Source organism: Pseudomonas sp. WAC2, assembly GCF_030403525.1.
Lineage (GTDB): Bacteria > Pseudomonadota > Gammaproteobacteria > Pseudomonadales > Pseudomonadaceae > Chryseomonas > Chryseomonas luteola.
Genome location: NZ_JAUEPD010000004.1, coordinates 115,049 through 171,645 on the forward strand (window position 1 = coordinate 115,049; position 56,597 = coordinate 171,645).

57 protein-coding genes and 1 pseudogene (1 of these 58 cut by a window edge) are annotated in these 56,597 nt (G+C 55.8%); 37 read left to right on the plus strand and 21 right to left on the minus strand.

What is annotated here, in order from left to right; genetic code table 11:
- The 8 genes from argE to QWJ10_RS10130 form a co-directional block, all read right to left on the minus strand.
- Positions 1–268, minus strand: partial view of an acetylornithine deacetylase gene (gene argE / locus QWJ10_RS10095; RefSeq protein WP_289926027.1) — the 5' portion only. Its footprint begins 887 nt before the window's first position; the window shows 268 of its 1,155 coding nt (coding positions 1–268); its start codon is at positions 266–268; its stop codon lies beyond the left edge, outside the window.
- Complete coding sequence (locus QWJ10_RS10100; protein WP_289926029.1) at positions 265–942, minus strand: DUF1028 domain-containing protein; 678 nt, start codon at positions 940–942, stop codon at positions 265–267. The genes argE and QWJ10_RS10100 overlap by 4 nt, the downstream gene beginning before the upstream one ends.
- 16 nt (positions 943–958) lie before the next feature.
- Entirely contained in the window at positions 959–1,375 is a 417-nt protein-coding gene (locus QWJ10_RS10105) for a RidA family protein (protein WP_289926031.1), read from the minus strand.
- 45 nt (positions 1,376–1,420) lie between these two features.
- Positions 1,421–2,713, minus strand: coding sequence for an NAD(P)/FAD-dependent oxidoreductase (locus QWJ10_RS10110; RefSeq protein WP_289926032.1), 1,293 nt, complete (start codon positions 2,711–2,713; stop codon positions 1,421–1,423).
- A 115-nt stretch (positions 2,714–2,828) separates the two neighbouring features.
- Entirely contained in the window at positions 2,829–3,560 is a 732-nt protein-coding gene (locus QWJ10_RS10115) for a class II aldolase and adducin N-terminal domain-containing protein (protein ID WP_289926034.1), read from the minus strand.
- A 56-nt stretch (positions 3,561–3,616) separates the two neighbouring features.
- The gene (locus tag QWJ10_RS10120; protein WP_289926036.1) at positions 3,617–4,450 is read right to left on the minus strand and encodes an ABC transporter substrate-binding protein; all 834 of its coding nucleotides are present in this window, start codon (positions 4,448–4,450) and stop codon (positions 3,617–3,619) included.
- Positions 4,451–4,476: 26 nt separating this feature from the next.
- Positions 4,477–5,349, minus strand: coding sequence for a phytanoyl-CoA dioxygenase family protein (locus QWJ10_RS10125; RefSeq protein ID WP_289926038.1), 873 nt, complete (start codon positions 5,347–5,349; stop codon positions 4,477–4,479).
- A 27-nt stretch (positions 5,350–5,376) separates the two neighbouring features.
- Positions 5,377–6,897: an amino acid ABC transporter permease/ATP-binding protein gene (locus QWJ10_RS10130; RefSeq protein WP_289926041.1), complete on the minus strand. Its 1,521-nt coding sequence runs from the start codon at positions 6,895–6,897 to the stop codon at positions 5,377–5,379.
- 412 nt (positions 6,898–7,309) lie between these two features.
- On the opposite strand from QWJ10_RS10130, the gene QWJ10_RS10135 reads away from it, so the two are divergent.
- The 5 genes from QWJ10_RS10135 to QWJ10_RS10155 all read left to right on the plus strand — a co-directional run bounded on the left by QWJ10_RS10135 (position 7,310) and on the right by QWJ10_RS10155 (position 11,229).
- A complete protein-coding gene (locus tag QWJ10_RS10135) occupies positions 7,310–8,242 on the plus strand; it encodes a LysR family transcriptional regulator (RefSeq protein ID WP_289926042.1) in 933 nt (310 codons plus the stop codon).
- A gap of 163 nt (positions 8,243–8,405) precedes the next feature.
- Positions 8,406–8,663 (plus strand): hypothetical protein, encoded by a 258-nt coding sequence (locus tag QWJ10_RS10140; protein ID WP_289926044.1) that lies wholly within the window; start codon positions 8,406–8,408, stop codon positions 8,661–8,663.
- Positions 8,664–8,676: 13 nt separating this feature from the next.
- On the plus strand, positions 8,677–8,964 hold the full coding sequence (locus tag QWJ10_RS10145) for an HAD family acid phosphatase (protein ID WP_289926045.1): 288 nt from the start codon (positions 8,677–8,679) through the stop codon (positions 8,962–8,964).
- Positions 8,948–9,088: a hypothetical protein gene (locus QWJ10_RS10150; RefSeq protein WP_289926052.1), complete on the plus strand. Its 141-nt coding sequence runs from the start codon at positions 8,948–8,950 to the stop codon at positions 9,086–9,088. Before QWJ10_RS10145 ends, QWJ10_RS10150 begins: the two co-directional genes overlap by 17 nt.
- A gap of 1,976 nt (positions 9,089–11,064) precedes the next feature.
- A complete protein-coding gene (locus tag QWJ10_RS10155) occupies positions 11,065–11,229 on the plus strand; it encodes a hypothetical protein (protein WP_289926054.1) in 165 nt (54 codons plus the stop codon).
- A gap of 347 nt (positions 11,230–11,576) precedes the next feature.
- Here the strand turns inward: QWJ10_RS10155 and QWJ10_RS10160 are convergent, their stop codons facing one another.
- Positions 11,577–12,353: an SDR family oxidoreductase gene (locus QWJ10_RS10160; RefSeq protein ID WP_150345985.1), complete on the minus strand. Its 777-nt coding sequence runs from the start codon at positions 12,351–12,353 to the stop codon at positions 11,577–11,579.
- Complete coding sequence (locus QWJ10_RS10165; RefSeq protein WP_289926057.1) at positions 12,347–12,679, minus strand: nuclear transport factor 2 family protein; 333 nt, start codon at positions 12,677–12,679, stop codon at positions 12,347–12,349. Before QWJ10_RS10165 ends, QWJ10_RS10160 begins: the two co-directional genes overlap by 7 nt.
- A gap of 104 nt (positions 12,680–12,783) precedes the next feature.
- Here QWJ10_RS10165 and QWJ10_RS10170 point away from each other — a divergent pair, with 104 nt between their 5' ends.
- Positions 12,784–13,701 (plus strand): LysR substrate-binding domain-containing protein, encoded by a 918-nt coding sequence (locus QWJ10_RS10170; protein WP_289926058.1) that lies wholly within the window; start codon positions 12,784–12,786, stop codon positions 13,699–13,701.
- Between the two features lie 60 nt (positions 13,702–13,761).
- Here QWJ10_RS10170 and QWJ10_RS10175 read toward each other — a convergent pair whose 3' ends face one another.
- Positions 13,762–15,201: an HD domain-containing phosphohydrolase gene (locus QWJ10_RS10175; RefSeq protein ID WP_289926060.1), complete on the minus strand. Its 1,440-nt coding sequence runs from the start codon at positions 15,199–15,201 to the stop codon at positions 13,762–13,764.
- Positions 15,202–15,288: 87 nt separating this feature from the next.
- Between QWJ10_RS10175 and QWJ10_RS10180 the strand changes: the two genes are divergently transcribed.
- Genes QWJ10_RS10180 through QWJ10_RS10190 form a run of 3 tightly spaced genes read left to right on the plus strand, consistent with a single transcriptional unit; the run spans position 15,289 to position 17,693 of the window.
- Positions 15,289–16,062: an alpha/beta hydrolase gene (locus tag QWJ10_RS10180; RefSeq protein ID WP_289926061.1), complete on the plus strand. Its 774-nt coding sequence runs from the start codon at positions 15,289–15,291 to the stop codon at positions 16,060–16,062.
- Positions 16,063–16,121: 59 nt separating this feature from the next.
- The gene (locus QWJ10_RS10185; RefSeq protein WP_289926063.1) at positions 16,122–17,144 is read left to right on the plus strand and encodes a GMC family oxidoreductase N-terminal domain-containing protein; all 1,023 of its coding nucleotides are present in this window, start codon (positions 16,122–16,124) and stop codon (positions 17,142–17,144) included.
- An 18-nt stretch (positions 17,145–17,162) separates the two neighbouring features.
- Entirely contained in the window at positions 17,163–17,693 is a 531-nt protein-coding gene (locus QWJ10_RS10190; RefSeq protein ID WP_289926065.1) for a GMC oxidoreductase, read from the plus strand.
- A gap of 532 nt (positions 17,694–18,225) precedes the next feature.
- Here QWJ10_RS10190 and QWJ10_RS10195 read toward each other — a convergent pair.
- On the minus strand, positions 18,226–19,317 hold the full coding sequence (locus QWJ10_RS10195) for a hypothetical protein (protein ID WP_289926066.1): 1,092 nt from the start codon (positions 19,315–19,317) through the stop codon (positions 18,226–18,228).
- 735 nt (positions 19,318–20,052) lie between these two features.
- Here QWJ10_RS10195 and QWJ10_RS10200 point away from each other — a divergent pair.
- Positions 20,053–20,190, plus strand: coding sequence for a hypothetical protein (locus QWJ10_RS10200; protein ID WP_289926068.1), 138 nt, complete (start codon positions 20,053–20,055; stop codon positions 20,188–20,190).
- 124 nt (positions 20,191–20,314) lie between these two features.
- Here the strand turns inward: QWJ10_RS10200 and QWJ10_RS10205 are convergent, their stop codons facing one another.
- Positions 20,315–20,461 (minus strand): hypothetical protein, encoded by a 147-nt coding sequence (locus tag QWJ10_RS10205; protein ID WP_289926070.1) that lies wholly within the window; start codon positions 20,459–20,461, stop codon positions 20,315–20,317.
- 8 nt (positions 20,462–20,469) lie between these two features.
- Positions 20,470–20,640: pseudogene (locus tag QWJ10_RS10210) on the minus strand (UvrD-helicase domain-containing protein); the annotation flags it as partial.
- A 93-nt stretch (positions 20,641–20,733) separates the two neighbouring features.
- On the opposite strand from QWJ10_RS10210, the gene QWJ10_RS10215 reads away from it, so the two are divergent.
- The 12 genes from QWJ10_RS10215 to xdhC all read left to right on the plus strand — a co-directional run bounded on the left by QWJ10_RS10215 (position 20,734) and on the right by xdhC (position 34,928).
- The gene (locus tag QWJ10_RS10215; RefSeq protein WP_289926072.1) at positions 20,734–20,958 is read left to right on the plus strand and encodes an FKBP-type peptidyl-prolyl cis-trans isomerase; all 225 of its coding nucleotides are present in this window, start codon (positions 20,734–20,736) and stop codon (positions 20,956–20,958) included.
- 234 nt (positions 20,959–21,192) lie between these two features.
- On the plus strand, positions 21,193–21,873 hold the full coding sequence (locus tag QWJ10_RS10220) for a TetR/AcrR family transcriptional regulator (RefSeq protein WP_289926074.1): 681 nt from the start codon (positions 21,193–21,195) through the stop codon (positions 21,871–21,873).
- A 420-nt stretch (positions 21,874–22,293) separates the two neighbouring features.
- Positions 22,294–23,841 carry an ABC transporter ATP-binding protein gene (locus QWJ10_RS10225; protein ID WP_289926076.1) on the plus strand — a complete coding sequence of 516 codons (1,548 nt, stop codon included), beginning with the start codon at positions 22,294–22,296 and terminating at the stop codon, positions 23,839–23,841.
- 13 nt (positions 23,842–23,854) lie between these two features.
- Positions 23,855–24,955, plus strand: a complete 1,101-nt coding sequence (locus QWJ10_RS10230; protein ID WP_289926078.1) for an ABC transporter permease — start codon at positions 23,855–23,857, stop codon at positions 24,953–24,955.
- Between the two features lie 14 nt (positions 24,956–24,969).
- A complete protein-coding gene (locus QWJ10_RS10235) occupies positions 24,970–25,896 on the plus strand; it encodes an ABC transporter permease (RefSeq protein ID WP_286788486.1) in 927 nt (308 codons plus the stop codon).
- A 258-nt stretch (positions 25,897–26,154) separates the two neighbouring features.
- Positions 26,155–27,507, plus strand: coding sequence for an 8-oxoguanine deaminase (locus tag QWJ10_RS10240; protein WP_286788485.1), 1,353 nt, complete (start codon positions 26,155–26,157; stop codon positions 27,505–27,507).
- A 214-nt stretch (positions 27,508–27,721) separates the two neighbouring features.
- Positions 27,722–28,804: a BMP family ABC transporter substrate-binding protein gene (locus QWJ10_RS10245; RefSeq protein ID WP_289926083.1), complete on the plus strand. Its 1,083-nt coding sequence runs from the start codon at positions 27,722–27,724 to the stop codon at positions 28,802–28,804.
- A gap of 132 nt (positions 28,805–28,936) precedes the next feature.
- Positions 28,937–29,911 carry a 2-oxoglutarate and iron-dependent oxygenase domain-containing protein gene (locus QWJ10_RS10250; protein WP_289926511.1) on the plus strand — a complete coding sequence of 325 codons (975 nt, stop codon included), beginning with the start codon at positions 28,937–28,939 and terminating at the stop codon, positions 29,909–29,911.
- Between the two features lie 164 nt (positions 29,912–30,075).
- Entirely contained in the window at positions 30,076–31,527 is a 1,452-nt protein-coding gene (gene xdhA / locus QWJ10_RS10255) for a xanthine dehydrogenase small subunit (RefSeq protein WP_289926086.1), read from the plus strand.
- Positions 31,520–33,916, plus strand: a complete 2,397-nt coding sequence (xdhB, locus tag QWJ10_RS10260) for a xanthine dehydrogenase molybdopterin binding subunit (RefSeq protein WP_289926088.1) — start codon at positions 31,520–31,522, stop codon at positions 33,914–33,916. Before xdhA ends, xdhB begins: the two co-directional genes overlap by 8 nt.
- A gap of 12 nt (positions 33,917–33,928) precedes the next feature.
- Entirely contained in the window at positions 33,929–34,105 is a 177-nt protein-coding gene (locus tag QWJ10_RS10265; protein ID WP_289926089.1) for a hypothetical protein, read from the plus strand.
- On the plus strand, positions 34,098–34,928 hold the full coding sequence (gene xdhC, locus QWJ10_RS10270; protein ID WP_289926092.1) for a xanthine dehydrogenase accessory protein XdhC: 831 nt from the start codon (positions 34,098–34,100) through the stop codon (positions 34,926–34,928). The genes QWJ10_RS10265 and xdhC overlap by 8 nt, the downstream gene beginning before the upstream one ends.
- A 457-nt stretch (positions 34,929–35,385) precedes the next feature.
- On the opposite strand, the gene hpxO is transcribed toward xdhC, so the two are convergent.
- A complete protein-coding gene (hpxO, locus tag QWJ10_RS10275) occupies positions 35,386–36,546 on the minus strand; it encodes an FAD-dependent urate hydroxylase HpxO (RefSeq protein WP_289926095.1) in 1,161 nt (386 codons plus the stop codon).
- Between the two features lie 225 nt (positions 36,547–36,771).
- A complete protein-coding gene (uraH, locus tag QWJ10_RS10280) occupies positions 36,772–37,125 on the minus strand; it encodes a hydroxyisourate hydrolase (protein ID WP_289926513.1) in 354 nt (117 codons plus the stop codon).
- A 292-nt stretch (positions 37,126–37,417) separates the two neighbouring features.
- Here uraH and puuE point away from each other — a divergent pair, with 292 nt between their 5' ends.
- From puuE to QWJ10_RS10300, 4 genes are read left to right on the plus strand one after another with little or no spacing between them, the layout of a single operon-like run.
- Positions 37,418–38,338 carry an allantoinase PuuE gene (gene puuE / locus QWJ10_RS10285; RefSeq protein ID WP_289926096.1) on the plus strand — a complete coding sequence of 307 codons (921 nt, stop codon included), beginning with the start codon at positions 37,418–37,420 and terminating at the stop codon, positions 38,336–38,338.
- Positions 38,335–38,850, plus strand: coding sequence for a 2-oxo-4-hydroxy-4-carboxy-5-ureidoimidazoline decarboxylase (gene uraD / locus QWJ10_RS10290; RefSeq protein ID WP_289926098.1), 516 nt, complete (start codon positions 38,335–38,337; stop codon positions 38,848–38,850). The genes puuE and uraD overlap by 4 nt, the downstream gene beginning before the upstream one ends.
- Before the next feature lie 7 nt (positions 38,851–38,857).
- Positions 38,858–39,859 (plus strand): allantoicase, encoded by a 1,002-nt coding sequence (alc, locus tag QWJ10_RS10295; RefSeq protein ID WP_289926100.1) that lies wholly within the window; start codon positions 38,858–38,860, stop codon positions 39,857–39,859.
- Positions 39,860–39,861: 2 nt separating this feature from the next.
- The gene (locus QWJ10_RS10300; protein WP_289926102.1) at positions 39,862–40,368 is read left to right on the plus strand and encodes an ureidoglycolate lyase; all 507 of its coding nucleotides are present in this window, start codon (positions 39,862–39,864) and stop codon (positions 40,366–40,368) included.
- Positions 40,369–40,500: 132 nt separating this feature from the next.
- Here the strand turns inward: QWJ10_RS10300 and QWJ10_RS10305 are convergent, their stop codons facing one another.
- The 3 genes from QWJ10_RS10305 to QWJ10_RS10315 form a co-directional block, all read right to left on the minus strand.
- Positions 40,501–40,704 carry a hypothetical protein gene (locus tag QWJ10_RS10305; protein ID WP_289926532.1) on the minus strand — a complete coding sequence of 68 codons (204 nt, stop codon included), beginning with the start codon at positions 40,702–40,704 and terminating at the stop codon, positions 40,501–40,503.
- Between the two features lie 154 nt (positions 40,705–40,858).
- Positions 40,859–41,116 carry a hypothetical protein gene (locus QWJ10_RS10310; protein WP_289926534.1) on the minus strand — a complete coding sequence of 86 codons (258 nt, stop codon included), beginning with the start codon at positions 41,114–41,116 and terminating at the stop codon, positions 40,859–40,861.
- A gap of 22 nt (positions 41,117–41,138) precedes the next feature.
- Positions 41,139–41,366 (minus strand): hypothetical protein, encoded by a 228-nt coding sequence (locus QWJ10_RS10315; protein WP_177411922.1) that lies wholly within the window; start codon positions 41,364–41,366, stop codon positions 41,139–41,141.
- Positions 41,367–41,740: 374 nt separating this feature from the next.
- Here QWJ10_RS10315 and QWJ10_RS10320 point away from each other — a divergent pair, with 374 nt between their 5' ends.
- Together QWJ10_RS10320 and QWJ10_RS10325 are read left to right on the plus strand one after the other, a co-directional pair.
- Positions 41,741–41,983 carry a type II toxin-antitoxin system prevent-host-death family antitoxin gene (locus QWJ10_RS10320; RefSeq protein WP_073450484.1) on the plus strand — a complete coding sequence of 81 codons (243 nt, stop codon included), beginning with the start codon at positions 41,741–41,743 and terminating at the stop codon, positions 41,981–41,983.
- The gene (locus tag QWJ10_RS10325) at positions 41,980–42,366 is read left to right on the plus strand and encodes a type II toxin-antitoxin system VapC family toxin (RefSeq protein ID WP_289926108.1); all 387 of its coding nucleotides are present in this window, start codon (positions 41,980–41,982) and stop codon (positions 42,364–42,366) included. Before QWJ10_RS10320 ends, QWJ10_RS10325 begins: the two co-directional genes overlap by 4 nt.
- A gap of 66 nt (positions 42,367–42,432) precedes the next feature.
- On the opposite strand, the gene QWJ10_RS10330 is transcribed toward QWJ10_RS10325, so the two are convergent.
- Positions 42,433–43,404, minus strand: a complete 972-nt coding sequence (locus tag QWJ10_RS10330) for an IS481 family transposase (RefSeq protein WP_289926110.1) — start codon at positions 43,402–43,404, stop codon at positions 42,433–42,435.
- Positions 43,405–43,747: 343 nt separating this feature from the next.
- Here QWJ10_RS10330 and QWJ10_RS10335 point away from each other — a divergent pair, with 343 nt between their 5' ends.
- The 8 genes from QWJ10_RS10335 to QWJ10_RS10370 all read left to right on the plus strand — a co-directional run bounded on the left by QWJ10_RS10335 (position 43,748) and on the right by QWJ10_RS10370 (position 52,793).
- Entirely contained in the window at positions 43,748–44,521 is a 774-nt protein-coding gene (locus tag QWJ10_RS10335; RefSeq protein WP_289926113.1) for an FCD domain-containing protein, read from the plus strand.
- Between the two features lie 76 nt (positions 44,522–44,597).
- Entirely contained in the window at positions 44,598–45,896 is a 1,299-nt protein-coding gene (locus tag QWJ10_RS10340; RefSeq protein ID WP_289926115.1) for a Zn-dependent hydrolase, read from the plus strand.
- A gap of 184 nt (positions 45,897–46,080) precedes the next feature.
- On the plus strand, positions 46,081–47,712 hold the full coding sequence (locus QWJ10_RS10345; protein ID WP_289926117.1) for an ABC transporter substrate-binding protein: 1,632 nt from the start codon (positions 46,081–46,083) through the stop codon (positions 47,710–47,712).
- Between the two features lie 6 nt (positions 47,713–47,718).
- Positions 47,719–48,672 carry an ABC transporter permease gene (locus QWJ10_RS10350; protein WP_073450435.1) on the plus strand — a complete coding sequence of 318 codons (954 nt, stop codon included), beginning with the start codon at positions 47,719–47,721 and terminating at the stop codon, positions 48,670–48,672.
- A 10-nt stretch (positions 48,673–48,682) separates the two neighbouring features.
- Entirely contained in the window at positions 48,683–49,573 is an 891-nt protein-coding gene (locus QWJ10_RS10355) for an ABC transporter permease (protein ID WP_208859649.1), read from the plus strand.
- A 2-nt stretch (positions 49,574–49,575) separates the two neighbouring features.
- Positions 49,576–50,625, plus strand: a complete 1,050-nt coding sequence (locus tag QWJ10_RS10360; protein ID WP_289926124.1) for an oligopeptide/dipeptide ABC transporter ATP-binding protein — start codon at positions 49,576–49,578, stop codon at positions 50,623–50,625.
- Complete coding sequence (locus QWJ10_RS10365) at positions 50,622–51,611, plus strand: ABC transporter ATP-binding protein (protein ID WP_289926127.1); 990 nt, start codon at positions 50,622–50,624, stop codon at positions 51,609–51,611. Before QWJ10_RS10360 ends, QWJ10_RS10365 begins: the two co-directional genes overlap by 4 nt.
- A gap of 12 nt (positions 51,612–51,623) precedes the next feature.
- On the plus strand, positions 51,624–52,793 hold the full coding sequence (locus tag QWJ10_RS10370) for an amidase (protein ID WP_289926129.1): 1,170 nt from the start codon (positions 51,624–51,626) through the stop codon (positions 52,791–52,793).
- Positions 52,794–53,044: 251 nt separating this feature from the next.
- Here QWJ10_RS10370 and QWJ10_RS10375 read toward each other — a convergent pair whose 3' ends face one another.
- Positions 53,045–54,358, minus strand: coding sequence for an MFS transporter (locus QWJ10_RS10375; protein WP_289926130.1), 1,314 nt, complete (start codon positions 54,356–54,358; stop codon positions 53,045–53,047).
- A gap of 810 nt (positions 54,359–55,168) precedes the next feature.
- Here QWJ10_RS10375 and QWJ10_RS10380 point away from each other — a divergent pair.
- Entirely contained in the window at positions 55,169–56,356 is a 1,188-nt protein-coding gene (locus QWJ10_RS10380) for an alpha/beta hydrolase (RefSeq protein ID WP_289926132.1), read from the plus strand.
- The last annotated feature ends 241 nt before the right edge of the window (positions 56,357–56,597 follow it).

Here is a 56,597-nt window from a genome sequence, read left to right on the forward strand (position 1 = left end):
CAGTAAGCGTAAACGGCGGGAATGTCCAGGCCTGGCCGTCTACGGGGACCACGTCGGTATGTCCAGACAGGACAATACCTGGCACCCCGCTCGGGCCGATAGTCGCGAACAGGTTAGCCTTTGTACGCTCTGCGTTATAAATGACGTTACACGTTACCCCTACTTCAGCAAGGTACGCTCTAACAAAGTCGATAAAGGCAAGGTTCGATTCGCGGCTAGTGGTGTCAAATGCAATCAAGTGACCCAGCAACTCACGGCTAGTACTCACCGATCATCTCCCGGCACCCCATAGCCTGGGGCTTTAGTAGGTTCTAGAGCACGATCGATATAGTCCTGAAGTTGTGGGTGATAAGCCTCCCACAATAGGCCCAGCGCTGTGATGGGGTCGGTATCAGCCCAATCCACACGCAGATCTACAATTGGCCATGCTACATCGCCTACTATTTTCAAGGCTGCTGAATGTACAGGACCAGCTTCGCCCCCCAGGCGCTGACCGGCCCGCATCGCTGCCAGCAAACGATCAGCCAAGTGCCCCTGTACCGTTTCAAACTCCTCTACCATAACCTTGATGACTCCAGGGTCGCTCAGCATGTTACCCGCCGCTACGCACTGCTCACCTTTTAAAGCATTGCTCACGCCTAGAGTGTGGCTCCCACTAAAATGCGCTGTACGACCAAGATGATCAATGCAGGTGACCTGTCGATAATCACTATACGCGTGTTGAACCATAGCGTTATCGAGTGCCTGCTGCGGCGAGTACCCTTGGGCTATCAGACCCAATATCTCCGGGCCCAGCGCCGGGAGGGTAATATTTTGCGAGGCGACCGCGCCTACGCCGGGGTGCAGCCAGGGGCAGCGCGCGCCTACAGCAATGCTCGAGGAGCTAATAGCGATACCCAATTGACCGGTTGTGGCGCAGCGGGCTGCGATAGAAAAGGTCATGCTGATACTCCTGTCGTTACTCTGGGATCACGGCGATGACGTCGATTTCCATCAACCATTGCGGTTGACCCAGGGCTGAAACCACTAGTCCTGTGGATATTGGAAATACGCCTTTGAGCCACTTGCCTACTTCTTGGTACACCGGCTCCCGATAGCGGGGATCGGTGATGTACGTCGTAGTTTTGACAATATGGCTCAATTCACTGCCTGCCTCCTCAAGCAGCAGCTTGACGTTTTTCATGGCTTGCTCGGCTTGCGCCTGGGGATCACCCAAGCCGACCAGATTGCCCTCGAAATCAGTGCCGACCTGCCCACGTACGTATATCGTGTTACCGGCACGTACCGCTTGGCACAGGTCGTTGTCTAGGCTCTGGTTGGGATAGGTCTGCTTGGTGTTGAACATGCGAATACGTGTATGAGTGGGGCTTGCCATATATGGCTCCTAACAAAAGGGTTTTGGCGTAATGTTGTGTCTTGATTAAGCCGTCCGAGGCTGTAAGGCAGGGTCGGCATGAGTTTGAGGTAGTGGGTAGCGCTGGTAATTGCGCTGAATGGCAATCTGGTCGGCGACGTGTCTGGCATCATGCCAGACGCCCCAAATGAAGGCGGATCCTCGACGACTGAGCCACGGTAACCCGACAAAGTAAATGCCCTGCTCGGCAGCTACACCACGCTGGTGGCGAGGCTTGCCATTGGCATCAAAGGTATCAACCTGCAACCAGCTGAAATCCGTCGCGTAACCGGTAGCCCAGATCACTGTGCTTACACTGTTTGCAACGAGGTCCAGCTCACGTAGCGGCTGGCGGATGCAGGGGGCATCGAGAACACGCTCTCGCGCAGAAGGTTCGATAGGCAGATCCAGTCCGTTGCGCTCAACATAGGCGTCAGCAGCGTCCAGCAGAGACAGATAGTTTTCATCTCCACGGTTCAGGTTTTCTACCAGATCGCACTTGAACGTGACCTTGCCGTCTTCGAAAGACTCGGTCAGCCCAACTAGAGTCATGCCAGCCTGAGCCAGACGGCGAAAGTCCACTGTGTGCCCTCCCCGCGCACCACTGACCGCAATCGTCACGTGCTCCCGGCCCGGTTGCATGGTTTCGGTATCCCATAGTCCAAGCACACCCAACCACCAGCAAAAGTCACGTCCGCGATAAGCCCGAGGTGGCCGGTCATGAGGACCGACTGAAAGGTATACGGTTCTACCTGCGCGCATCAGCTCGTCTGCAATCTGCACGCCGGAGGAGCCTGCGCCAACAACCAGGACGGCACCGGCCGGTAATTGCTGAGGGTTATGGTAATGAGCAGAGTGAATCTGGTACAGGCTGCCATCCTGAGGGGCAATGGATGGAATCACTGGCTTTTGAAACGGGCCTGTTGCCGCTACCACTCGCTGCGCCTGCAGTACACCCTTAGACGTTTCGACGGTAAAGCCGCTCTGGCCTCGATTTCGGGTAACACGCTTGACCTCGATGCCTGTATGGATTGGAGCACCAATGCGCTTTGCATAGCTCTCGAAGTAGCCTGCTATCTCATCCTTGCCTGGAAAGCCCTCAGCAGGGGTTTTGAATTCCAGTCCGGGAAATCGATCGTGCCAGGCAGGACCATTAGCCACCAACGAGTCCCATCGACCTGTCCGCCAGGCTTCAGCGATACGGCTTTTTTCTAATACTAGATGTTCGATACCTAGGCGGCTTAGGTGCTCACTCATCGCGATACCAGCCTGCCCTGCACCTACTATAAGCGTATCGATTTCTGTCGGTATTTCAGTCATGACAATATCCTTCGGCCCTAATATCTGCGTATTGGCCGTTTTCTAGGCATTAATAAATACATCAGAAGTCGCCCTGCCTTGCCGTACTATGGTGGGCAGGCCAAGCGTGCCAGGATCAATCCAGAATTGACGGATCTGCCTCTAGCATCAGCTGTTTCATTTCTTCGAAATGCTGCTCTGAGAAGTCAGTGATTTTCTCCCAGCTTCGAGCAGTCTTTTCGGCTACATCGTCAGTCAGTAGTCGCAGCGGTTGACCGGTGGACCAGGCAGTTACCAAAACCTGACAGGCGCGCTCCAGAGTCCAGATGTCGTCAAAAGCCTCACCGATAGTCGGCGCCGTCACTATCACTCCATGATTACCCATGAGCAGACGCTTCTTGTCCTTGAGCAATCCGGCCAGACGGGCGCCCTCGGCTTCAGTGTCGGCCATGCCTCCGTATAGATCATCAACTGCCAGTCGATTGAAATACCTCGCAGTGTTTTGATCAATCGGCGGCACATGTGGATTGGCCAGACATGCTACAGCTGTGGTGTAAACCGGATGCAGATGCAATACAACCCGCACCTCAGGCAGCAGCTTGTGAATCTGTCCGTGAATGGACCAGGCAGTGGCATCTACGTCAGGTCGATCCATACCTTGCGGATCATCTGCATCGAGTAATAGCAGGTCACTTGCACGAATACGCGAGAAATGCTTCCACTTGGGGTTCAGCAGAAACTGTTTACCGTCAGCCGAAACGGCCGCACTAAAATGATTGGCAACAGCTTCGTGCATGCCTAGATGGGCAATAATGCGAAATGTGGCCGCAAGGTCGACACGTAATTGCGCCTCAAGAGATAGTCCCATGGTATTTCACCTTACAAAGGCTCGCTGACAGGAACGTGAACGGGCCAGATGGATATTTAGTGGGATGGCATCATGGAGGCGATGTCAGCTTCGGTTGGAGCCTGGAAGTTATACTTCTTCATCAAGGCGGCGTATTCGGGTGTGGCGGTGTATTTTTTCAGTCCGTCAATCAGTGCCGCCTTGACCTCATCGTTGCCTTTCTTCACACCAAAGCCGTTCAGGACGGGATAGATAAGTGCGTCTGAAGAGATGACCACTCGATTACCCAATTTCTCGACTACACCGCGTGCCACGGCTGCGTCAGTGATTTGGGCCTCGACTGCATGTGCCAGCAAAGCCTGGGTAGTCTGAGGGTCTGTGCTGTACTCACTTAAGGCGATGGGTTGCAGACCATTTTTCACGCAGTACTCTTGGGAGAGCTTACTCAGTTGTTGCAACCAGGAGGTAGCGCCCATCGAGCCAATTTTATGACCACAAAACTCCTCAGGCCGTTTGGGTTGGTAGTCGCTGCCTTTTAACGACAGAATCGACTCCCCGCTCTTGAGGTAAGGAATCATATCTATGACCTTCAGACGGTCCTCGGTGATATACATAGACGAATTGATAATATCGAAGCGCCCGCCCTGCAGGCCGGTGATCAAGTTCGGAAACCGCGTATCTATATTCTCGGCGGTACGCCCCATAGCCTTTGCCAAACCATCAAGGAATTCGACGTCAAAACCGGCCGGCTGGTTGTTCTGCATGTACTCATAAGGAAAAAATGTCAGGTCTGAGCCTGCGATGATCTTCCCAGGCTGCTGAAAGGCCCAGGCCGTGCAGGACGCCATGACTGCAATCGTACCTAATACACCTGTCGCCACAGGTCGAGCCAGGAGACGTAGCACTTTCATAAGAATTTCCTCTAAGATTTGAGTGATCAGACTGTTGCTTCGTCGAGCCCGGCCTGTTGTACGAAAAAAGACGCGCCACGTGGTTTTTGGGGCAAACGCATCTGGTTGACTGTGCTGCGTACTAACCCGCTCTCCTGACCAGCTATTAGTTGGCCGCTGTGTACGCTGGGTAGTGGGTTTTCACCAAAAGGCAGAGCGTCCTCTGCGGCATAAACACTGATGAACAGCGTGCGTGGCAACTCGGTCTCATTAGGACTTGAGGCATGTAGTAATCGGGTATGCATAAAACATACTGAACCAGCCGGACCAAAGCACGCCACCGGCTCTTGGCAATGCTCCGTAACGACCGAATCGCTGACTGCACCGGTAAAGCGGTCATTATGCCAATGCGACCACAGTGGCCCTTTATGGCTACCCGGGATGACATTTAGCGGGCCATTTTCTGGCGTCACGTCACTCACCATCAGCAGCGCCGTAATGAGATCGTCGTTACTGTGCGGTGTAAAAAGAAAATCCTGGTGCCACTTCACCTGTGTAGCTGTATGGGGTAATTTTGAGTTGATCTTACTGTGATGAAAGCGCGTACCGCTGCCCCCAATCAGTTGTGCTGCGATTTGTGCCATACGTGATTGGAGAGCGGTTTGTTGGTAGTTCTTAGAGATCTCAGTGGGTGAGCTAACCCGGCGCAGTGAGGGGTGGTCAGGTCGATGGTCGCGTTCCAGGTCAAAGCGTGCACGGCCATCCTGGGTTTCACCCCACCCTTGCGTATAGGCGCGACTCTCTTCTACCCATAGGTTAAAGTCGCGTTGCAGTGCTGCAACTTCGCTAGCTGAGAATACACCTTCAACAACGAGATATCCGTGTTGATGAAACTGATCTACCTGCCATTGCTCAATCATGGGGTTGCCTCATGTATTCAAAAAGGGTTACGCCAACGAAACATCCTTGAGGAAAGCCTCTATCCGCGGGTACTGCCCGTTACGCAAGACTTGTGGTGCGTCATCGCAGACCACGCGACCTTTCTCCATAAAAACGATGCGGTCCGAAACCTTAAAAGCGAAGTTCATCTCATGAGTGACAATCACCATCGTAATGCCCTCTTTTGCCAATGCTTCAATGACCTGCAGGACCTCATTGACCTTTTCAGGGTCGAGCGCAGAGGTTGGCTCGTCGAACAGCATGATTTGAGGGCGCATCATCAGAGCACGGGCAATTGCTACACGTTGCTGCTGGCCACCTGACAACTGATGTGGGTACTTCCATGCATGATCGAGCATGCCTACTTTATGCAGCAGCGCATATGCTTGCTGCTTGAGTGCATCTAGCTCATCCAAACGGTGGTAACGAGGTGCCAATAGCAGGTTGCCAAGTACCGTTAAGTGAGGGAACAGGTTAAAGCTCTGAAACACCATCCCAATATTCAGGCGATGCTCCACATGCTCGACGAAGCGGGGTTTTTGCGCGCCCTGTTTGCTTAAGTAGATAAATGGCTGACCATTAATCTTGATCTCGCCGTTATCAAGTTGCTCAAGCCCATTTAGCAGTCGGATCAATGTCGTCTTACCAGAGCCAGAAGGACCAATCACCGACACTACTTCACCAGGGCGGATATTAAGGTTGACTGCTCCCAGCACTTCGACATTGTTATACGCCTTGTGTAGACGTACAGCCTGTAGGGCGGGCCGATTGTCTTCAGTAAGCGGTCGTGAAATCGGTGCCTGTTTCTGCGTGGCCAGGGCGAGAATCTGGTTATCCGGTACCCACGAAACCTTACGCTGGGTCACATCCAGGAGTCGCTCCAGGCGTTTAAGTAAGAAATCGAAGACGGTGACGATCAGTACATAGTAGAACGCGACCGCTGCCATGGTCTCCATGACCATGAAGTTCTGTGAGTAGAGCCGCTGGCCAACCATAAGTATTTCAGTTAACGAAATAACTGAAACTAATGAGCTGAGCTTCACAATAGAAATGTATTCGTTAGCTAGCGAGGGCAATGCCACTCGCAGCGCCTGAGGAATGACTACCCGCCACTGTGTCCCGAAAAACTTCAAACCCAGCGCACGCGCCGCCTCTCCCTGCCCTTTAGGGATTGAAAGCAGGCCGCCACGATGAATTTCTGCAACGTAGGCAGTCTCGCAGATCACCATGGCAATTAACCCGGCCCAGAAGGGGTCTGCCAGAACCATAGACGTAGCAGGTATCGCCTGAGGCAGGTTGTATATAAAAATCAACAAGACTAGAAGTGGCACACTGCGAAACAACCAGATATAGCCTCTAGCGGGTAGGTTCAGTGCATGACGGTCCGACTGTTTAGCCAGTGCCACGAAAAACCCAAGGGCAATGCTAATTATCCATGTCAAAGAGCTCAGTTTGATAACTGTCCAAGTGGCTAGCCAAAACTCTGAATCACCCAGCAGGCCAAACATGTAGTTCCAATTAAAAGTCATTGCTAGCACGCCTGCCATATCTGATTAGAAGTTGCGTGTTTCTCGCCTAAGACGCGATATTTGCCACGTCTTGGCAACTACAGAATTGGCGAGTGCCCTATGTACCGTCAATTAGCAAATTTTGGCCCATTGCATAGGTTTGCCCTATACAGCAAGCGGTACGGTGCACGCCCTAGGTCAAGGTGCAAGCGAAGCGCCCCAGGACAGAGCAAGATGGCTTTGACTAAAAGAGAGACGCCACGTCTTGGTGCGGATTGAGCACTAGCCGCTATGAGCCTAACGGAGCTTAATGTGTCAAAACTACTAGATCCGTTGACAGTTAGCCCGCTCTGAAACACTGGCATGGTTCTCGCTTAGTTGAAGGAGACTATCCAAGCGTTATTTCTGAAAAGGCTTTGCCTATAGGCATCCAGTGACTCATTTCACGCTCAGGCAACTCAGATATTTTGTGGCGGTAGTAGAAGAAGACAGTATCGTCGAGGCCGCCCGACAGCTACACATATCGCAGCCATCTATCTCCGTAGCGATAAAAAATCTTGAGGAAACGTTCAACCAGCGGCTGTTTATCCGTCACCATGCTCAGGGCGTGTCGCTCACAGCCAGTGGTCGCAGGCTTTATGAGAGAGCTAGAGAACTTCTACGCCTTTCGTATGAGCTTGAGCAGAACGCACGTGCTGAAAATGACCTGGTGTCAGGCACGGTTGCGATTGGTTGTTTCGAGTCTGCAGCGCCTTTGTACATGCCTAAATTGGTGGCCGGATTCAAGCAAAACTACCCTGAAATCACCATACAGCTGTATGACGGCGAGCAGCATGAACTCATGCATGGGTTACATCGTGGACGTTTCGATCTAGCCTTTCTCTATGATCTTGAGTTGGGTGATTCGATTAATAAGGAAAGGCTTAATGCTCCACACAAACCTTACGCATTACTCCCGGCTGCACATCCATTAGCGCGGAAAAAGGCAGTCACGCTAAAAGAACTGAGTCGAGAACCGATGATCTTGCTCGACGTAGTACCCAGCCGTAATTACTTCATCGACATTTTTAAGGAAAAGGGCTATTGCCCAACGGTGGCCTATAGTTCACCTTCAATTGAAATGGTTCGATGCATGGTGGGGCAAGGGCTAGGATTCTCGGTCTTGGTTACACGGCCAAGTACTGATATGACCTATGACGGCAAACGTCTGGCGCAGGTTAATATCCATGATGAAATGCCAGCCTCAATGTTAATCATGGCCTATTTGCGCAACAACGAGCCTACTAAGGCCACGCAGTTATTCATGGACTATTGTCGTACGGTTGATCTTTCACCAGGAATCCTTGCCCACGCCGAACCGGCGTAATAGCCAAGAGCCGCAAATTTGCGGAGCACAGATAAGGCCTGGTCACCCTCAAGCATGGGCGCGATCATTAGTCTTTGTACTATCGGTAACGCTAGCGTCCGGTTGCCCCACGATCACTTAGGGCATGTAGGTCCGTGAACCATTAAGGAAGAGTGAGTATTCAATGACCGAAAAGATTGAAAACGGCCGTCTCTGGCTGGGCCTTGCACTATCCCTACTGGCCGTCCCGGCGGCCTTTGCCGATGCACAGGACAAGCAGGACTGCACGGTTGCTGAGTTCACCATGGGGCTGCGCTTCCAACAGCAGTCGGCAGAAATCCAAGCGCTGCAACTGCAAGCCTACAATATAGCCACCGAAAAGCAGGACAAGGCCGTAGCAGCGGCCAAGGATCCATCGAAGCTCGCTCGCCGTGGTGACTGATCTGGATGAGACCGTGATCGACAACAGCACTCTGCTAGCACGCGATCTGGCCAACTGTCACACCTACGATTCCTGGGACACCTGGCTGGCCTGGAAGCGTGACGGCACTCCCGCGTTGATTCCCGGCGCCAAGCAGTTTCTACGGCACGCCGACAAGTTGGGTGCGACCATTCGCTATATCTCCGACCGGGCCGACAAGCAGAAGCCCTACACCCTGGCTACCCTCAGCAAACTTGGCCTGCCGCAGGTAGCCGAGGACAGCGTGCTGCTAGGGCCACCCAAGCTTGAGCGTCAGTGCTGATCATCAGATCGTGCTGCTTTGGGCGACAACCCTGCATGACTTCGACGTGCGTTTCCGTAAGACGCCGCTGGATCAGCAGCGCAGCACCGTGGCCAGCGAAAAGGGCAAGTGGGGCAGCGAATGAATAGTATTCCCCAATGCGGCCTACGGCACTTGGTCCAAGGCTTCCTGGAAGGCCAACCGGCCGTCGAACCCTGGTAATGGCATCTGCCACTCGTGTACTGGTTGCGCATCGCTATCAAGGCACTAGAAAACAAGCTTTGTGCTGGACTAATGCTGGCCCTTCTTGTCCAGCCATACAAACGCATTGACAGTGATCTTAACCCAGTTTTTTGAGTTCCCAAACACCAGTATGGATCCATTCGAATGGACAGGTCACAAGGGTCTTCGATATGTGTTCGTGTGAGGAAAGAGGTCGGCTACTGAACAGCGATGCCGATAGGACTGTGTTTTATATTTCTGGTCTGTATGGCAGGATTTCTAATTGCAGTAGGGCTATAGGCCAGAAAAGCCAAGAGAGCTGAAAATTAGTTATTTAACACAACAAAGGTTATGCGAATTCTGCGTGTAGCGGCTAAATAGTAGTGTCCCTATCTAGCCAAATAGAAAGGTTTTGATTAGAGCCGCGTCTAACTGACTGACAGTAAGCCTCTGTAGGTCAAGAGCAGCCCCATGACAGCGTGTGGGCAGATCCCGATGAGCATGCGAGAAGTTGACCGCCTCAGCTCAATGACGGGTTACCACTTTCCATTGCCGAGAAAAACTTAGTCTAGTGTCCGGGATCAGTTAACCATTATATGGGAAACTTGATCGGAGAATCCCTAGCAGAATTTCCCTTGCTATCGTCTACGACCTATCCTCACGGGAGGAACGGTATATATCCTACTCATGATTGTTGGAAGCAACGAGTGAGCAGGATAAGTTCTCTACCTAGGGAAAGCAGCCAAAGGGTTTCAGCAGCCTTCTGTGCAGCGAGTTAAGCTAAGGAGAGAGTGCTGGGCTTAATACTTACGATATCGTTCAGAAGCGTCTTAACGAGCGTTTTAACGTCTTCGAGCGGCGTGTTGCTTTTCGCGATCCGGTTGATAAGGATGCGGTCAGCCTTCTGCAAACTTGGAAGGCAACGTTTAGCGGTTTCACGTATTTCTTTGTTCGTGCCATGGATTTGCGCTGAAAGGGAAAGGCAGACCGCTGCGTCAAAAAATCTCAAGTATTTTGTTCCTAGATGGATTATATCAAGGCGCCAGTGTACTTCTTTTCAACGGTTTTGACAAATAATCAAAAATATGGTTAAGAATCATAGTCTCTTATCCGCTCGGTCAACATCAATGGCCCAACCCAGAAGCACTCACACCTGCCGGTCATTGGTTGCCTGATCAGTCGACTCAAGTTGCACTGAGGCAACGCTTTAGCTCGTTTTGACACAACCCGAGAGTAGATCAAATAGCTCATCACAAAGGGCAGATGGCTTAAAGCAACATTGCCAAGCGTAATGCCTCCCTGAACAGCATGTATTTGAGTAATGTCTGGATAATGCCTAGGCAAAGAAGCCGATTTATCAGCACATGGATCAGACGCTTTTAGTATTTCCAGGCTGGAACCTTCAGAACAAGAAATCTGATTGACCGGGGGCGACACAGCCGCTGTTTCTGTACGGGTCCAGATTAATAGTAAATATTCCGGTCAACCTGCTGACGGAGATTTCCGCTTCACGCGCATCTGGAAACGGGTCTGTGGCAGGTTGCGGTCGCCCATTTTGGCATCATTGCCTAACAGGCTCAGAAGCTAACTTACTGCTGCATAAACTCAGGGCGGGGCAGTATGCATGCAGAAAGCTGCTCCACTCCTGCATCACCCCCTCCTCTTTTCTAATAAACCCCCTCGGTTATAGGCCGCTTCCACTTTGCTGCCCAGCGTATGCGCCAGGCCATCTCCCAGACCTCGCGCGGATAGTTCGTGGTATCGGCCGCCCAATTTCTAAAGGTTGCGCGAAAGCCATGCGGGACTGCCATGTGAACCTTTAGGGTATCCAGTACGCGACCAATGGCATTGCCGGGAATACAGCCTGTACGGCAGCTGTTGGGAAAAACCAGGCGATTTATGTTCACTCTGTACGCGGTTTCCGCTCACCAACTGGTTCAACTCTGTACGAACCATGTTGCGATATTGCTGCGGCTCAAGCGCCTCGATCTGGGCGTCTGCCCAGGCCCGAAAGCCCGCCTTGCGCTTTTCCTTTCGCTGAAAATTCTGCCTGCTTCGGCATAGCTGCGCTCGCGGTTCTGCTGCCAGAACGCAAACATTTCAGCCTCTCAGGTTTTAGCGCGGCTCGGTACTCTGCAGATTAGTTGGCAAGGTTAAGGATAGTGTGGGGCTGGCGCTGGGCGTGATTTCCATGGACATAAGCATCTCCTGAGACAACCGGCCTGATATCTGCCTCTGCTATGAAGCATGTGCAGCTTCCATAAGCCCATTAATTTGAGTGTCTTGCAGGGAGCCCTTCAAACAACTACAACCGAACCACTGCAACCTTCCACAGACGTTTGCAGTGGGCCAAGAGTAAACACACCCTACTCCCTGATTCGAGTGTTTAACACATACTGTGAAAAAGACGGCTAGGCCGTTGGCACTGTTCCGCCGTCGATAACAAACTCGCTTCCGGTAATGGATGCCGCTCGAGGAGAAGACAGAAAACCAATCAGCTCAGCAACTTCGGACGGGGAGGATGGACGCCCGAGCGGGATGCCCCCTAGTGCTTCCATGATGATCTGCTTGCCGCCCTCATAGTCAGTACCTGCCTCCTGCGCGAGTCGCTCGGCAAGCGCAACTGACGCTTCGGTTTCAACCCAACCCGGCGAGACCCGGACGACACGCACCCCCTTGGGCGAGACCTCTTTGGATAAACCCTTACTGTAAGTCGAGAGCGCAGCCTTAGCCGCCGCGTAGGCTAGTGTAGCCTCTGGCAGAGGAAGCTGACTCTGGATGGAAGTCACGTGAATAATGACCCCTGCCTTTCGCTCTAGCATATCGGGGAGCAAGGCGCGATCCAGGCGCACCGCCGGAAACAGGTTTAGATTGAGTTCACGTTGCCACTGTTCGTCGTCCAGCGCAGCGAAGCCGCCGCCAGGTGCCGACGAACCGCCCAGGACATGAATTATGATGTCTACGCCGCCCAGTCGCTGCTTGATCGCGGCGACCAACGCAGCACAGCCTTCCCGGGTCGAGAGATCAGCCGGGACGAAGAGGTCATTCGGCATCTCAATGTCCGTCTGCCGGGCCGAGGTAATCACCTTCGCACCCTCGGCCAGGAACAGTTCGACTACAGCTTTCCCGATGCCTTTGGTGCCGCCGGTAACGAGGACTCGCTTGTTACTCAAATCAAGTTTTAGCATGGCATGATCTCCAGTGAGCAGACTTGATCGCCCTCCAGCAGGAATACGTACCCAGGCTGGACCGGGCCAGCAGGAAAGTTGCCGGTAAGCTGTGCAAAGACGGTCAGCCTACCCTCGCCAGGCAGGGCGTGCAGAGGTTGGACTGGATACGAGACCGCCCCCCGGGCCTCATATCGCCAGGCTTCGATGGCCTTGATGCGTTCATGCGTTTTGCTCTCGCCAGACGCCGTGATCTGTGAACAGAAGCAATTCTTGCGCTGCGATACGTTACCGTCATTGCTGATGTCGAGGTATGTCCCAACGACATTGGAAAGCTGAACGTTCATTTGCTGTTTCCCGAATCGATTACTCGAAGCGATCTTGCTACCAGACTAATAGTTTGTTCAACTGGGACAAAGCGTATGAGCTATCCCATAATCTAGGACAATCAATGTCAGATCTTCGTCTAGGGCTTAGTGAGTTGGACGCTGTTCTAGCGGTCGCTCGCAGAGCTTCGTTTCGCAAGGCCGCTATCGATCTCAATGTTTCAACCACCGCGTTGAGCGCCACCATCGCCAAACTGGAAGCGAGTCTCGAAACGCGGCTATTCAATCGCACGACACGCAGCGTGGCCGTCACTGAGGCGGGCAAGATCTTTCTGGAGCAGGTGGGGCCAGCCCTGCAAGACTTGCGTGCTGCGCTCGACGCAGTACGGTCACACAACGCGGGGCCTTCGGGCACACTGCGTATCAATGCATTCGCCAGCGCTGCCCGAGCAGCACTTCTACCACTGGTAGTAGAGTTCTTGCGGCATCATCCAAAGGTCCATATTGATCTCGTTACCGAAGGCCGCCTGGTGGATATCGTCGCTGACGGCTTCGATTTTGGCGTACGTTCCGCGAGCCTCGTACCCAGCGATATGATTGTGATCCCTCTCGGCCTGCCGCAACGGTACGCCGTAGTCGGTACACCAGCGTACTTCGAAAAATTTGGCAAGCCACAAGCGCCGCCTGATCTGCTCAACCATCGATGCATCCGGGTCCGCCTACCCAATGGCGCAATCTTCCCGTGGCATTTCGAACGAGATGGAGAAGTAACCAGGCTCGATGTAAGCGGGCCGCTCACGCTTGATGAGCCCAGCGTCGTCAAATGGGTAGTGCAGGAGGGCATGGGGCTCGGATTCTTTATGGAGCAGGACGTAATAGGTGAAATCGAGACCGGACAGTTCGAGCGGATATTGGAAGCGTGGACACCGCCCAGAGACAATCTCTGCCTGTACTACCCGAACCGTCGCAACCCCTCCGCCGCGCTCAAGGCGTTCATCACCCTCGCTCGCGCCCATCAAGCCAGACAAAACGCACGAGCGTGATTCATGTTTATCTCTGGCGCACTTGCAACAGAGAGCCGCGGGCTATGGTCGCCGCCAGCATCAAGCGATCAAACCAAGTGTCAGGCCTTTCAATGTAGCCGCTGCGCGGGTCGAGCATTCCAGCTTGCGAAAGATGCTTTCCACGTGTGTGCGAACCGTGCTCGGACTGATGTCCAGCAGCCGCGCTACCTGCTTGTTGCTGGCGCCACGGCTGATTTCAAGGAGGATGCGACACTCACGCGTCGTCAGTAACGAAGCCTTGGGCTTATAAATCCCCCGCTCGCCCCGTGCGGCCGCAATCACCGCTTGGCACGCATTGTTGTCAAACAAGCCACTGCCAACATCCTGCTCGAGTAGTCTCGCCGCCTCTGATTCGCTATAGGCCGGCCGCCATGGCCGGGCTTGCCTCAGTGCGACCCAGGCTACGGAAGCGGCGAGCAGTCGGTGCTCGGCACACAGCGCATCGCCCATTACGCCTCGAAAATAGCCACTGCCGTTGAGCCGTTCATAAGCATGGGCTGCAATCTCTCCAGACGCGGCCAACTCATTAAAAGGTCTTAGCGCCTGTTGCGTCCAGTAGGGAACGAGGTGTACCCGCTCCGCAGCGCCGTATGGGAGCGCCCCCTCGGTATTCCAGAGGTGGTTGGAAACGGCTGCCCGACCGAGACTGTAGACAAGCGCTGCCTTTCCGATCTCGGTAAGGGCTGGCTCACTCAGCCCCCACTGGCGTGCAGCTTCCATGGCGACATGCGCCACCTGTCGTGAATGCCCTGCCAACCAAGGCAGCTTCAGGTCAATCACGTCTCCCACCAGCGTTAGCGAGACGTAACGTTCGGCCTGCTCATGGTCAGTGAGTTTGGAGGACGCCTCTAGGTCCGCCAGCCATTCCCTAGCGTTTCCTATGAGCAACGATGCGAGATAAGCAGGATAGCGCCGATCCGACTGTTCATGGATCCAGCGTAGCGCCGCATCAAGGCCATAGGCTCGGCTGAGAATATCCAGATCACCAGCAAGCACCACTTGATAGGCGACCTCCGGGATATGCTCATGCGTCAGGCCCTGCGGCCGGCCAGTCCCGTCGTAGGTTTCGAATACGTGGCACAGGCCTGCCTTGACAGCGGCACCAAGTTCGAGGGTTTTGGCTATTTCTCCAGATACCTCACAGTGCACGACCGCAAGCGGGGCTGCCTGATGCACCGCCTTCATTTCCTCCTTGCCTAGAGTAAGGTCAAGCATCGCGCGGCGACCATCTACATCATTACCCAACAGATCCGCAAACCCTTCGGCGTTTGCGGTACAGCCAGACCAGCGCAGTAGGGCGACCTGTTCCGCTACTCTCAGGTGCTCACCGTCGCCGTGCCTGGCCCGCGCCAGCATCCGCGCCAGTTCGGCAACGCGCCGGGAATGCCGGAGGGGCTGTCCCATGCTGAGGTCACCGACCTGGGCAATTACTCCCAGTGCTCCGCTCAATGAGATGTTCAGTGCCAACGCGCTATTCATTGAAAATACCCCGGGTCGGATAAATGACCGATGCACACAAAGCAGGCCAGTCAGCAGAATTTGAGCTCCCACACAGGAGCCAATTCAATGAAAACACTCAGATCAAAAGTCGCCGCCTTCGCCTTTGCCCTTACAGGCACGTTTATCGCAAGTACTAGTCAAGCGGAGGATACAACGCCTTCGGTGGTGATCGTACATGGCGCATTCGCCGACGGATCCGACTGGGCCAAAGTCGTGCCGCTGCTTCAGGCTGAAGGGATTGCCGTTACGGTCGTGCAAAATCCGCTCACTTCGCTTGCCGACGATGTTGCCGCTACACACCGTGTCTTAAATAACCAGCAGGGAAAAGTAGTTCTAGTTGGCCATTCATGGGGCGGTACCGTGATTACCGAGGCCGGCAGCGACGAGAAAGTCAGCGCTCTGGTATATGTCGCCGCATTCGCGCCGGATGCCGGACAAACCAGCGGCGAACAGGGCAAGGGCGCGCCTACGCCTCCTGGTATCAGTCAAATCAAGGCAGACGGCAATGGCTTCCTCTACCTGACGCCAGAAGGCATGGCCAAGGACTTCGCCCAGGACCTCCCTGCAGCGCAGACCGCCGTGATGACCGCAACGCAAGGGCCCATCAAGGCATCTGCATTCGAGGATAGAACGACTGTCTCTGCCTGGAAGACCAAACCGTCCTGGTATCTGCTGGCCACTGAGGACCGGATGATTCACCCCGACGTCCAGCGCGCTACTGCAAAGCGTATCGGCGCGCAATTGAATGAGCTACACACGAGTCATGTTCCTCAACAGTCACAACCCGCCGAGGTAGCCAAGGTAATTCTCGAAGCAGTGCGAAGCGATGGCGGTCAGTGATCCCTTCGTGACGCCACTGATACTCCTGAACTCACTCGTTACATTGATACGGAGCGGACATGAACCTTCTATATGCTCAGAGCTATGACTTCATTGTGTGTGGTGCAGGTACGACGGGATGCGTGGTTGCTGCCCGCCTTGCCGACCATAACAACGCACGCGTCTTGCTGATAGAAGCAGGCAACGCGTATTCCGGACCGGAGGTTGTCGAACCGGCACAATGGCCGATGAACCTCGGTACGGATCGCGACTGGGCTTTCGAGGGGCAACCTAATTCGCACCTCAATGATCGTCGCCTTTCCCTGAGCATGGGCAAAGGGCTCGGAGGTGGATCTAGCATCAATGTAATGGTCTGGGCGCGCGGGCACCGCTCGGACTGGGATTATTTCGCTGCCGAGTCCGGCGATCCCGCCTGGGGCTACAACTCAGTATTAGATTACTATCGCAGGATTGAGAATTGGCAAGGAAGTCCGGATGCAGTGCGGCGCGGCTCAGGCGGGCCCGTGCATGTTGAGCAGCCAGCCACACCTCAGCCCCTCGCCTGGGCGACATTGGAAGCAGCCAGCTGTCTGGACATTCCTAGATATGAAAGCCCCAATGGAGAGATGATGGAAAGCCCGGGCGGGGTCGCGATTACCGATCTGCGCATCAACCAGGGCAAGCGCGAATCCGTTTACGACTCCTATATCCGGCCACGGCTGCAGCATCCGAATTTGACGGTTCTGACCGGTGCATTGGTAACCCGTGTACTGCTTAGCGGGACAAAGGCAATCGGTGTTGAAGCGGTAGTGGACGGCAAGCGGCACCGCTTTCATGCTGGAGCTGAAGTCATTCTATCTATGGGCGCGGTAAATACGCCAAAGGTACTCATGCAGTCGGGGATTGGTCCGGAGGATCAACTGCGCGCCCATGGCATCGCCTTGATCAATCACCTTCCAGGTCTGGGTCAAAATCTTCAGGACCATATTGCTTTTGGCTGTACCTGGGAGTATCGGCAACCTCAGCTGATAGGCGGTAGTGGATGTGAAACCACCCTGTACTGGAGGAGCGACAGCCGCCTGGACGCTCCAGACCTGCTGTAATGTCAGCTCGAGTTTCCAGTGCCCTCTCCCTCTGAGGTCGGTGTTCAGCCGCCGCAACATGGCTGGACGATGTTTGCAGGGCTGGCCAGGCCTGTTAGTCGAGGGCGCGTGCGCCTGTCTGGTGCCGGCCCACAGGACGCTCCACTCATTGAGCCGGAATCGCTGAGCGCCCCTGAGGATATGGCCGCGGCGCTCGCGTCGATCGACCTGTGCCGGGCGATCGGCAACAGCGAAGCCTTCAACGGGTTGGTAAAGCGCGAGGTCGTTCCTGGCCCGAAAGAACGTCGCGCTATGGAGCAGTTCATCCGTAATGCTGCCGTGACCTACTGGCATCAGTCCTGCACTGCAAAAATGGGTCGCGATGCGATGTCAGTGGTTGACTGTCAGCTTCGCGTGTATGGCATTGAGAAACTTCGAATCGCGGATGCCTCGATCATGCCTCGAATAACCGTCGGCAATACGATGGCTCCATGCGTTGTCATTGGTGAACGTGCTGCCGACATGGTTCTCGCTGCGCATGGTTCGAGGGCTACAATATCTGTGTCTTAACGGGTAATGCAGTGAGGATAATAATAGTTGGCGGAGGTATAGCTGGCCTTGAAATGGCTAGGGCGCTAGAACAAGCCCGACTTGGTCGAGCGCAAGGCCGATGCGCCACAGGGAGGCACCGGGCTCTACTTGCCAGGAAATGCAGCACGGGCTTTGCACGAGCTAGGGCTACTGAATTCGATTGCAACGATGGCAGCTCCGATCAAAACCCAGCGTATTCTTGATAATAGAGGGACAGAGTTGAGCGTCACGCAGCTCCCCGGGAATCTGGCCGTCGGGCCATGTCTAGCGCTTGCGCGCGAAACCTTGCATGCAACATTGCGTAACTCGTAGCGGGACACACGCAGGGCAAACGAGACGGGCGTGCATTGTAGCCACAAGAGTCTACTCAAACCTCTAGCAGTCATTTAGTTCTGATAAATCAGTAAAAGGGTGCTGTCTTTAAGAATACACACCTGGCAGAGCAGGCGTGTATATCCGAAACAAGGCTCTTCTGCTGCAGCACAACAGTCATATCGCCTAAGCAAAGGTATCATTGCTGGCTAATACTTGCGCTATTTGCCATACCGTTTTGAACAAGCTTAGCCTCGTTATAAATACCGCTCTGCTGCACAGTGGCAACCCCCCGCAACCCGCTCTGAAACACCTCAAGGTTACCGCTACTTGTATTGTCCTGGCGGGCGGTAACGTCAAGCTCATCACCACGCTGGGTAATAGTCATCTTGCTTGGGAGGCTAAGTTCATTGCTGACCTGAGAGACATCAATGCTGTTATTCGAGCCAATGACATCCGTTAACAGACTAGATGCCGAACCGGTGTGTTGATGCTCCTGCCGGACGCTTACGCTATTAGAGCTCCCATCCTGGTAAGCCTCCAGACGGGAGGCGCCATTCTGATCGATAGTAAGTCGGTTATCATCGCCATATATAAAGACAATGGCATCAGGAGCCAAACTGTCACCTTCATTTCGTTGAAGCGCTTCAACAGTATTGCCGCTACCTTCCTGTCTTGCCCTAATGTACGTCCCTATACCACTTTGCTCTATAACAGCTGTGTTAGCGTTACCAACCTGAATGGCGCCTACGCTGTTATCCATTGACAGGGCACCTGCGAGTGTCGATACCGAGATCCTATTATTATCTCCGTAAGAGGCAAGGCTTGCGTAATTCAGGTAACCGTCCTGCATGACAGTATGTCCATTGTTATCTCCAGATTGCAGGCTTTGCGCATAATTCTGGATTCCGCCCTGAGTCACCTCCGACAGGTTTCCACTACCTGCCTGGCTGATAGACCCACCATTAGCAGCCGTGTAGCTTTCACTGCCTGGCTGTTGCTGAACCATTGCCTGATTGGCTGCTCCATTTTGATCGATTTGTATGTTCCCTTCTCCAAACCCATTCTGAAGCGCAGTCGCCCGGTTTCCGGTGCCCACCTGACGTGTCTCGATGGTGTCATATCGGCCTCCTTCCTGACGCTGCAAGGAATAGTTGTCCGATCCTGCCTGGTTAAGCGACGAACTGAGCCCTGTCCCATCCTGATATTGCTCCGCAATGTTGTTATCTGCTTGGATGGCAAAGGAGGCCAATAGCAACGTTATCCCTATCGAAAGTGCTGAACGTTTCATAGAAAACTCCATAAATGCTCATAGATAAGCCGAGCTTTTCGGCCAAGAGGAGCACCGGCACTCACACAGCCTGACCTCGCTTTTGTAAACGTCTGCCGGGACCGTCATCCAGACATGGCGGTGGCTTAAAGCATAGCGGATGTTTTGGAAATGACCTTTCACTCTAGATAGATGACAAATGCGGCAACGTCTACCTTAGGGAAGCTGGCAGACGCTACTTGCACTCCGCAGCCTGTCAGTGCCGTGATTTCAGACCACTGCTCTCCACAGAAAAGAAGCCTGCCAGATCGCCAGTTCTTATCCCGCACGTAGACTGGATATTGATCAACGCCTCATCCATATCAGACATGGCAGCAGATCTCTCAGCAGCTCGGGCGTCACCTTGCTAATATCAAACCGCACCTGCATGGTGGTTGTTACTGGATCAAAGCGAGCATCATCCTCAGTGCGTCGTTTCTCCTCGATCACCTGCTAGGCCTCAGCATCAAAGCCTCCGCGCAGATTGAGCAAACGGCCCTCGTCGCGACCGAAATCGCATTCGCCAGTCTTTCCCGATTTAAGGTCAAATTCACACATGCTTGGATAGGCATACGTCGCACGCATTGATTGACTCGTATCGACGCTAACATCCAGATCCTGTGATGCAAGTGGCTACTCCGGCGGCAACGGCATTAACGTTTCGGTGTCTATGCTGCACACAGATTCATCCTCGCCTCTACGTCGTAAGAAAACACCATGCACAAGGACAGGGAAAAGTTAATCGCCATGCTCGACGCCCAGGTACAGCACGAGACCCGCTGGCTCAGGCGTACTCCCCTCCTGATAGGAATACTGGCCGCTGTTGTTGCCTGCTTTGGCTACGCAGTGGGCTAATGGAAGATCATGACCGTTGCGCTTTTTATTCTAACCATTGGCCTATCTGCACAGGCTGTACTCTGGTTTGGGCTGTGGCATTTAAATAAGCGCCAATAGATCAAGAGGCATACCCTATATAGTCTCAATCCAGATTTAGCCGCTTGATCGCAGCCAGATTAATTGGCCCGGGTGGACCTGCATCAGCAGATTTGTAGGGCAAGGTGGAGTTATCGGACACGGCCAGGAGCCCGCGATGACCGCCTTCCACCGCCAGAATACCAGGACCCATTGTGATTACTCGCACAGGTGGGCGCAGGAGGCATTGGTGAACGAGATGAGAGTCAGCCGTGCCGGATCGATTCGCATGTGGCACAGCATAAGTACTATCCGCAAGACCAGGGTGTTGGACTTGCCCGAACCGGTGTCAGCAAATATCCGAGTTGTCACCTTCCGCCCCAGGGTCATCGCCCGGATGCGCAGACCGCGCCAGCCGCCACGACCGCAGCGACCGCAGCGACCATGCGCTGCTGCGACGTAATTGGCCGAAGGCAAAAACACGCAATGAATGATGAACTGATAATTTCTGACATCAAGCTGGGCCCCGGCAAGGAAGTCGTCAAGGGTTGGGGCCTGAGTCTGATGGGGAGACGCGTCGGCGGCAAGCCCCATCTGTTCGTGCCGGCGCGTCTGGCTTGTGGCGAGCAGCATATCGGCACCCGTATTAAACCTAATTCCAATCTGCGGGTCGGGATCGAGCTGCTCGAAGTCATTACGCGGGACGGTTGACTTCATGTATCGTGCCTAGACGCGACGGTCGTGCTCCGAACTGTAATGCCTTACTTTGGGTCAGTGCCTCTATCTTCAATAGGCAACTCGCTCCGTGAAGCCGTGCCCCCATTGGCTGCCCCGAAGAGGCGATTGGCCAAACACGGACTTTCGCGGTTCCTTATTGGCTCGCTATGATGCGCTGCCAGGGCACCGGACATAGTTCGCCCCCCTCGTATGTTCAGGTAAGTGATCATGAAGATAAACGAAGCCACCCCTTCACTTTATACCTCGACCAGCAAGCCGGCCGGGCGGATCCGTCAGAAGAACGAGAAGCTCATTTTGGCCGCGGCTGCCGAAGAGTTCGCCCGCTACGGCTTCAAGGGCACCAGCATGAAAGCCATCGCCCTGCGAGCCGAACTACCCAAGGCCAACCTGCACTATTACTTCAGCAGCAAGCTGAGCCTGTATGTCGAGGTGATGCGCGACATCCTAGAGCTCTGGGACAGTGCCTTCGATCAACTCACCGTGGAAGACGACCCTGCCACTGCCTTAGCGGACTACATTCGTACCAAAATGGAGTTCTCGCGCAAGCAGCCCCAGGCCTCGAAGATTTTCGCGATGGAAGTTATCAGCGGCTGTGAATGTCTGTCGGAGCATTTCAACCAGGACTATCGCAACTGGTTCCGCAACCGCGCGGCCGTCTTCGAGGCCTGGATCGCTGCCGGCAAGATGGACCGGGTTGATCCGATGCACCTGATCTTTCTTATCTGGAGCAGTACCCAGCACTACGCGGACTTCTCCGACCAGATCAAGCGCCTCACTGATAGCAAGCACATTACCAAAGCCGACTTCGAACTCGGCACGAAGACGCTTATCCAAGTTATTCTCAAGGGCTGCGGGCTGATGCCTCTGAATGCTGTACAAGTGGGTTGAGGCCAAACAGTTCCAATCGCGGCCTACGCGGAGCGCCGCCCGGTTTCCCTGCGAGGCGTCATGTGATTGTAGGAGGAGCTTTAGCCGCGATCCTGCTTGAAAACTACAGCTCCGCTGGAACATAGAAATTGTGGCTCAAGCCGCTCCGATGCGGGAAATGCAAAATCTATGGGAGATGCTTTAGCTACGATTCTTTAACGCAATGCTCCCAAGTAATCTCCATACTTCCATTCCGCCCCATTCTGAGGCGTTCATTAGCCTTCACATTCAATCAATAGCACCAAACCGGAGCAGCTCATTCGACTGGTCTCTCCCGACAAAAGGCCGCAAGCCACGGCACAACGGCTCCAGGTCATTTCCTGACCATCTGGCCAGCTTTTTGCTTAAGCTGACGTCACTAATATCGACTGGATAATCACCATGCTCGAGTCCTCCGACTGGTTGCGCCTGGAACTGCACGGCATCACCAAACGCTATCCAGGTTGCCTGGCCAATGATCGCATCGCCCTTCAGATCAAGCCTGGCGAAATCCATGCGCTGCTCGGGGAGAATGGAGCGGGCAAGAGCACGCTGATGAAGATCATCTATGGCTTGACGCAGCCCGACGGCGGCGAAATTCGCTGGGAAGGGGAGCCGGTTATCATGCGGGACCCAGCCCAGGCGCGGCAACGCGGGGTCGGCATGGTATTCCAGCACTTCTCTCTTTTTGAAACCCTGACTGTAGCGGAAAACATCGCCCTGGCCCTAGGCCGGTCGGCTGGAACACCGGGGCAGCTCGAACCAAAGATTCGTGAAGTCTCCCAGCGCTACGGCATGCCGCTAGAGCCACAACGGCTCGTGCACAGCCTGTCCATTGGCGAACGCCAACGAGTCGAGATCATTCGTTGCCTAATGCAGGACATCAAATTGCTAATTCTCGATGAGCCCACTTCTGTCCTCACACCGCAAGAGGCCGATGATCTGTTCGTCACGCTGCACCGCCTGGCCAGCGATGGCTGTAGCATCCTTTTTATCAGCCACAAGCTTGGCGAAGTCCGGGCTCTGTGCCAGCGTGCCACGGTGCTGCGGGGTGGTCGGGTTTCCGGTCATTGCGTGCCGGCCGAGTGCTCTGATCTAGAGCTTGCTCGGCTCATGGTTGGCGAGGCCGAGGGGCTGGAAGCGGAGTATCCCAAAGTCGAGGGCAAGACGCCGTTTCTGCAGGTGAGTGCCTTATCGTGGCACAACGCCGATCCGTTCGGCATGTCGCTGAAAGACGTGAGCTTTCAGGTGCGTTCTGGCGAGATCATGGGCATCGCCGGAGTCGCTGGCAACGGGCAGGACGAGCTGCTGGCACTGTTATCCGGTGAGCAACGTCTCTCAGCCAAGGACAGCCATTGCGTCTGCTTCGGCGAAAGTCCGATCGCGCACCTGCGGCCCGATGCCCGGCGACGGCTGGGCATGGCTTTCGTCCCGGCCGAGCGCCTCGGTCATGGCGCCGTGCCAGACATGAGCCTGACGGATAATGGCCTACTCACCGCTTTCCAGCAGGGGGGCCTGATCGGCAACGGCCTGATTCGCCGTGGCAAGGTCCAGGCGTTTGCGCAACGCGTCATCGAGCGCTTCGCCGTGAAGACACCAAACACCGAAACGGCCGCTCGCAGCCTCTCTGGCGGCAACCTGCAGAAATTCATTCTCGGCCGCGAGATCCTGCAGCAGCCCAGGCTGCTGATCGCCGCGCACCCGACCTGGGGCGTGGACGTCGGCGCGGCGGCGGCGATTCATCGGGCGCTGATCGAACTGCGAGATGCCGGTGCGGCGATCCTGGTAGTCTCCGAGGATCTCGAAGAGCTGTTCCAGATCAGCGACCGTATCGCGGCCCTGAGCCATGGCCGTCTCTCGCCGCCTGTGGCGACCGTACGTTGCACGCCCGGCGATGTCGGTCGCTGGATGGCTGGTCAATTCGACGCCCCTACTTCCGCCGCTGCCTGACGAGAACACCGCCATGCTGTTATCCCTCGAACCCCGTGGCCAGCGGTCCCGCGCCATGCTGTGGTATTCGCCGGTACTGGCCGGCCTGCTGACGTTGATCAGCGGCGCCCTGCTCTTTGCCATACTCGACCATCCGCCTCTGGAAACCCTGCGCATCCTGCTCATCGACCCGATCAGCGATCTTTACGGCGTCTCCGAACTGCTGGTCAAGGCATTGCCGATCCTGCTCTGTGCGCTGGGCCTGGCGGTGGTCTACCAGGCGCGTATCTGGAACATCGGCGCCGAGGGCCAACTGCTCATTGGCGCGCTGGCCGGCAGCACCGTGGCGGTCAATGTCATCGACTGGGCCTCGTCATGGGCACTGGTACTAGCTCTGCTCGCTGGCATCCTGGGCGGTGCGGCCTGGGCAGGGTTGTGCGCCTGGTTGCGCACGCAGTTCAACGCCAACGAGATCCTGACCAGCATCATGCTCAACTACATCGCGTTGAACCTCCTGCTCTACTGCGTGCATGGTCCGCTGAAGGACCCTCAGGGCTTCAATTTCCCCGAGTCGGCGATGTTTGGCGATGCCACACGCCTGCCGGTCATCATCGACGATCTACGCGTACATGCCGGACTGTGCTTTGCCCTGCTCGCGCTGGTCGTGGTGTCGGTGCTGCTGCAGAAAAGTTTTCTCGGCTTCCAGATCAAGGTCCTTGGCCTGGACAAGCGCGCCGCCGGTTTCGTCGGCTTTCGCGAGAAACGGCTGATCTGGATTGCGCTGTTGTTCAGCGGGGCACTGGCGGGACTGGCCGGCGTCTGCGAGGTGACCGGCCCGATCGGCCAGCTGGTTCCGCAGGTCTCGCCGGGCTATGGCTACGCCGCGATCACCGTGGCCTTTCTGGGGCGGCTCAATCCGCTCGGCATCGTCTTCGCCAGCTTACTCATGGCCCTGCTCTATCTGGGCGGCGAGAACGCTCAGATGGCGGCCAATCTGCCAACCTCGATCAGCCAGCTATTCCAAGGCATGGTGCTGTTCTACCTGCTGGCGTGCGATGTGCTGATCGTCTATCGACTGCGCCTGAAGGGCTGGCCCCGACGCGCGCCACGACTCGAACACCAACCGGCCGGCTGACAGGGAGATATGTGATGGATATAGATCTGCTGACGAACCTGTTCTACGCCATGGTGCGCACTGGTACGCCACTGCTGCTGGTGGCACTGGGCGAGCTGGTCTGTGAAAAGAGCGGCGTGCTGAACCTCGGCCAAGAGGGCATGATGCTGTTCGGCGCCGTGGCCGGCTTCATCGCGGCCTTTGCCACCGGCAGCCTCTGGCTCGGCGTGCTGGTGGCCTGCCTGGCAGGCATGCTGCTGTCGCAACTCTTCGCCGTCGTGGCCCTGGGCTTCAATGCCAACCAGGTCGCGACCGGTCTGGCTCTGACCATCTTCGGGGTCGGGCTGTCGTCGTTCGTCGGCGCCGGCTGGGTCGGCAAACCCCTGGCCGGCTTCGAACCCATCAACCTTCCGCTGCTCAGCGAGATACCCCTGATCGGCCGCATGCTGTTTGGCCAGGATGTGCTGGTGTACCTGTCTTTTGCACTGTTCGTCCTGGTGACCTGGGCGCTGCTCAAGAGCCGCGTCGGTTTAATCATCCAGGCCGTGGGTGAAAACCCTAACGCCGCCAGCGCCATGGGTTTGCCGGTCCTGCGAGTGCGCGTGCTGGCCTTGCTGTTTGGCGGCGCCATGGCCGGGCTGGCGGGCGGGTATTTGTCGCTGGCCTACACGCCGATGTGGGCCGAAAACATGACCGCCGGCCGCGGCTGGATCGCTCTGGCACTGGTGGTCTTCGCCAGCTGGCGCGTGGGCCGCGTCCTGCTCGGCGCCTACCTGTTTGGCCTTGCCAGTATCCTACATCTGGTCGCCCAGGGCATCGGCCTGTCGATCCCCGGCAACCTGCTGGCAATGCTGCCCTACGTGGCGACCATTATCGTGCTGGTCCTGCTTTCGCGCGACGCCGTAAGGACGCGGTTATATGCGCCGGTGTCGCTGGGGCAGTCATGGAAGGCGGGTGGTTAAGCCCGATTGCGGCTGAAGCCAAGATGAGTAATCAAAGGCAGGCAACTTTCTTGATGCCTACGTGCGTAACAGCCATCGCAGGATATAAACAAGCCGACGCCAAAATTGCTGAAACGCAGTGCTGCCTACTGTTTTCACCGTGATCCCTAAGCTCGACGTTTGCTACCCTTTCCCTTGCCCCACGGCCCCTGGATCAGCAGACAGGGCATAACTGAGCTGGCTCACGTATCTGAACCCACACTTTCAGGAGGAGCCGGCATGTCCGCTACCCGCCTCTGGATCAAGCATCCCCTCGCCACTTTTACTGCCAACAACCAAGACGCCTCGGGCGGCCTGGTCATCCATGACGGTGTCATCACCGAGTTGCTCGCTGTCGGGCAGTCACCTGCCGCGCCGGTGGACGAGGTGTTTAACGCCCGGGACCATGTCGTACTGCCTGGCCTGGTCAATACCCATCATCACTTCTACCAGACACTCACGCGCGCCTGGGCACCAATGGTCAATCAGCCGCTGTTTCCCTGGCTCAAGACGCTCTACCCCGTCTGGGCCCGGCTCACGCCGGATGCGCTGGCACTGGCCAGCCGCGTGGCGTTGGCTGAGTTGCTGCTGTCGGGCTGCACCACGGCCGCCGACCATCACTACCTGTTTCCAGATGGGCTGGAAGATGCCATCGACATCCAGGTCGAGGCGGTGCGGGCGCTGGGTATGCGCGCGCTGCTCACTCGCGGTTCGATGAGTCTGGGCGAGGCGGACGGCGGTCTGCCGCCACAGCACACGGTGCAGCAGGCCGAGGCGATCCTGCTGGACAGCGAACGCCTGATCGGCCTCTACCATGAGCGGGGCGATGGGGCGCAGATCCAGATCGGTCTGGCACCTTGCTCGCCCTTCTCGGTGACGCCTGACATCATGCGCGCCAGCGCGGCACTGGCCGAACGGCATGACGTCCGCCTGCACACGCATCTGGCCGAAACGCTGGATGAGGAAGAATTCTGCCAGCAGCGTTTCGGCATGCGTACGGTGGACTACCTGGAAAGCGTCGGCTGGCTCGGCCCACGTACCTGGCTGGCCCATGGCATCCATTTTGACGATTGCGAAGTCGCTAGACTCGGCGCAGCGGGTGTCGGCATCTGCCATTGCCCCTGTTCGAACATGCGGCTCGCCTCGGGTATCTGCCGCACCTTGGAGTTGGAAGAGGCCGGCGCCGTGATCGGTCTGGGCGTCGACGGCTCGGCCTCTAACGATGGCTCCAACATGATCCTCGAGGCTCGCCAGGCCCTGCTGCTGCAACGATTACGCTACGGGGCAGAGCAGATCACGCCCGAGCGGGTGCTGAGCTGGGCGACCCGGGGATCGGCACACGTTTTGGGGCGTAAGGACATCGGCGAGCTCGCTGTCGGCAAGCAGGCGGACCTGGCCCTTTTCAAGCAGGACGAGCTGCAGTTTTCTGGCAGCCACGACCCGGTCGCTGCCCTGCTGCTGTGCGGTGCGCACCGGGCAGACCGCGTCATGGTCGGTGGGCAGTGGCGGGTCGTGGATGGGCAGATCGAAGGGCTGGATGTGGCCGGGCTGATCGCCGATCACCGTCAGGCTGCTAAACGATTGGTCCAGTGAAGGTACGGCGGCGTCTTCCTGTCCGGGAGGACGCCCTTCCCGCACCGTTTTGCAGCGACGACATCCTTTGTTGCACCAACCGGAGTCCATTTCGCGCCGACCACAACGGCCGAGCCCCTGTATCGACGTAACCTGTCCACTTGGTCAACTTTTTGCAGTGGACGAGCGTGCCGTGGAGCATCCGGCCTTCCCACTATAGGAGCGTCATCTCGTCATGCAAAGAAGCATTCGCTCGAAATTGCTGCGCACGCTAGTCGCAGCCATGGGTTTCACCGCCGCGCTGAGCGCCTCGGCTGCCGATCCGCTGAAGGTCGGCTTCGTCTATGTTGGCCCGGTCGGCGACCACGGCTGGACCTACCAGCATGAACAGGGTCGGCAGCAGGTTGCCGAGCATTTCGGCGACAAGGTGCAGACAACCTTCGTCGAGAACGTGGCGGAAGGCGCCGATGCCGAACGGGTCATCCGCAACATGGCCAAAAGCGGCTATGACCTCATCTTCACCACCTCCTTCGGCTACATGAACGCCACGACCAAGGTTGCCAAGCAGTTCCCCAAGGTGAAGTTCGAGCACGCCACGGGCTATAAACAGGACAAGAACCTCGGCACCTATCTGGCACGCTCCTATGAAGGCCGTTACGTAGGCGGTTTTCTCGCGGCCAAGATGACCAGAAGCAAGATCGTCGGGTACGTGGCCTCCTTCCCTATTCCTGAGGTAATCCGCGACATCAACTCGATCCAGCTGGCTCTGAACAAGTACAACCCAGGCACTGAGCTCAAGGTGGTCTGGGTAAATACCTGGTTCGACCCGGGTAAGGAAGCCGATGCCGCCAATGCCCTGATCGATCAGGGCGCAGACGTCATTTTCCAGCACACCGACAGTCCGGCCCCGATCCAGGCCGCTGAGCGTCGGGGTGTCTACTCCATCGGTTACGCCTCGGACATGGCCCACTTCGGCCCGAAGGCTGTGCTGACCTCCATTGTCAACAACTGGGGCCCTTATTACATCCAGACCACCCAGGCGGTTATGGATGGCACTTGGAAGCCACAGGATTTCTGGGGCGGCCTGCACGACGACACCATCGAGCTGCCGATCAGCGATCTGGTACCCGCCGACGTGAAAGGCGAAGCTGAACAGATCATCGTCAGCATCAAAAGCGGTGACTTCCATCCCTTCACCGGCCCGATCAAGGACCAGAGCGGCAAGGTTCGGATCGCCGAAGGCGCGACGGCTACCACGGCGGACCTCGCCGGCATGAATTACTACGTGGAAGGCGTAAAAGCCGAGTTGCCGCAGTGAAACGATGGGACGCCTTTGCAGCGCCCGTTTCTCGCGAGCGAGAGCCAAACGGTGGCGAAGCGAAGACGTTTCAATACCGTTGGACCCATTGCCGCACATCGTGAACAACCGTTTAGCGAGCAAGCCATCACCATGACCCAGTCACTGCCCATCATTGACATCGCGCCGCTCTATTCTGCCGAGGACACCGGCTGGCAGACCGTTGCCCGTGATATTGACCAAGCCTGTCGCACCTGGGGCTTTTTCTATATCAAGGGGCACCCGATTCCTGCCACGCGCCTTGCACAACTGCAGGATTATGCCCAGCGCTTCTTCGCACTGCCTGTCGAGGAAAAGCTGAAGATCGACATTACGCAGAGCCAGCACCATCGTGGCTATGGCGCCGTGGCGACCGAACAACTGGACCCGAACCTGCCGAGCGACCTGAAGGAAACCTTCGACATGGGTTTTCATGTGCCGGCCAATCACCCGGACGTCCTGGCCGGCAAGCCGCTGCGCGGGCCTAACCGGCATCCGGATCTGGAGGGCTGGGAGGCACTGCTGGAAACCCACTACCAGGACATGCAAGCCCTTGCCTGTACCGTCCTACGCGCCATTACCCTCGCCCTGGGCATCGACCGAGACTTTTTCGACCAGCGCTTCGTAGCGCCCATGAGTGCGTTTCGCATGATTCACTATCCACCGCGCCAGAGCGCTGGCGATACTAAGCAGCAAGGTGCCGGAGCACACACAGATTACGGCTGCGTCACGCTGCTTCATCAGGATCAGGTCGGCGGCCTGCAGGCCCGGAGCGCTCAGGGCGACTGGATCGATGCGCCACCCATCGAAGGTACCTACGTGGTCAACATCGGCGACATGATGGCGCGCTGGAGCAATGATCGTTACAAGTCGACACCCCATAGGGTAATCAGTCCCAGCGGAGTGGACCGCTACTCCATGCCATTCTTCGCCGAGCCCGATCCGGACACCTTGATCAGCTGCCTGCCTGGCTGCCACGGGCCGGACATTCCACCCAAGTACCCGGACACCACGGCCGCTGCGTGGCTGCTGTCGCGCTTTGCCGACACCTACGCTTATCGCCGCGAATCCCAAACGTCCGCCGTCTGATTTAATCTGCTGGAGATCGCTTTGATGAACGCACGCTCGACTATGTGGCGCGGTTTGCCGCTCACCCGTCAATTCATGGCCGATCGATCAGCTTTTAATCGGCTACAAAGCCATCTATCGTGCAGCAAACACTCGAAGCGCTCCGCATCCTGTAGAGGTGCCGCATGATCCAGTTCTTGCTCAATCAGGCATTGCGTACCGAAACCGCACTCGACCCGAACACGACCGTGCTCGAGTTCCTGCGCGAACAGGCCGGCAAGAGAGGCACCAAGGAAGGCTGCGCCTCGGGCGACTGCGGTGCCTGTACCGTGGTGGTGGCCGAACGGGAAGGCGCGCCGGGCCAGGAGCGCCTGCGCTACCGCACGCTCAATTCGTGTCTAACCTTCGTATCGGCCTTGCATGGCAAGCAACTGATCACGGTGGAAGATCTCAAGCACCAGGGGCAGCTGCACAGCGTGCAGCAGGCCATGGTGGATTGCCATGGCTCGCAGTGCGGCTTCTGCACGCCCGGCTTTGTCATGTCCCTGTTCGCCTTGCAGAAAAACAGCCAGACGGCGGACAGGGCGCAAGCTCATGAAGCGCTGGCCGGCAACCTGTGCCGCTGCACTGGCTACCGACCGATCCTCGCCGCCGCTAAACAGAGCTGCAGCCAGCATGTGCCCGATCAGTTCGATGCCGCCGAAGCGCAGACACTGGCGCGCCTGCAAGCCATCGCCCCGCAGACGACCGCTGAGCTCAATGACGGCCATAAGCGCTGCCTGGTGCCCTTGACCGTCGAGGCACTGGCTTCGCTCTACGAGGCGATTCCCGACGCACGGCTCCTGGCCGGTGGCACTGACTTGGCCCTAGAGGTCACCCAGTTGCATCGCGAGCTGCCATTGATGATCGCCGTCGGGCATGTAGCCGAGATGAAGCAGCTCGAGCGACGGGACGATGGCCTCGAACTGGGCGCCGCCGCACCTTTGTCCGACTGCTACGCATTGCTGGCCGAGGAATACCCAGACTTCGGCGCGCTGCTGCACCGCTTCGCCTCCCTGCAAATCCGTAACCAAGGCACGCTGGGCGGCAATATCGGCAACGCTTCGCCGATCGGTGACTCGCCGCCGCTTTTGATCGCCCTGGGCGCCGAGCTTGTGCTACGCCAGGGCATACGCCGCCGTACGCTGGCGCTGGAAGACTACTTCATCGACTACAAGATCACCGCTCGCGAGCAAGGTGAGTTCATCGAGCGCATTCGCGTACCGCTGGCCAGTGCCGATCAGCAATTTCGCGCCTATAAGGTGTCCAAACGTCTGGACGATGACATCTCCGCCGTCTGCGCCGCCTTCAACCTGACGATCATTGATGGCATGGTTCGCCAGGCACGTATTGCCTATGGTGGCATGGCGGCTATCCCCAAACGCGCGCAGCGCTGCGAAGCAGCGTTGACCGATGCCGAGTGGTCAGCGGAGGCCATCGAACTTGCCTGCATCGCGCTGACGGAGGATTTCACGCCCCTGACCGACTTCCGCGCCAGCCGCGAATATCGTCTACTCGTGGCGCAAAACCTATTGCGCAAATGCTTTCACGAGCTCACCACACCAGGCCTCGACACACGGGTGACCGCCTATGTCTGATCTGCTGCGCAAGAAGTCTCAGGACGAACTCGCCGCCCTGTTCCAGAAGGGCATAGTCACTGGCGTTGGCCGCAGCGTCAAGCACGACAGTGCCACCCGACACGTCACCGGTGAAGCCCAATACATTGACGACCGCCTGGAGTTTCCCAACCAGCTGCACGTCTATGCGCGCGTCTCCGACCGCGCCCACGCACGCATCCTGCGCATCGATACGACGCCTTGCTATAACGTGCCGGGCGTCGTGCGGGTCATCACCGCCGACGACGTACCTGGTCAGCTGGACATCGGCCCGGTCTTCAAGGGCGATCCGCTGTTGGCCAAGGACAAGGTCGAGTTTATCGGCCAGCCCGTGGTGGCCGTGGCCGCGACCACCCTGGACGTGGCGCGACAGGCCGCTCGGCTCGCTGTGATCGAATACGAGGATCTGGAGCCGGTGCTGGATGTAGTCGAAGCGCTGCGCAAGCGGCATTTCGTGCTCGACAGCCATACCCACCAGCGCGGCAATGCGGTCAACGCATTGAACCATGCACCGCATCGCCTGCAGGGCACGCTGCACATCGGTGGTCAGGAACATTTCTATCTCGAAACCCAGATCGCCTCGGTCATGCCCACCGAGGATGGCGGTATGATCGTCTACAGTTCGACCCAGAACCCCACCGAGATCCAAAAGCTCGTCGCCGAAGTGCTGGGCGTGCCGATGAACAAGGTCGTGATCGACATGCGTCGCATGGGAGGCGGCTTCGGCGGCAAGGAAACCCAGGCCGCAAGCCCCGCGTGCCTGTGCGCGGTGATCGCGCACCTGACCGGCCAACCGACCAAGATGCGTCTGCCCCGTGTCGAAGACATGCAGATGACCGGCAAGCGTCATCCGTTCTATGTCGAATACGACGTCGGCTTCGACGATGACGGACGGCTGCACGGCATCCAGATCGACCTGGCCGGCAATTGCGGTTATTCGCCAGACCTTTCCGGCGCCATTGTCGACCGGGCCATGTTCCATGCCGACAACGCCTATTACCTGGGCGATGCCGTCATCCATGGCCATCGCTGCAAGACTCATACGGCGTCCAATACCGCCTACCGGGGATTCGGCGGCCCGCAGGGCATGCTGGCCATCGAAGAGATCATGGACCGTATCGCCCGCACTCTGGGCAAGGACCCGCTCGAAATACGCAAGCTCAACTACTACGGCCAGGACGCGCGCAACGAGACCCACTATTTCCAGACCGTCGAGCACAACCTGCTTGCAGAAATGACCGCCGAGCTGGAGGCGAGCGCCGACTACGCGCAGCGGCGCGCCGAGATTCGCACGTTCAATGCCGGCAGCCCGGTGCTGAAAAAGGGGCTGGCCCTGACGCCGGTCAAGTTCGGCATCAGCTTCACGTCGAGCTTTCTCAACCAGGCCGGCGCGCTGATCCACATCTATACGGATGGCAGCATCCACCTGAACCATGGCGGTACCGAGATGGGCCAGGGTCTGAACACCAAGGTCGCGCAGATAGTGGCCGAAGTATTCCAGGTCGATATCGATCGCATCCAAATCACCGCCACCAACACAGGCAAGGTGCCAAATACATCTCCTACAGCAGCCTCTAGCGGGGCGGACCTCAACGGCAAGGCCGCGCAGAACGCGGCCCTGACTCTCCGCCAGCGGCTAGTCGACTTCGCGGCGCGGCATTTCGAGGTGGACACGGCGGCCATCGAACTCCGTAACGGGCAGGTGCGGATAGAGGATCGCTATATCAGTTTCGAGGAGCTGATTACCCTTGCCTATATCGGACAGGTATCGCTGTCGAGCACGGGCTTCTACAGCACGCCAAAGATCCATTACGACCGCAGCCAGGCCCGGGGCCGGCCGTTCTATTATTTCGCATTCGGAGCTGCCTGTTCCGAGGTGATCGTTGACACCCTGACGGGTGAATACAAGATGCTGCGCAGCGACATCCTCCATGATGTTGGTGCCTCGCTGAACCCGGCCATCGACATCGGTCAGGTGGAAGGTGGCTTCATCCAGGGCATGGGCTGGCTGACCATGGAAGAACTCGTCTGGAGCGACCAGGGCAAACTGCTGACCTCCGGCCCCGCCAGCTACAAGATCCCTACCGTGGCGGACACGCCGCTGGATTTGCGGGTCACGCTGGTGGAAAACCGCAAGAATCCGGAAGACACTGTGTTTCATTCCAAGGCCGTAGGCGAACCGCCGTTTATGCTGGGTATTTCCGTCTGGTGCGCGATCAAGGACGCCGTGGCGAGCCTGGCGGATTATCGGGTTCAGCCCGACATCGACGCGCCGGCCACTCCAGAACGGGTGCTCTGGGGCGTGCAGCAGATGAGGCAGGCCGTCGCGAAGAAAGCCGCCACGGTCGAAACCGCGTCTACCCCGGCCTGAACAGGAGCGATCATGAGGCTTCGATTGATGGTTTCTGTAGGATGGGTTGAGCCTGTAATACCCATCGTCTTTTGGCCACTGTTGGGTATCGCTCCGCTCAACCCATCCTACGAAAAGACCGTGCCCTGCCGAACCAAGACAACCTGTTTCGCATCCCCCTTCCCCATCATCGAGGCGCACCATGAATAACATGGGCTGGATCGAAGCCTTGGCCGATCTGCAGCGCCGCGGCGAGCCGTGCGTGCTGGTGACGCTGGTAGAGGAAAAAGGCTCCACGCCGCGCAACGCCGGCTCAAAGATGGTCATTACGCTGACGAAATGCTTCGACACCCTTGGCGGTGGTCATCTGGAATACAAGGCCATGCACATCGCCCGCGACTTGCTGGAGCGTGGCGAGCTGGCCACTCGGCTGGAGCGCTTCGTCCTCGGCGCCAGCCTCGGCCAATGCTGTGGCGGCTCGGCCACGCTGCTGTTCGAGCCGCTTGGCCAGCCGCAGGCGCAGATCGCCGTGTTCGGGGCCGGTCATGTTGGCCGGGCGCTGGTGCCACTGCTGGCCAGCCTGCCCTGCCGGGTGCGCTGGATCGACAGTCGCGATGGGGAATTCCCACCTGCCATTCCAGAGGGCGTGAAAAAGATCGTGACCGACGATCCGGTTGTCGAGGTAAATGATATGCCGCCCGGCAGCTATTTCATCGTCATGACCCACAATCATCCTCTGGACCTGGAGTTGACGACTGCCATCCTGCAGCGCAACGATTTTGCCTATTACGGTCTGATCGGCTCGAAAACCAAGCGGGCTCGCTTCGAGCATCGCCTGCGTGAACGCGACTTCGCCCCGGACGTGGTTCAGCGCATGCGTTGCCCGCTGGGGATTGCCGAGGTCAAAGGCAAACTGCCGATGGAAATCGCCATTTCGGTCGCGGGCGAGGTCATCGCAGTCTATAACCGGGATTTCGGTAAAAAGACGAACGCTGAACGGGCTATAGATAGCGCCCTCCCGGCCGTGACCTAAGCGGAGGGATGATGCAATGGTGCTCAAAAATCGTGGCTGGAGCCGCTCCCACCGGTCATTTGTAGGTTAGGCTGAACTCCGCAAAGCCCAACAACCGAATAACCAGATACCCTGGAAGCGACCAGATGGCGCTCTGCTTCAGCCGCGATGTCGATATCGTGGCTGAAGCAGGATGCCGCCCAGCTGCTCCCACGGATAACTTCTCTACCACAATCCGAGCACCTAGTCGTCAAGTCGGACGATTACGTTGTCGGAGGCGCTTTAGCAAGGATTCTATGGTCGCGGCTGAAGCCCTTCCTACAAGAGCGCAGACATCATCAGCTTGCATGATTTCAAAGCCAAGTAGATAACCTGAGCTTCGCAAAGCCAGGCAGCCACAGTGTTGGACTTCGTCGTAAGTTCTTAGCGCCAACCCTCTCAACCCACACTTACAAGCCAGTTGACCGCTGATAGGTATTTACAGCGGACCGCCAGCTATCGTCTTGCCCAGGCCGGCAAGGATGCCTTCGCCAGTTTCCTGGACAAGCTCGGCGTACCAGCTGCGGGTGAGCGCCGGGTCATGGCCATGGGTGGTCTCGGCGCGCTTGCGGGCGCGGCTGACGATGCTGCCGACCCGCTCGACTCGTGCGGCATCGTAGGCCGGCAGAGCCTGATGAAGGTCGTTGCCGTGTTCAGTCAGGCAGCAGGCCAACACCCAGGCGTCCTCCATAGCCTGGCAGCCACCCTGCCCCAGATCGGGCGCCATGGCATGGGCGGCATCGCCCAACAGAACGATGCGTTTATTAATCAAGGTTTTCAGCGGCTCGGTGTCATGAATCTCGACCCGAGCGATACCGGCCGGGTCCAACCGCTCGATCAGACGCTGAACGGGGGCCGCCCAGCCGGCGAAATGCTCGGTTAGTTCGTTGCGATAACGGCTGCGATCGTTAGGCGTACCGGCCGGCAAAGGCACGTCGAAAAAGAAATAGAACTCATCGCCACCCATCGGCATCAGCGAAACCCGTTGGTGATCGCCCACGTATTGTGCCCATTCATGTGGCTCGCCCAGGTCCGGGCTGATCGCCACCCGGCCATTCCAGTTCACGTAACCACAGTAGTTCCGCGAGACAGCTCGGTTCACGACAAAATTCCGCAACTTCGAATGAGTGCCGTCAGCAGCGATCAAGAGATCGGCACGTTCGCGGCGGCCATCGGACAACAAGACTTCGACACCGTCGGCATGCTGCTCGACGGCCTCGCAACTCACGCCTAGCGAAACCCGCTCAGGGCCTGCCGCGTCCAACAGGATGCGTTGCAATGCTGCCCGGGCGATGGGCCGCGCCGGCTGCCCTACGTCTCGATATAAGGGTTCGAGACTGAAATGAGTCAGCAGGTTTCCTTCGCGATTGCGGTAGCTCATGCTACGCATATCACCGCTGACCGCCGCGATATCCGGCCCCAACCCCAGCGCCTCCAAGACCTTCACCCCGTTAGGCCAGACGGAAATAGCCGCCCCGACGGGCGCCAGCTCCGCTGCACGCTCATACAGGCGAACCCGATGCCCGGCTCGTTGCAGGGCAATCGCGGCGGTCAGCCCACCCATGCCGGCGCCAATGATAATGATGTCGAGCGTTTGCATAGGAAATCCCTGGATGAAGGCTAAAGGAAGAAACAGGCTTAGGCTCAAGCAAAAACCTGACCACTCAGTCAGCATTTGCCTACTGGCGCAACGCTACATTGATTCCGATTACGAAGGCCGCTCTGGATATCGCAGACCACGAAGCAAACGCCTGCCACGCACATGTGAACCACGCACTCAATCAGCGCATCCAGCGCACGCAGTGCCCTCTTCAAGGGCAGCGGATCAGCTTCCCCGGTACATCGAATAACTATAGGGCGAAACCAGCAAGGGGACGTGATAGTGCTCGTCCGGCGAGGCGACACCAAAGCGCAGGACGACCTGATCAAGGAAGGCTGGCTCGGCAAGCGGCGCACCCTGCAAGCGAAAGTAGTCACCCACGTGGAAGGTCAACTCATACACGCCAGCCTCCAGCGCATCGCCTTCGAGCAACGGTGCATCACAGCGGCCGTTCGCATTGGTGCGTACGTCGCTCACGGGAACACGTTGCGTGCCAGCGAGGCGAACCAGTTCAATACGGATATCGCTGCCGGGGCGGCCATTAGCGGCATCCAACACATGTGTAGTCAAACGTCCCATCGCATCATCGGCATCAGTGGATGCCGCTCCTCTGGTAGCTGAGTCTCGGCTCATGAGCAGGCCTCTTGCGTAGGACGGGATTCATCCCGCCCTACATCAATTTCGGATCGTGAGCAGGCTCTAAGATAAGTAGTACATTACTTTTGCCTTGTACACGATAGGTGCCGGCCTGGAAATATTTCCTGACCACTTAGGCAGGTTTCTTGCTACAGGAGCCTTAGCCGTACCGCACGGTAACACGTTCGACGACTCAGCTCTTCTCGCTGGGGCAGCTCTGCTAAGGAACCTGTTTGTGAATAGCGTCTACCCGCGTAACCTTATTGGCTATGGCCAGACCCCACCCCATGCTCATTGGCCGGACAACTCCCGCATCGCCCTGTCCTTTGTACTCAATTATGAAGAAGGTGGAGAACGATGCATTCTTCACGGGGACAGGGAATCAGAGGCGTTTCTATCCGAGATGGTTTCGGCGCAGCCCCTTGCAGGAGTGCGCAACATGAGCATGGAGTCGCTCTATGAATACGGTAGCCGCGCGGGGGTATGGCGCATCCTTGAACTGTTCAAGCGCCACGATGTTCCACTTACCATTTTTGCCGTAGCCATGGCCGCTCAACGTCACCCTGAGGTCATCCGCACGATGGTTGAAGCTGGACACGAAATCTGCAGTCACGGCTATCGCTGGATAGACTACCAATACGTAGACGAAGCGGATGAACGTGAGCAGATGCAGAAAGCCATCAGCCTGTTGACTGAGCTTACAGGCCAGCGTCCGTTAGGCTGGTATACCGGGCGCACCAGCCCCAATACCCGTCGGCTGGTCATGGAGGAAGGCGGATTCCTTTATGATTCGGACACCTACGACGATGACCTACCCTATTGGGAACGCTCTCCGGCAGGCAAGCCGCATCTGGTCATACCCTACACGCTCGACACCAATGACATGCGTTTTACCCAGGCGCAGGGTTTTCATACGTCGGAGCAGTTTTTTCAATACCTTAAAGATGCCTTCGATATACTTTATGAAGAAGGCGCCACCTCGCCCAAAATGCTATCCGTCGGCCTACATTGCCGCGTCATAGGACGTCCAGCACGACTGGCCGGCCTCAAGCGCTTTTTAGAATATGCGCAAGGCCATTCGGGCGTCTGGTTTGCACGCCGTGTCGACATTGCACGACACTGGCATGAACACCATCCGATGGATCCTGCTGCATGAGTCATTTCAAAACCCTGACGCCAAGTACCCTAGATCGCGCTGAATTTATGTCGGTGTTTGGCAACATCTATGAGCACTCACCCTGGGTAGCGGAGCGGGTATACGATCAAGGCATCGACAACCACCTCGACCAGATCGAAAACCTTCATGCGCAGATGAGCGCTGCCCTTCTGGAGGCCAATCGTGAAGAGCAACAGGCATTGATCAATGCTCATCCTGATCTCGCCGGCAAGGCGGCGTTAAGGGGTGAATTAACCCGTGCCAGCAGCGCCGAACAAGCTGGCGCAGGTCTGGACCAATGCACACCAGAAGAGCTGGTCCGGTTTACGGTACTCAACGAAACCTACAAAGCCAAATTTGGCTTTCCATTCATCATGGCCGTCAAGGGCAGCAATCGTCATCTGATTCTTCAGGCATTCGAGGAACGTATACGTCATACGCCTGAACAGGAATTTGCCTGCGCGCTCTCCGAGATAAACAAGATCGCTCTCTTCCGACTCCAGCAACTATGAGCCACTTATGAAAAGAACGTATAACGCCTCGTTCGAAAAGTACTTGAATCTGGCCGATGCGCGCCTGGGAACCCGCGTCATCCACGTCACGGATGACTGGTTCGCTGAGGCCAATCGCATGCTGCAGCCCCATGAGCCCGAGTGGAAAGAAGGCGTTTATGACGACAATGGCAAATGGATGGATGGCTGGGAATCACGGCGTAAGCGCTTCGAAGGATACGATCATGCGGTCATCCGCCTGGGTGTGCCCGGCTTCATTAAAGGGGTCGATATCGATACCCGTTACTTCACTGGCAATTACCCACCCTCTGCTTCTGTAGAGGCCTGCTTTTCGCCCCATGGCGATCCAGACGCGGACACTCAATGGATCGAAGTGCTGCCTGCCGTAGAGCTACAGGGCAACAGTCACCACTACCATGCGCTCGATGATGAGCGCCCCTGGACGCACCTGCGCTTGAATATCTACCCAGACGGCGGTGTGGCTCGCCTGCGCGTTTATGGCATTCCTTATCGTGAATGGTCCAGGCAGGACACCACAGAAGTGCTGGATCTTGCTGCAGCGCTGAACGGAGGTCGCGCCCTAGCCTGCAATGACGAGCACTACGGCCGTATGAGTAATATCCTCAACCCAGGCCGGGCAGAAAATATGTCGGATGGCTGGGAAACCGCTCGCCGTCGCACACCGGGCAATGACTGGGTTATCGTCGCACTAGGCCATCCTGGAGAAGTCGAGCGCATCGTGGTCGATACGCTGCATTTCAAAGGCAACTACCCAGACAGCTGCTCTATCCAGGCCGCCTATGTTCAAGGCGGCACCGACAGCCAGATCGAAACGCAAAGCCTTTATTGGCGCGAGCTGTTGCCCTCACAAAAGCTGCACATGCATCAGGAGCATGAGTTTGTTGAAGAGATTAAACCACTGGGGGCCATCACCCATGTACGCCTGAATATCTTTCCGGACGGCGGCGTCAGCCGTCTACGTCTGTTTGGCCGTATAACCAGGAAATGACCATGCGTCAGACACTCAGGCCTTATCCTCTTACCCAAGAAGCGTTTGCTCCGTTCGGCGATGTCATCGAGACCGCCGGGCGTGACCACTACCTTATCAATAATGGCTCGACCCAACGCTTCCACCGTCTGGCCGATGTTGATACAGGCCCGGATGACGGAAAGGCCATTATCAGCATCTTTCGCGCCCAGGCATTGGAGCTCCCGCTACGCATTCGCATGCTGGAGCGCCATCCCTTGGGAAGCCAGGCGTTTGTCCCGCTCAAAGGCAAGCCTTTTCTGGTCGTGGTCGCGCCCGCCGGTGATACGCCTAGTCCCCACGCCATCAGAGCCTTCATTGCCAACGGAGAACAAGGCATTAATTATCACCGAGGCGTCTGGCATCACCCTGTCTTGGCACTCTCGGATATCGACGACTTTCTGATCGTTGACCGAAGCGGCATAGCCAATAACTGTGATGAATACTATTTTGCCGATACGGTAGAACTCTGGTTAGAGACAAACCATTAATGCATCGGCAGCCAGTCAGTCGATAGCCTTCGACTGGCCGTCACCAGGTCGACATACCGCTTGGTTATACTGATAGCCTTAGCCAGTGATCGCGACATGCAAAAACTTAGATGGATGCTGTTTGGCTCAGGGTTAACCCTGGTAGTGCTGGGCCTCTTCCTGTGGTTTGACAAGGAGCAGATGTCTCCATTGATACAATCCACTCACACGCCCCCACCCGTCAAAAATCCAGGCAGCCTTTACGCCACGGTACAATCGCAACAGATGCCACTTACTGCTACAGATGATTTCGCTCAGGTCGAAGGCATTATTCACGAACGCTGTACGGTCTGTCATTCCAGTCAACCCACCAGCCCTTGTTTAGTGAGCAGCTCACCACCCTTGTCGTTGCTGTTAGTCATAAACATACCCGTTTGCCTATCCCTCATCCTAAGGGGGGAACGGTGTCCTGTCTTTCATGGGGCTCGTTCAGTAGTCGTCTTTGGTATAGCTATTTTTTTGAGGTGCCCATTTCGATGGTCATGGCGCGTCGCATGACCGTCATCCCATGATTGAACGTAATGACCTCCTGCTGGTGCAGGTAGAGCAGGACGTGCTCTACGGCTTTTCGCCGCTGCGCAGCTGACACTTCGCTTTTTAGATAGAGGTCATTTTCAATCAGCGAAACTAGCTTACCAAACGTGGTTTCTACCAGGAGATCCTTTCTTCGCTCGCCAGGTGGCAGCTTGCTGATAAAGAAATCCAGCATTAGGGTGGAGATGACTCGGCGTTTATACCCCAGTTTTTCCAGCTACACGGGCGGCAGCACCCTCCTGGCTATCGTGCCGATGCATGAGCCATGCGGTATCCTCGGCAGACAACGAGCCAAACGGCTTGACCCTGCTGCCCTGCCTGGGTAGGAGCTTGTCCAGATGTCCGTGCCAGCGCGCCGGGTTCTCTCCTTCCCTCAACTTTCTGGCCTTGGCCGCATCGAGGGGCAGCTCAATACGGTTTCGCAAGCGACTAGTCGTACAGGAGTCGTGCTCCAGATAGGATCCAATACCTCCAACCAACTTCTGCGAAAGTCATGGGGCCGATAAGGCGTGCCTGGTAAGAGAGTGCTGCCATTGCTGGGAGTGTTTAGCCGCCTATCTTAAGCTAAGTCTTGATGCCTATTTGGGGGCCTGATATCAACTGCAATTAAGCAGTTCTGTGAATCAGCGAGTCGATTCGGTCAAAGGTTCAGCTAACCCAATCCGTTGGTGATACAGCGGTTAGGTCACCGCTCTGCCCTTCTTCTCTTCACAGTCTCAGAGCATGAATATGGCTACGTTTACATACTTAGCCAGGTTAGCTAAGCTAGGTTAGCTAACCCTGTATATCGAGGTCTATCATGACTCCAGAAACTGTAAACATTCACGATGCTAAAACCAACCTGTCCAAGATTATCGACGAGGTAGTTAGTACAGGTGTAGAACAGATTATTGCCAAAGCTGGTCGGCCAATGGTTAAGGTGATCCCTTACACTGAAACGCCTCAAAAGCGCATTGGAATGCTGGATGGTATGTATCCGTCTGTGCCAGCCGATATTGATGCGCAATTCAAAGACGATATTGAGGCAATGTTCAACGTATGACCCTTATCGTCGACACGCACCTTTTACTGTGGGCCTGCTTTGACAGCACTAAATTGCCAAAGCAGGCTCTACCCCTCCTGACAGGGCCTAGCATGCTGTACTTTAGTGCCGCTAGCATTTGGGAGATCGGTATCAAGCGTGCATTAAACAAGCCAGACTTTCCTTACGATCCAGCAGTGACACGAACAGCGCTAATTGGTGCGGGTTACCGAGAACTACCGATTAGCTCCAGTCACAGTATTACTGCTGCCGCGCTGCCATCGCACCACAACGACCCATTCGACAGATTGCTGATTGGCCAAGCTATTGAGGAAGGCATGTTTCTACTAACCTGCGACCACATATTGACTAAGTATCAGGCGCCGATTCGCTACCTGGGTTAACCCCTTCAATCGAAGCCTTTTGTAAAAGATTCGCATCAGTAACTACTACAAAGCGAACTTACTAGTTTAGTAACCATTGCGTCTTGAGTACATGTTAGGTCCCGGGAAGAAGGGGTTTGGGTCGGTTAAAAAGAGCTGTGGTTGTTTATGCCATTGCCCGAGGATAAAGCCAATCGGTGTTTGCCCTTTCAAGGCACGTAACGGACGAGCGCTGTTATATGCCCACAGATAATCCCTTATATGCTCCTGCAGCTGTTTAAGCGAGGCATAATGAAAGGCCTTGGTGGTGGCCTGCTTGATCGTCCGGTTCATGCGCTCAACCTGGCCATTGGTCCAGGGATGGAAGGGCTTGGTTAGCCGATGTTCAATGCCGTGCCGATAACAGATCACATCGAATGGATGGGCCCGATAGCGTTCTGTACCGATCTTCCTGGTAAATTGGATACCGTTGTCGGTGAGTACCGTATGCACTTTATAAGGTAATGTCTTAAGTGTGGCCTCCAAAAAGTCGACCGCATCTTTGCGCATCATCTGCGTGTGCAACTCGGCATACACAAACTTCGACGTGCGATCGATCGCCACAAAGAGATAGGCCCGGCCCTCTGCGGTATGCACCTCGGTGATATCGATATGCAGATAGCCCAACGGATAGCGTTTGAAGGCTTTCTTCTCACGTACCGGCTCAGCTGAGCGCGGGAGGTTGCTGATGCCGTGTCGCTGGTAGAGCCGATGCAGGCCCGAGCGCGAAAGCCTGGGTATAAAGCGCTGCAAGGCATGCAGGCAATCGTCCAGAGGCAACAAGGTCTTCTGCCGGAACGCGATGGCAGCGGCCTCTTCAGCCAGGGTCAGGGAGGTCGAATGCGGCTCCCGAGGTCCCATGGGCTGATCTTCAACCGAGTCACGCTGACGCCACTTGATCACGGTCTTGGGGTTTAAGTTGTAACGCTTACTCAGCGTCGCGATCGAATCCTGCGATCGCTGTAATTCCGCTCGGATGGCGTGCGTGGTCGTGGCGCGTTTGTGTAGAACTTGAGCCATGGATCCTCCTCCGATAGAGGTCTATACCATAAACCCTTTCTCTCTGGGACCAAACAACTAGGCTTATCAAGCGCGGCGACATGTATCTGGATCGTGAGAGTAAAAGGTCTGTATTCAGGGCAAAAATAGACTTAAGGCCAGCGGCACTTCATGGATATCGTAGAGACACACCAGGTTGCGTTAAGGATTGAGACCTTGGGGTGAGTGCTTGCAGGCCTACAGAAGCCAAACACGTTCTGTAAACGACATTAAGGGTGTAGGTACGACACTGGAGCTTGCGGATGGATTGACACCTGCCAAAGCACCTCCTAAGTTCCATTTATACGTATAAATGTGATAAATCATGAAGCCGCCAGTTCGGAGAAGACAAAAGTTATCTGATCTTATTGTCGAGGAAGTGAAGCGCTCTATTGTTATGGAGCAGCTCAAGCCTGGTGATCGTTTACCTCAGGAAAAAGAGTTGATGGAGCGCTTTGGATGTTCCAAGGGAACGGTCAGAGAGGCCTTAAAGGCCTTAGAGGTAGAAGGACTGGTCATCATGCGAACTGGCCCTAGCGGTGGCGCCTACCTCTGTGAAGTGGATATGGAGCCGGCCAGTCGGGCGCTTCGTAATTATCTGCACTTCAATCACGTCGATGGCGCGCAGGTTTACCAGTTACGCAGGATCATAGAAGTCGAGATTGCCGTGGCGGTTATAGGTCGGCTAAACGAAGAGGACTTCCAAGAGCTGGAGCGAAACATTGAGTTTTGTAGCCTGCCGCTTACGAGCGAGGCTCAACAGCGTGCTCAACGAATTGCAGAAATTGAGTTCCATAACCTTCTGGCTGAACGGTGTGCCAACCCCCTACTCGGCTTTATGTCACGCTTTATGAACGACATGCTTCGTGATCTGGTGGTCTTAAAAAAAGCCTATCTACCGAGTCGTGATGCATTTGGGGAATCAAACGTAAATTATCACCAGGCGCTCCTCCAGGCCTGGCGCGTCAAGGACGAAGCGGCTGTTCGCCAGCTGATGCATGAGCATATGTGCGATGCCGAGCAACATATGACAGCACTCGAAGGCGAGATGGCACGCCACGTTCTTCTGGACTTTGCAAGGGTAAGTCAGATTGTCTAAAGCGCCACAGAGCGCAACGATGTGTTGATCCTTTTTCGACTGCCGGAACATGAATACTCAACTAGAGAGGACGCTCATGTCTCTTGCATCACGTGCGCACAAACCCTTAATTCCCCAAATCGATGGCGAACGGCTGTGGCAGTCGCTCATGGAACTTGCTCAGATAGGCGCCACGCCTAAAGGTGGAGTCTGCCGATTGGCATTGACTGACCTTGATCGCCAGGCCCGCGATCTGTTCATTCAATGGTGCGAAGGAGCCGGGTGCGTCGTCACGTGCGATACCATAGGTAATCTTTTCGCACGACGGCCAGGCCGCAATCCAGCTCTTGCTCCTGTCATGACGGGTAGCCATATCGATACCCAACCCACAGGAGGTAAGTTTGATGGCTGTTTTGGTGTCATGGCGGGCCTGGAGGTCATTCGTACGCTTAACGACCATGGTATTGAAACCGAGGCACCACTTGAAATCGTCGTCTGGACCAACGAGGAAGGATCACGGTTTCCCCCTTGCATGATGGGGTCAGGGGTGTTTGCTGGGAAGTTTTCCGTAAAAGAGACCTATTCCAGGTGTGACGCCAGCGGCATCAGCGTCAAGCAAGCACTGGAAGCCATTGGCTATGCTGGCCCGCGTTCCGCTGTGGGTCATCCGGTGGGTGCCTATTTTGAAGCACATATTGAACAGGGTCCGATCCTGGAAGACCAGGGTAAGACCATTGGCGTGGTAACAGGGTGCCTGGGACAAAAGTGGTTTGACCTCACCCTCACGGGTGTGGAGTCCCACGCGGGTCCTACGCCGATGCACCTGCGTAAAGATGCACTTGTTGGAGCTGCCGCTGTCGTGGAAGCGGTAAACCGTGCAGCACACCTGCATCTCCCCCATGCATGCGGTACCGTAGGATGCTTGGAGGTGTACCCCGCGTCGCGTAACGTGATTCCAGGACAGGTTCAGATGACAATTGATTTTCGCCATCTAGACAGCACTCACCTTGACGCTATGGTGGCTGAAACGACCGAGGCGATAGAGAATGCTTGTCAGCGCCATGGGCTGAGCTACACCCTGACGCCAACAGCGGACTTCCCTCCCTTGCACTTTGAGACCGGCTGTGTAAACGCGGTTCGCAGAGGCGCGCAGCACTATGGATACAGCTATCAGGATATCGTCAGTGGCGCGGGCCACGATGCCATATTCGTAGCGGAGCTGGGTCCGGCTGCCATGATCTTTGTGCCGTGTGAAAACGGAATTAGTCATAACGAAATTGAGAATGCCCAGCCAGAACACCTGGCTGCTGGTTGCAACGTGCTGCTGAGCGCAATGCTGGAAATGGCTGATTGCAGCCAACCTGTGTTTGAGGCCTCCGTCTTCCCATACCAGTAGCGCGAATCTGGAAAGTCGAACGTCTTTCCCTATCGTGCACTGCATCCTATAAGCCGGGCTAACCCGGCAATGTGACAGGCCTTTATCCATGGCCTACCTACCCGCTATGCGGGATGACCTGCCCCAACCTTAGCAGCAAGGGTTCGATCTTATGTGTTTAGCCTTATCAGGTTTTAAGGGTCGCTTGAAAACCTCATTTGCCCTCACCGCGACAATTGCTCTCTTCAGTGGCGCAGTGGCTGCGGACACTACCCTTCGCATTGGCATGACGGCGGGCGATATTCCCCTTACGTTCGGTCAGCCCGATCAGGGCTACGAGGGCAACCGTTTCACAGGAATTCCTATCTATGATGCGCTGATCGAATGGGATCTTTCGCAGAGCGAAAAGCCAGCTGCGCTGATGCCGGGCCTCGCCACCAAGTGGGCGGTCAGCCCGGAGGATCATACCAAGTGGACGTTTACGTTGCGTGAGGGCGTGAAGTTTCATGACGGTACATCAGTAAACGCTGATGCCATCGTCTGGAACGTCCAGAAGGTATTGGACAAAAATGCCAAGCAGTACGCCCCGGCGCAGGTAGGCAATACGGTGTCACGCATGCCTACTCTAAGATCGGCCGAGAAGATAGATGATCATACGGTAGTGCTGACTACATCCGAGCCAGATGCGTTTTTGCCCTACAACCTGACTAATTTATTTATTGTCTCCCCAACAGCCTGGCAAAAGGATTTTGATGCCATACCGGCCTCTGTGACAGATGCAGCTGAGCGTAGCAAGCAAGCCTGGTCGAATTTCGCGTCCCACGCCGTTGGCAGCGGTCCGTTCAAGATAGAAAGGCTTGTCCCGCGTCAGCAGCTTACGCTTGCCAGAAATCCTGACTACTGGAACCCCAGCCGCGTCCCAAAGATCGACCACGTGGTGCTCCTCCCACTGCCAGAGGCCAATGCACGGACCGCCGCCCTGCTCTCTGGGCAGGTGGACTGGATAGAAGCCCCTGCACCCGACGCCATTGACCAGATCAAGAGTCGTGGTTTCAAGCTTTACGCCAACGCACAGCCTCACCTCTGGCCATGGCAGTTCTCCTTTGTCGAGGGCTCGCCCTGGTTGAACAAGGATGTACGTCATGCGGCAAATCTCTGCCTTAACCGTGCCGAACTCAAGGAGTATCTGGGTGGCTACATGGAAGAGGCAACCGGCACCTATGAACAAGGCTCACCGTGGCGAGGAAATCCTGACTTCAAGATCGGTTATGACCCTGATCAGGCTCGGGCGCTGATGACTAGGGCCGGCTACAGTGAGGCCAAACCGGTCAAGGTCAAGGTGCAAACCTCGGCGTCTGGTTCGGGCCAGATGCAGCCCCTACCGATGAACGAGTATATCCAGCAGAGCCTTAAACAGTGCTATTTCGATGTCGAGCTGGACGTGACCGAATGGAATACGCTCTTTACCAACTGGCGTCTCGGTGCAAAGGATCCTGCGGCTAACGGGGCGAACGCGATTAATGTGAGCGCTGCGGTAATGGATCCCTACTTCGGCATGGTGCGCTTTACCAGCTCCAAAGCGTTTCCTCCGGTATCCAATAACTGGGGCTACTTCAGCGACCCAGAAATGGACGCGCTGATTACCAAGGCGCGTAACGCCTTCGACCCCAAGGATATGGACGCCGCCGCAGCGCAGTTACACGCAGCCCTGGTAGATGCAGCGCCCTTCCTCTGGGTGGCGCACGATGTGGGTCCGCGAGCGATGTCGTCCAGGATCAAGGGTGTAGTTCAGCCTCAAAGCTGGTTCATCGATTTTGCCACCATGTCCATGGAGTAACGCCGTATGGGTGCCTATATCCTCCGCCGGCTGTTGCTGGCCATTCCCATCATGCTGGGCGTCGCACTGGTCTGCTTCATGCTGGTCCAAATTGCTCCAGGTGATCCATTGGTCTCGGTTCTGCCACCGGATGCCTCCCAGGAGCTTCGTGCACAGATGATTGCCGCATACGGCTTTGATCAGCCGCTCCCGGTGCAATTTACGAAATGGCTATGGCATGCCGTGCAAGGCGATCTGGGCACCTCGATAGCAACCAGCCGGCCAGTGTTCTCCGAGGTGATGACAGCCGCAATACATTCGCTGCGGCTGGCTTTTCTGGCCACACTGATTGGCTTCTTCTTTGGATGCCTGTTTGGTTTTGTTGCGGGCTACTTCCAGGATACATGGCTCGACAAGCTCGCCTCGGTTTTCTCGGTCGTCGGGGTCAGCGTACCGCACTACTGGCTCGGCATGCTCCTGGTGATTGTCTTTTCCACACAGCTGTATCTGCTACCGGCTACGGGGGGTGGCCCGTTGGGCTCTAGCGGCTGGGCGTGGGACTGGGCACATATCCAGTTCATGATCTTGCCAGCTATAACCCTCTCGGTGATACCAACCGGCATCATTGCCCGAACCGTTCGGGCCCTTGTGGCCGAAACGTTGGCCCAGGAGTTCATTGTTGGCCTTCGCGCCAAAGGCATGAGCGAATCTGGCATCTTTCGGCACGTGGTCAAGAACGCCGCGCCCACCGCCCTGGCTGTCATGGGATTACAGCTCGGCTACCTCATGGGCGGCTCAATCCTGGTAGAAACTGTTTTCGCCTGGCCAGGTACTGGCCTGCTATTGAACTCAGCCATCTTCCAGCGCGATCTACCGCTGTTGCAAGGCACCATCTGGGTGCTGGCGCTGTTTTTTGTCGTGCTCAATCTGCTGGTGGACATCCTGCAGACACTACTCGACCCCCGTATCAAAAGGGCCTGATGCAATGAACATGAGCCTGACTAAAGTCCCCTCTCCTGCCCAAATGGTTCCTGTAGAAACATCACCGGGGTATTGGACATCTGTTGGCCATCGCCTGGCCCGTGACAAGGTTGCCTGGCTCGTGGGAGGCATTATTCTCGCACTGGTACTGCTTGCTCTGTTAGGCCAGTACCTGACGCCGGGTGATCCTTACACCACCTCGATGTTCAAACGACTGAGACCCATCGGCACCGAAGGCTTTCCATTGGGAAGCGACGAGCTGGGGCGAGACATGCTCTCGCGGCTGATGCTAGGGGCACGCCTGTCGCTATTCATGGGCATTACACCCGTGATCCTGGCATTTGTTATTGGCAGCGCGGTTGGCATCGTAGCTGGTTATGCGGGTGGAATGATCAATGCCCTGATCATGCGAACAGTAGACATATTCTATGCCTTTCCGTCTGTGCTTTTAGCCATCGCGCTGTCAGGTGCTATGGGGGCAGGCATCGATAACGCTCTGCTATCCCTCACACTGGTTTTCGTACCCCAGATTGCCCGCGTCGCCGAAAGTGTTACCACCCAGGTGCGCAGCCGCGATTACATCGAAGCCGCACGGGCGTCGGGCGCGAGCGCTTTTACAATCATTCGCACCCAGGTGCTGGGTAACGTGCTAGGACCTATCTTCGTGTTTGCCACGGGCCTGATTTCGGTCTGCATGATCCTGGCCTCAGGCCTGTCGTTTCTTGGTCTGGGGGTTCGCCCACCAGAGCCCGAGTGGGGGCTCATGCTCAACACCTTGCGAACCGCCATCTACACGCAACCGTGGGTAGCGGCTCTGCCGGGGCTCATGATCTTCATTACGTCCATTTCCTTCAATATCCTGGCCGACCGCCTGCGGGCCGCCATGGCCATTAGGAGCTGACCATGAATGCACTCGTGACACATGATCTAGGCGGACCTGCACAACCGCTGCTAAAGGTTAGCTCGTTAATCAAGCACTTCCCGGTCAAGGGGCCGCTCGGCAAAAAGACCGTAGTTCGCGCGGTCGATAATGTCTCCTTTACCGTTCAGAAAGGCGAAACACTAGGCGTCGTAGGTGAGTCTGGGTGTGGCAAGTCCACGACAGCACGCGTGTTGATGCAGCTGATTACTCAGGATCGAGGTGAACTGATTTTCGACGCGGCTGAAGTCAACTCACATCAGTTGTCACTGCGGGATTTTCGCCGTCAGGTCCAAATGGTTTTCCAGGACAGCTACTCCTCCCTGAACCCTCGGCTAACCATTGAACAATCAATAGCCTTTGGCCCCAGGGTGCATGGCCTGTCCCCTGCTGTGGCGCTGGCACGCGCAAGGGAGTTGCTGGCAAAAGTCGGCCTCGAACCTGTCCGTTTTGCTGGGCGTTACCCGCACGAGCTCTCTGGAGGGCAACGCCAACGGGTCAATATTGCCCGAGCCCTGGCTTTAGAGCCGAGGCTGGTGATTCTCGACGAAGCCGTATCGGCACTCGATAAATCAGTTGAGGCGCAGGTATTGAATCTGCTGCTGGACCTAAAGCAAAGCCTGGACCTGACCTATGTATTTATCAGCCATGATCTGCACGTCGTGCGTTATGTATCAGATCGCATATTAGTAATGTATTTGGGCGAAGTGGTGGAAATCGGGCCAGCAGAAACCTTGTTTACCCGCGCGGCTCACCCCTACACCCGCGCCCTGCTCAGCTCCATGCCTTCGATGGACCCAGCGCATCGCACGCTGGCATCGCCGCTGACAGGGGACCCGCCAAGTCCGATTGATCCCCCGTCTGGCTGCCGATTCCACACCCGTTGCCCCCATGCCGAAGCGGCGTGCCGGAGCAATAAGCCGTTGCTTTTTCCTATCGGTGAGCATCATGAAGCCGCTTGCCTGATGAACATTCCAGGTGGCGGCCACTCCTGCAGTCCACGTGATGACCAGTCCATGAGGCATACCCAATGAACGCTCACGTACCACAACCGATAGTATCTGTCAGGGACCTCTACGTCCGTTTTCATAACGCCAGCAAAACCATTTCTGCGGTAAATGGTGTCAGCCTGACCGTCGCCAGAGGCGAAGCACTGGCCTTGATTGGCGAGTCTGGCTCCGGCAAGAGTGTCACATTGCGCTCGCTGATGCGCCTTCATCCTAAAAAGACTACGGTCATCAAGGGGCATATCGAGATCGACGGTGCAGATGTCATGACCATGTCCTCCCACAGTCTAAACGCATTCAGGGGGCCCGTTACGTCGATGATCTTTCAGGAGCCGCTGCTGGCCTTCGACCCCGTTTATACGGTAGGTGAGCAGATTATCGAAAGCGTTCGACGGCATCGCAGGTTATCGCGCAAGGATGCTCGTGACGTTGCGCTAGAGGCCTTGCGCAGCGTCCGCATTCCTAGCCCAGAGCAGCGTCTAGAGGCCTACCCTCATGAGATGTCAGGGGGTATGCGCCAGCGCGCAATGATTGCACTCGCCCTTGTATGCAAGCCACGCCTTCTCCTGGCGGATGAGCCTACTACGGCCCTGGATGCCACCGTGCAGATTCAGATCCTTATCCTGCTGCGAGAGCTGCAACGTGAAATGGGGCTATCCATTATTTTTGTCACTCATGACATTGGCGCTGCCGTTGAGATCGCTGACCGCATTGCAGTGATGTATGGAGGCCGTATCGTTGAAGAGGCCCCCCTTGCAACATTGCTGGCTAACCCCTGCCATCCCTACACCGTCGCACTACTCGGCAGCCGTCCGGAGGGCGGCTTGAGCAAGGGCAGCCGGTTAGAAACCATTCCCGGATCGCCCCCCGACCTGAGCCGCCTGCCTGAAGGCTGCGCCTTCGCCGCGCGATGCAAATATGCCAGCGAGGCCTGTGAAAAAAGTGTTCCTGGGCGGGTTGCAGTTTCTCCAGAGCATTACGTCAGCTGCCATCGATTTCCTGAGTCCGCCTAAGGAGCTTTCATTATGTCGTCTTCCTCTCCCAACGCCCTGATGCCCTACCCTTGGGTGGACGTTGCCTATGCCGAAAGTGGCCCGCTTGCCGGTCTGACGTTTGCAGTAAAGGATCTCTTTGATGTCGCAGGCTATCCTACAGGCGGCGGTAATCCCCTTATCCTGGCCATGTCTGGAATCAAGACTCGCACCGCACCAACGGTGCAACGGTTGCTGGATGCCGGTGCCCGATTTATCGGCAAGGCCCAGACCAATGAAATGGCCTTTTCCATGAGTGGCAAGAACGCTCATTTCGGCACACCTGTAAATGGCGCTGCACCCGATCGCATTCCTGGAGGCTCTTCTAGTGGTTCGGCATCAGCGGTTTCGAACGGTTTATGCGATTTTGCCCTAGGTACCGATACGGGAGGCTCAGTACGTACGCCGGCCAGCTATTGCGGGCTGTTTGGTATTCGCCCCACCCATGGGCGCATTTCGCTGGAACTATGCCAGCCACTGTGCGAAAGCCTGGATACCTGCGGTTTCTTCGCTCGTGATGCCAAGGTGTTCGAGGCAGTAGGCAGATGTTTGCTGGGTGAAGACCAGCATCCCTTTGAAGTCCCGCAACTGGTGGTTGCACGGGAGCTATTCGATCTGCTTCCCGTTGCAGCTCGTGAAGCGCTAGCGCCAGCGCTGGAGCAGATCAGTTCAGTGTATGGCGCACCGATACCTCTTGAACAGCCGTTTCCTTCTCTTGAGGATGCCTATTGGCCGTTTCGCTATATTCAAGGCCGCGAAGCCTGGGAAGCTCAGGGTGGGTTTATTGAGCGCCATGAACCCGTCTTTGGGCCGGACGTTGCCGAGCGTTTTCAATGGTCACGCGGGGTCACTGATAGCCAGGTAAGTGAAGCCAGAATTTTCCGAGAGCATTTCCGCCAGGCGGTAAGCACGGTGCTTGGTAATAGAGTACTAGTGCTGCCTACGGTTCCGGACATTGCTCCTCTGCTAACGGCCCATGAGCAGGAAATAGAGGCCACACGCCAACTGTCTCATCGACTGCTGTCAATCGCCGTGTTGTGTGGCACACCTCAAGTTACCCTGCCATTGGCAACAAAGGATGGCGCTCCATTGGGTATCTCGCTCATGGCAAAGGCTGGTACGGATCTTAGCCTGGTGAAAATGGCTGCCCGAATAGTGCTGTAGGTTTTCTTGCCCAAGATAACGTGTCACTTAAGATCGGCTATCTTGGGCATCAAGTTCAGGCGGCAGGAAGACCATTAATCAATAGCACGCTTGTGGTTGAGAAATTCTGGGCCTGATATCTGAGCTTTGGAAAGCGACAAACCCTACGTTATCAACTTCTATAAGACGCATGGATCAGTAAAAGCATAAGGTGAGCCTGTGTTATTAATGTGGCCTAGACTCAAGGGATACTTTGCCTATCGCCATACCATTCATTGAGCCGTATGAATTGGCCTGTCGGCTGGCTGTACAGGGTTTACTTCCTTGTTTGCCAATGTATCGATTTCATGAGCTGCGTCAACTGCGCCCAAATCTACACCGGTAGCATTTGGGAGACATAAGGCTGCAATGAAACCAACGGTATATGAACCAATGGCAAATGCTCCCATAGCGGTTTCCAGTCCTATATGCGCTGCTGCAAAACCGACAGCGGCAGGCATGATCGAACCGAAACCACGTCCGAAGCTGGTACAGAACCCTGCGCCGTTGGCCCGAATACTCGTAGGATATAATTCTGAAAATGTAAGAGGGAGTCCTGAAGCCAACCCACCTTGAAAGGCTCCGAGAAGCAGACCTAATCCTAGAATAATTGTCATGCTCACGTTTGCAAACATATAAATGGACACGACTAGTGCCTGGCATATTAGGAACAACATAAAGGTTTTGCCGCGACCGACTCTGTCACTAATCAGGCCATAAATAAAAGGACCAACAAGCGATCCAATAATATTTACAGCTAAATACCCAGAAGTTGAAGCTATTGGTAGATTCAAGACCGTACGCATGTAGGTGGGTAACCATGTAATCATGATATAGGCCCCGCCAAAGATGCCACTTGCTAAGACTGTACTGATAAATGTTACTCGACGGTGCCTAGCTCCAAAAATAACTCGAATATCGACTTTTTTATCTCGAGCCCGCGCTTTGTTAAAGGTATCCGATTCAGGCACCAAGCGACGGATAAACCATACTAGTAATGCAGGTAATAACCCAATGGCAAAGAAGGCGCGCCAAGCGACGTCTTCTGGAAATAGATAAAAGACTACTGGCATAGCCCCAAGTGAGATGGCATACCCTATTGCATAGCCGCTTTGGATAGAGGCAGCTACCCGCCCGCGTAGGGCAGGCTTAATCGCCTCACTTATAAGAACTGCCCCTACTACGGCTTCCCCGCCATAACCGACCCCCTGAAGAAAACGTACAGGGAGAAACTCCCAAAAGCTTGAGCAAAAAGCCGCTAGAAAGGTGAAGGTTGCTACCCAGACAACTGTCCATTGCATGACTCTAATGCGGCCATAACGATCGGCTAACACACCTGCTGACCAGCCTCCTAATGCGCTACCTATCAATGCAACAGAACTGAGAATTCCTGCGTCTGATTTGCTCATGCCCAATACTGTCAGTAGAACAGGCATGACTAGGGCATAAATAGTCGAGTCCATCGAGTCGAGGGTAAAGCCACCGAAACAAGCCCAATAGGTTCGTTTTTCCCGTTTGTCCAGATGGGAGTACCAGCCAAGCCGCATAAGTCACCTTTATATTTATGATATTTATCGGTATCTGGCACTCTTGGCGGCCGAGCTAGGCAATGACCTGAAAACGATGGCTACCGTCATGCATCTCTTGGATCCAAACACGATCGGTAAACTGTGACTAATACAATCGATTTGTAGAGTGATGCATATCAGTTATGTGGTGTCTCGGGATCGCCTATAAATAAGCATTGTCCAAGCCTTTATGACTTTACCAGTGGCGGCTGGCTTGTAAGCGTGTTGAGTCGGCATCAATCCTCATTGTGAGTACCAATGAGCATATTGTGCGAGCTATATAGGTCAATTGTCCCATAAGCTCAGGTATTTCAGACGATACATCAAGGTGTCTTATCGGCTGTGGCTAACACGCTTCTGACTATATGAAAGGAAGCCTGTAACAGAGGTGGTCGTAGCACCTGATAAACCGACAACGGGTGCTAATGGGTCAGTGAAATAAAATCATCCCCAATAGCCACTATCATTTCTGGAGTTGCTAGCGACGACGCTATTGGGAATGAAGACTTGCTCATTGCTAAAAGCAGTACTAGCAAGAGAGGGAGCCTGCCAGCGGCGACCAATATGCTTGTTTGGAGGTAAAGATGTACCAACGAGACGGTAAAGGTTGGAAAACTATTCCTACATAAAGCTACTTTCAGAGTGTACTAGCGCCCAAGCATCCATTTAGGATGATCTTGCACTAAGGGTTGTAACGCCGTCTTTACTGTAACGTTACGCTTAGCTGACGTCGATGCCGGACGGCGTTTGGCATCATGGTTGCCTAACTGGTATCACCTGAAAGACAACATGATGAAATTACGTGGGCTTACATTATCCTGTATTGGGCTTACGCTCATAACTACCCTATTGACTGCCTGTTCATCAGAGCATGGCCCCAAGGGAAAATCAGACCTGGCATCGTCTGTACAGCTATTACAGAAAACCGGCTATTCACCGGAAGAATTGAAACCTGTATCAGGTTGGCATGAGCGCTGGATTATCGATCAGCAATCCATAGACGTCTCCTGGCTGTTACCGGCTTCAGCGCAAGGCGCACCCGTTATTATCTATCTGCCTGGTCTGGGCGAAAATAGCGAGTCGGGCCGTTTATGGCGAGAGGCCTGGGCTCAAGCTGGCTACGCAGTTATAAGTCTGCAACCAACCACCTTGGGTCGTGAGATCTATTCCAGTCGTGAAGCCCAGGCCGGTAGCTTCCGCAGCCTTGCCCAACGTTACTATGCCGACAGCGAGTTGGTGACCCGAGTAAGTTTGATCAGTCAGGCTTTTAACGAGGCTCGTCAGAGATTAAAAGCGCAACAGCCAGGCATCAACTGGGACCAGGTTATCGTGGCTGGCTACGATATAGGTGCACAAACCGCAGCAGCGCTAGCGGGTGAACATATCTCAGAGCAACCACTGCCTGTCCTTCAACTCAAGCCTGTGGCTGCAATCCTACTTAGTCCGTATGTAAAGGATGGCACTGATCCGATACGCTTTACCTCTATACGAGTACCCGTACTGACCGCTACTGGGCCATTAGATGAGGATCCCTTTAATTGGGTCCGCACGGCTGGGCAACGTTTAAAACTTTGGCAGAATATCCAGACATCAGGCAGCTACCAGTTGACTCTTAGCACAGCAGAGCATGCGGGATTCAGCGGTTCTGTATTTCCCGTGACAGCCAGTCGAAAAAATAAAGAAAGCTCTCCACGAGAAAGACGACCAGTTGGTGGCATGGGCGACCCTTCAGGCAGCATGGGTGGGCCAGGAGGTGGCAGAAGGGGCCCCGGTGGCGAGATGGGAGAGCCACCGCGCTTTGGACATGGCCAGAATGATGAGGCGTGTTTTAACCCAAGGCAGGCTGCCTTTCTGCGTGCCGTCACGACGGCCTTCCTAGATGCAACTGTTAAGCGCTCCTCTATTGCTCAAACATGGTTAAACCATAACGCAATTTCTTGGCTTAAGCCTGAGGGTTCGTTAGAGCAGAAACCTTAGTCAACCAAGGACTTTCTTAGTTAAGTTACTAATAAAGGCATTGTTGAAGAACCCGAATACATGATACAGCCCTTACTTTTGGAAACTTTCCATCCATACAGTTGGAGCATGGAAACTCATGGAGGCTATTGTTGTGGTTTGTGAGTGAAGTAAATACTTAGCAAGGCCCTGATCTGGGCTGCTAAGCGGATAGTGGTGTCTTTAGTATGACCAGCTGAGCCGTATTATTAGGGTTTTGCAC

Excerpts from the sequence above, each read along its gene's own strand:
- QWJ10_RS10130 (WP_289926041.1), bottom strand. The coding sequence starts at position 6,897 with ATGACTTTTAATTGGAACTACATGTTTGGCCTGCTGGGTGATTCAGAG.
- QWJ10_RS10325 (WP_289926108.1), top strand. The coding sequence starts at position 41,980 with ATGACCCTTATCGTCGACACGCACCTTTTACTGTGGGCCTGCTTTGAC.
- QWJ10_RS10100 (WP_289926029.1), bottom strand. The coding sequence starts at position 942 with ATGACCTTTTCTATCGCAGCCCGCTGCGCCACAACCGGTCAATTGGGT.
- QWJ10_RS10195 (WP_289926066.1), bottom strand. The coding sequence starts at position 19,317 with ATGAAACGTTCAGCACTTTCGATAGGGATAACGTTGCTATTGGCCTCC.
- QWJ10_RS10225 (WP_289926076.1), top strand. The coding sequence starts at position 22,294 with ATGCTCGAGTCCTCCGACTGGTTGCGCCTGGAACTGCACGGCATCACC.
- QWJ10_RS10230 (WP_289926078.1), top strand. The coding sequence starts at position 23,855 with ATGCTGTTATCCCTCGAACCCCGTGGCCAGCGGTCCCGCGCCATGCTG.
- QWJ10_RS10155 (WP_289926054.1), top strand. The coding sequence starts at position 11,065 with ATGTTCACTCTGTACGCGGTTTCCGCTCACCAACTGGTTCAACTCTGT.
- QWJ10_RS10365 (WP_289926127.1), top strand. The coding sequence starts at position 50,622 with ATGAACGCTCACGTACCACAACCGATAGTATCTGTCAGGGACCTCTAC.
- QWJ10_RS10240 (WP_286788485.1), top strand. The coding sequence starts at position 26,155 with ATGTCCGCTACCCGCCTCTGGATCAAGCATCCCCTCGCCACTTTTACT.
- QWJ10_RS10375 (WP_289926130.1), bottom strand. The coding sequence starts at position 54,358 with ATGCGGCTTGGCTGGTACTCCCATCTGGACAAACGGGAAAAACGAACC.
- QWJ10_RS10350 (WP_073450435.1), top strand. The coding sequence starts at position 47,719 with ATGGGTGCCTATATCCTCCGCCGGCTGTTGCTGGCCATTCCCATCATG.
- hpxO (WP_289926095.1), bottom strand. The coding sequence starts at position 36,546 with ATGCAAACGCTCGACATCATTATCATTGGCGCCGGCATGGGTGGGCTG.
- QWJ10_RS10355 (WP_208859649.1), top strand. The coding sequence starts at position 48,683 with ATGAGCCTGACTAAAGTCCCCTCTCCTGCCCAAATGGTTCCTGTAGAA.
- QWJ10_RS10250 (WP_289926511.1), top strand. The coding sequence starts at position 28,937 with ATGACCCAGTCACTGCCCATCATTGACATCGCGCCGCTCTATTCTGCC.
- QWJ10_RS10340 (WP_289926115.1), top strand. The coding sequence starts at position 44,598 with ATGTCTCTTGCATCACGTGCGCACAAACCCTTAATTCCCCAAATCGAT.
- QWJ10_RS10200 (WP_289926068.1), top strand. The coding sequence starts at position 20,053 with ATGCACAAGGACAGGGAAAAGTTAATCGCCATGCTCGACGCCCAGGTA.
- QWJ10_RS10160 (WP_150345985.1), bottom strand. The coding sequence starts at position 12,353 with ATGCTAAAACTTGATTTGAGTAACAAGCGAGTCCTCGTTACCGGCGGC.
- QWJ10_RS10370 (WP_289926129.1), top strand. The coding sequence starts at position 51,624 with ATGTCGTCTTCCTCTCCCAACGCCCTGATGCCCTACCCTTGGGTGGAC.
- QWJ10_RS10245 (WP_289926083.1), top strand. The coding sequence starts at position 27,722 with ATGCAAAGAAGCATTCGCTCGAAATTGCTGCGCACGCTAGTCGCAGCC.
- xdhB (WP_289926088.1), top strand. The coding sequence starts at position 31,520 with ATGTCTGATCTGCTGCGCAAGAAGTCTCAGGACGAACTCGCCGCCCTG.
- QWJ10_RS10175 (WP_289926060.1), bottom strand. The coding sequence starts at position 15,201 with ATGAATAGCGCGTTGGCACTGAACATCTCATTGAGCGGAGCACTGGGA.
- uraH (WP_289926513.1), bottom strand. The coding sequence starts at position 37,125 with ATGGGACGTTTGACTACACATGTGTTGGATGCCGCTAATGGCCGCCCC.
- QWJ10_RS10305 (WP_289926532.1), bottom strand. The coding sequence starts at position 40,704 with ATGACAGACCGTACAGCGTTCGTGAATAATGCCTTCGACCTGAGCGAA.
- QWJ10_RS10185 (WP_289926063.1), top strand. The coding sequence starts at position 16,122 with ATGAACCTTCTATATGCTCAGAGCTATGACTTCATTGTGTGTGGTGCA.
- QWJ10_RS10205 (WP_289926070.1), bottom strand. The coding sequence starts at position 20,461 with ATGGGTCCTGGTATTCTGGCGGTGGAAGGCGGTCATCGCGGGCTCCTG.
- QWJ10_RS10170 (WP_289926058.1), top strand. The coding sequence starts at position 12,784 with ATGTCAGATCTTCGTCTAGGGCTTAGTGAGTTGGACGCTGTTCTAGCG.
- xdhA (WP_289926086.1), top strand. The coding sequence starts at position 30,076 with ATGATCCAGTTCTTGCTCAATCAGGCATTGCGTACCGAAACCGCACTC.
- alc (WP_289926100.1), top strand. The coding sequence starts at position 38,858 with ATGAAAAGAACGTATAACGCCTCGTTCGAAAAGTACTTGAATCTGGCC.
- QWJ10_RS10360 (WP_289926124.1), top strand. The coding sequence starts at position 49,576 with ATGAATGCACTCGTGACACATGATCTAGGCGGACCTGCACAACCGCTG.
- QWJ10_RS10320 (WP_073450484.1), top strand. The coding sequence starts at position 41,741 with ATGACTCCAGAAACTGTAAACATTCACGATGCTAAAACCAACCTGTCC.
- xdhC (WP_289926092.1), top strand. The coding sequence starts at position 34,098 with ATGAATAACATGGGCTGGATCGAAGCCTTGGCCGATCTGCAGCGCCGC.
- QWJ10_RS10140 (WP_289926044.1), top strand. The coding sequence starts at position 8,406 with ATGACCGAAAAGATTGAAAACGGCCGTCTCTGGCTGGGCCTTGCACTA.
- QWJ10_RS10300 (WP_289926102.1), top strand. The coding sequence starts at position 39,862 with ATGCGTCAGACACTCAGGCCTTATCCTCTTACCCAAGAAGCGTTTGCT.
- QWJ10_RS10330 (WP_289926110.1), bottom strand. The coding sequence starts at position 43,404 with ATGGCTCAAGTTCTACACAAACGCGCCACGACCACGCACGCCATCCGA.
- QWJ10_RS10125 (WP_289926038.1), bottom strand. The coding sequence starts at position 5,349 with ATGATTGAGCAATGGCAGGTAGATCAGTTTCATCAACACGGATATCTC.
- QWJ10_RS10105 (WP_289926031.1), bottom strand. The coding sequence starts at position 1,375 with ATGGCAAGCCCCACTCATACACGTATTCGCATGTTCAACACCAAGCAG.
- QWJ10_RS10310 (WP_289926534.1), bottom strand. The coding sequence starts at position 41,116 with ATGCTGGATTTCTTTATCAGCAAGCTGCCACCTGGCGAGCGAAGAAAG.
- QWJ10_RS10335 (WP_289926113.1), top strand. The coding sequence starts at position 43,748 with ATGAAGCCGCCAGTTCGGAGAAGACAAAAGTTATCTGATCTTATTGTC.
- QWJ10_RS10110 (WP_289926032.1), bottom strand. The coding sequence starts at position 2,713 with ATGACTGAAATACCGACAGAAATCGATACGCTTATAGTAGGTGCAGGG.
- QWJ10_RS10180 (WP_289926061.1), top strand. The coding sequence starts at position 15,289 with ATGAAAACACTCAGATCAAAAGTCGCCGCCTTCGCCTTTGCCCTTACA.
- QWJ10_RS10215 (WP_289926072.1), top strand. The coding sequence starts at position 20,734 with ATGAATGATGAACTGATAATTTCTGACATCAAGCTGGGCCCCGGCAAG.
- QWJ10_RS10265 (WP_289926089.1), top strand. The coding sequence starts at position 33,929 with ATGAGGCTTCGATTGATGGTTTCTGTAGGATGGGTTGAGCCTGTAATA.
- QWJ10_RS10220 (WP_289926074.1), top strand. The coding sequence starts at position 21,193 with ATGAAGATAAACGAAGCCACCCCTTCACTTTATACCTCGACCAGCAAG.
- QWJ10_RS10115 (WP_289926034.1), bottom strand. The coding sequence starts at position 3,560 with ATGGGACTATCTCTTGAGGCGCAATTACGTGTCGACCTTGCGGCCACA.
- QWJ10_RS10380 (WP_289926132.1), top strand. The coding sequence starts at position 55,169 with ATGATGAAATTACGTGGGCTTACATTATCCTGTATTGGGCTTACGCTC.
- uraD (WP_289926098.1), top strand. The coding sequence starts at position 38,335 with ATGAGTCATTTCAAAACCCTGACGCCAAGTACCCTAGATCGCGCTGAA.
- QWJ10_RS10235 (WP_286788486.1), top strand. The coding sequence starts at position 24,970 with ATGGATATAGATCTGCTGACGAACCTGTTCTACGCCATGGTGCGCACT.
- QWJ10_RS10120 (WP_289926036.1), bottom strand. The coding sequence starts at position 4,450 with ATGAAAGTGCTACGTCTCCTGGCTCGACCTGTGGCGACAGGTGTATTA.
- QWJ10_RS10165 (WP_289926057.1), bottom strand. The coding sequence starts at position 12,679 with ATGAACGTTCAGCTTTCCAATGTCGTTGGGACATACCTCGACATCAGC.